The 40,727-nt window shown below is 71.2% G+C and carries 25 protein-coding genes; 10 read left to right on the top strand and 15 right to left on the bottom strand.

The window, feature by feature from the left end:
• Positions 1-35: 35 nt before the first annotated feature.
• The gene (locus M878_RS62875) at positions 36-1,538 is read right to left on the bottom strand and encodes a B12-binding domain-containing radical SAM protein (protein WP_023546783.1); all 1,503 of its coding nucleotides are present in this window, start codon (positions 1,536-1,538) and stop codon (positions 36-38) included.
• A 390-nt stretch (positions 1,539-1,928) separates the two neighbouring features.
• On the opposite strand from M878_RS62875, the gene M878_RS62870 reads away from it, so the two are divergent.
• From M878_RS62870 to M878_RS62850, 5 genes are read left to right on the top strand one after another with little or no spacing between them, the layout of a single operon-like run.
• Positions 1,929-3,764 (top strand): ABC transporter ATP-binding protein, encoded by a 1,836-nt coding sequence (locus M878_RS62870; RefSeq protein ID WP_023546782.1) that lies wholly within the window; start codon positions 1,929-1,931, stop codon positions 3,762-3,764.
• Positions 3,761-5,470: an ABC transporter ATP-binding protein gene (locus M878_RS62865; RefSeq protein WP_023546781.1), complete on the top strand. Its 1,710-nt coding sequence runs from the start codon at positions 3,761-3,763 to the stop codon at positions 5,468-5,470. Before M878_RS62870 ends, M878_RS62865 begins: the two co-directional genes overlap by 4 nt.
• 55 nt (positions 5,471-5,525) lie before the next feature.
• Positions 5,526-10,046, top strand: a complete 4,521-nt coding sequence (locus M878_RS62860) for a non-ribosomal peptide synthetase (protein WP_023546780.1) — start codon at positions 5,526-5,528, stop codon at positions 10,044-10,046.
• Positions 10,043-10,840: a thioesterase II family protein gene (locus M878_RS62855; protein ID WP_023546779.1), complete on the top strand. Its 798-nt coding sequence runs from the start codon at positions 10,043-10,045 to the stop codon at positions 10,838-10,840. The genes M878_RS62860 and M878_RS62855 overlap by 4 nt, the downstream gene beginning before the upstream one ends.
• A gap of 50 nt (positions 10,841-10,890) precedes the next feature.
• Positions 10,891-12,489: a (2,3-dihydroxybenzoyl)adenylate synthase gene (locus M878_RS62850; protein WP_031224843.1), complete on the top strand. Its 1,599-nt coding sequence runs from the start codon at positions 10,891-10,893 to the stop codon at positions 12,487-12,489.
• 59 nt (positions 12,490-12,548) lie between these two features.
• Here the strand turns inward: M878_RS62850 and M878_RS62845 are convergent, their stop codons facing one another.
• From M878_RS62845 to M878_RS62835, 3 genes are all read right to left on the bottom strand, one after another.
• Positions 12,549-13,235 carry a TetR/AcrR family transcriptional regulator gene (locus M878_RS62845; RefSeq protein ID WP_031224842.1) on the bottom strand — a complete coding sequence of 229 codons (687 nt, stop codon included), beginning with the start codon at positions 13,233-13,235 and terminating at the stop codon, positions 12,549-12,551.
• A gap of 95 nt (positions 13,236-13,330) precedes the next feature.
• A complete protein-coding gene (locus M878_RS62840) occupies positions 13,331-14,473 on the bottom strand; it encodes a saccharopine dehydrogenase NADP-binding domain-containing protein (RefSeq protein WP_078630274.1) in 1,143 nt (380 codons plus the stop codon).
• Positions 14,470-15,159: a TetR/AcrR family transcriptional regulator gene (locus tag M878_RS62835; RefSeq protein ID WP_023546775.1), complete on the bottom strand. Its 690-nt coding sequence runs from the start codon at positions 15,157-15,159 to the stop codon at positions 14,470-14,472. Before M878_RS62835 ends, M878_RS62840 begins: the two co-directional genes overlap by 4 nt.
• An 821-nt stretch (positions 15,160-15,980) precedes the next feature.
• Here M878_RS62835 and M878_RS62830 point away from each other — a divergent pair.
• From M878_RS62830 to M878_RS62815, 4 genes are all read left to right on the top strand, one after another.
• Complete coding sequence (locus M878_RS62830; protein ID WP_023546774.1) at positions 15,981-17,321, top strand: salicylate synthase; 1,341 nt, start codon at positions 15,981-15,983, stop codon at positions 17,319-17,321.
• A 60-nt stretch (positions 17,322-17,381) separates the two neighbouring features.
• Positions 17,382-19,328: an AfsR/SARP family transcriptional regulator gene (locus M878_RS62825; protein WP_023546773.1), complete on the top strand. Its 1,947-nt coding sequence runs from the start codon at positions 17,382-17,384 to the stop codon at positions 19,326-19,328.
• A gap of 171 nt (positions 19,329-19,499) precedes the next feature.
• Complete coding sequence (locus M878_RS62820) at positions 19,500-20,774, top strand: cation:proton antiporter (RefSeq protein WP_023546772.1); 1,275 nt, start codon at positions 19,500-19,502, stop codon at positions 20,772-20,774.
• Between the two features lie 78 nt (positions 20,775-20,852).
• The gene (locus M878_RS62815) at positions 20,853-22,094 is read left to right on the top strand and encodes an AMP-binding protein (protein ID WP_023546771.1); all 1,242 of its coding nucleotides are present in this window, start codon (positions 20,853-20,855) and stop codon (positions 22,092-22,094) included.
• A gap of 71 nt (positions 22,095-22,165) precedes the next feature.
• Here M878_RS62815 and M878_RS62810 read toward each other — a convergent pair whose 3' ends face one another.
• The 11 genes from M878_RS62810 to M878_RS62760 all read right to left on the bottom strand — a co-directional run bounded on the left by M878_RS62810 (position 22,166) and on the right by M878_RS62760 (position 37,731).
• A complete protein-coding gene (locus M878_RS62810; RefSeq protein WP_023546770.1) occupies positions 22,166-23,620 on the bottom strand; it encodes a benzaldehyde dehydrogenase in 1,455 nt (484 codons plus the stop codon).
• Between the two features lie 50 nt (positions 23,621-23,670).
• On the bottom strand, positions 23,671-25,401 hold the full coding sequence (locus M878_RS62805) for a thiamine pyrophosphate-binding protein (RefSeq protein WP_023546769.1): 1,731 nt from the start codon (positions 25,399-25,401) through the stop codon (positions 23,671-23,673).
• Entirely contained in the window at positions 25,398-26,762 is a 1,365-nt protein-coding gene (gene dpgC / locus M878_RS62800; RefSeq protein ID WP_031224838.1) for a (3,5-dihydroxyphenyl)acetyl-CoA 1,2-dioxygenase DpgC, read from the bottom strand. Before dpgC ends, M878_RS62805 begins: the two co-directional genes overlap by 4 nt.
• A gap of 26 nt (positions 26,763-26,788) precedes the next feature.
• On the bottom strand, positions 26,789-27,496 hold the full coding sequence (gene dpgB, locus M878_RS62795) for an enoyl-CoA-hydratase DpgB (protein ID WP_023546767.1): 708 nt from the start codon (positions 27,494-27,496) through the stop codon (positions 26,789-26,791).
• Positions 27,497-27,551: 55 nt separating this feature from the next.
• Positions 27,552-28,637: a 3,5-dihydroxyphenylacetyl-CoA synthase DpgA gene (gene dpgA, locus M878_RS62790; protein ID WP_031224837.1), complete on the bottom strand. Its 1,086-nt coding sequence runs from the start codon at positions 28,635-28,637 to the stop codon at positions 27,552-27,554.
• 128 nt (positions 28,638-28,765) lie between these two features.
• Positions 28,766-31,558 carry a helix-turn-helix transcriptional regulator gene (locus tag M878_RS62785; protein WP_023546765.1) on the bottom strand — a complete coding sequence of 931 codons (2,793 nt, stop codon included), beginning with the start codon at positions 31,556-31,558 and terminating at the stop codon, positions 28,766-28,768.
• Positions 31,559-31,742: 184 nt separating this feature from the next.
• Positions 31,743-33,251 (bottom strand): MFS transporter, encoded by a 1,509-nt coding sequence (locus M878_RS62780; protein ID WP_051430082.1) that lies wholly within the window; start codon positions 33,249-33,251, stop codon positions 31,743-31,745.
• Positions 33,252-33,342: 91 nt separating this feature from the next.
• Entirely contained in the window at positions 33,343-34,005 is a 663-nt protein-coding gene (locus M878_RS62775) for an isochorismatase family protein (protein WP_023546763.1), read from the bottom strand.
• 27 nt (positions 34,006-34,032) lie between these two features.
• Positions 34,033-34,560, bottom strand: coding sequence for a flavin reductase family protein (locus M878_RS62770; protein WP_023546762.1), 528 nt, complete (start codon positions 34,558-34,560; stop codon positions 34,033-34,035).
• 179 nt (positions 34,561-34,739) lie between these two features.
• Positions 34,740-36,425: an NAD(P)/FAD-dependent oxidoreductase gene (locus tag M878_RS62765; RefSeq protein WP_023546761.1), complete on the bottom strand. Its 1,686-nt coding sequence runs from the start codon at positions 36,423-36,425 to the stop codon at positions 34,740-34,742.
• 28 nt (positions 36,426-36,453) lie between these two features.
• Entirely contained in the window at positions 36,454-37,731 is a 1,278-nt protein-coding gene (locus M878_RS62760) for an NAD(P)/FAD-dependent oxidoreductase (protein WP_023546760.1), read from the bottom strand.
• Positions 37,732-37,999: 268 nt separating this feature from the next.
• Between M878_RS62760 and M878_RS62755 the strand changes: the two genes are divergently transcribed.
• Positions 38,000-40,727, top strand: a 2,728-nt coding sequence (locus tag M878_RS62755; protein WP_031224834.1) for an AMP-binding protein, incomplete at its 3' end; no start/stop codon positions are given.

Raw genomic sequence — 40,727 nt, 5'->3', positions numbered from 1 at the left:
CGGGCCGCCGCGCCGTCGTCCGTCTCCCGGGAGGTTCAGACCGGCTCGCACACCAGCTTCCGGCCCGCCGGCGCGAGTTCGACGCCGAAGTCCTTCAGCCGGTGGAGGTTGTCACGGATGACCGCGGCCCCCTCGTCCGGGTCGGTGTAGTCGACCGGCGCCATGCCTATCCGCTCCAGGCACTTCTCCACGGCGATGTTGGTCGAGTGGTCATGACGGGGCATCAGCCAGTGCTGGTAGTCGTGCTGCCAGAGACTGAGCACGGCCTTGTCGTTGGTGAGCCGTACCTTGTCGAGGGTCTCCTTCTGCAACCGGGCGGCCTGCGCGCTGTCCATGCCGATGTGGGACCAGGGCGAGGCGGGGTCGGTGGGATCGTCCGCAACGATCTGCAGCTCCTCCCGGTCCTGCCAGAGCGGCATGGTCTCGTCGGTGATGGAGAACTTGGACAGCGCGTAGTGCCCGGAGTACTCCCGCAGGAGGTAGTCCTGCGTGTCCTGGAACATCCCCGGGTCCTCGCCCGGGTATCCGACGATGAAGAGACCGTAGTACGACAGCCCGCTCTGGCTGAGCAGCTCGACAGCCCGACGGTTCTGCTTCACCGAGACCCGCTTGCTCATCCGCTTCAGCGTGCCGTCGTTCATCGACTCGAAACCGATGTGCAGCTGGAAGCAGTGCGAGGCCTTGAGGCCTGCCACAAGCTCCGCCGAATTGATCGTGTTGGCCCGGCTGAACCCCTCCCACCTCGGTATACCCGAATCCGGGAGGATTTCCAGCAGCCGGCGCAGCCGGGTCGGTGGAATGGTGAAGGTGGAATCCATCGCCGAGATGACGTCCGCGCCGTTCTGATCGGCATAGGCGATCCAGTCGTCACGTATCTTCTCGGCGGATTTGTATCGCCACTTGGGTGAAGCTGCGGGAAACGAACAGAATTTGCAGTCGAAGGGGCAGCCCCGCATGGACTCGTAGGGCACGATCGACTGTTTGCCGAGGACGCGCGGCGAGGGGAAGCCGTCGATGTCGACGTACTCGGTGGGATTGATGCGGATGTTGTCCCCGTCGCGCCACACAAGGTTGGGTACGGCGCTCAGTTCGCCCCTTCCCGCCAGCGCGTCCAGGGTCTTGGGCAGGGCGATCTCGCCGTCGCCGCGGACCACCGCGACGATCTCCGGGAAGTCGCGCATGGCCGACATGAACTTGAGGTTGGTGAACTGCCCGCCCGCCACGATCCGCGTGCCCGGGAGATTCTCCCGCACCCACCGCACGGCCGAGCCCAGGATCGGACTGTTCCAGATGTACGTCGTCGACAGGAGCACCACGTCCACGTCGCCCTCAGGCGCCTTCGCGCGCCCCTCCCAGACATCGGCCAGGTCGACGCGCTCGAAGCCGTGACCGCTGTTCTCCAGAATGGACAGGAGGGTGACCGTCGTGAGGTGCGGCGTCGTGTCCGAACGCGGCCTGAGCAGGGCGTACTCCCGCCCGTGCTGGGTGAAGGCGAGCCGCCCCAGATCCAGGTCGGCGCTTCCGGCCCTCCGGAGCATCTCCCTGGCCGCGTCGGAAGGATTCGCCGTGAATAGCGAACCTTCCAGATAGGGGGAATTGAGGTTTGCGGGCCCGAGCCCGCTCAGAAGTAGAAAGCGCACGCGTCCCAGCTTTCCCGTGTGAGGTCATGGCTGCCGCAGATCGAGGCTCCCGCGATCCTTTCAGACGGCTTCTGGGCATCGTCTGGACGGATTCTGCGCGCCGCGAATCCCCTTGCGGAGCACGCCCCGAGGGCCTCTGACGTGGCCCGGCGAAGCGTCTCACCGCGCTTGCGGGGCGGGTTCTTATACGTGTAAAGTTATTGTCGTCTTCATGGATCTTGCCGTCCGGTCGTGGCAGCGCTGCCCGCTCCCGGGCCGGACGGTCGCGCCCGAAAGGTGGAGAATCCCATGGTCACGGCAGAGGGTCTGCATGCCGACGGCGGGGAGGTGGCCGACGGCGGCGTCGCCGAGAACGACCCGGGCGGTCCGGCCGCGACCTCCAGGCAGGTGCTCCTGCGATTGCTCCGCCCCTACCGCACAAGCCTCGTCGCCGTCTTCGTCCTCCAGATCGTCAGCTCCCTCGCCGGCCTCGCGCCGCTGATCGCGGTGGTCGAGCTCGGCCGTGTGCTGCTCACGCCGGGGCCGGTGGACCACGACGCCGCCTGGCTCGCCGTCTGGATCGGCGTCGCCGGTCTGCTCGTCCGCGTCGTGCTCGCCGCGGCATCCGGCGGCATCGCGCATCTCGTCGACGGCCGGCTCCAGTTGTCGCTGAGGCGGCTGCTCGCCCAGCGCCTGGGCAAGGTGCCGCTCGGCTGGTACTCCCGCCGCAGCTCCGGCGAGATCAACGGCGTGGTGCAGGGCGACGTCGACCAACTCCACCATCTCATCGCGCACGCGCCCGTCGAGGCCACCGCCGCCGTCGTCGTCCCGCTCGCCTCGTTCGTCTATCTCGCCTGGGTGGACTGGCGTCTGACCCTCGTCGCGCTCGTGCCGGTCCTGCTCGGCCTGCTGCTGCAGCGCCTCCTGCAGAGCGAGGACCGGCAGCGCGAAGGCCGCAGGATGGGCGAGGCCATGGGACGTATCGGCGCCGCCTCCGTGGAGTTCGTCGAGGGCATCTCAGTCGTCAAGACCTTCGGTGGCGGCGGGCAGGCGCACCGGCGCTACCGTCAGGCCGCGGACGCCTTCGCCGATTTCTTCCTCACCTATGTGGCGGGCGCGGCAGGCCTCGCCTCGCTGGCCGCACTCGTGCTCTCCCCGCCGTTCGTCCTGCTGCTCGTCTTCGCCGGCGGTACGGCCCTGATCGCGGCCGACGCCATGCCGCCCGCCGACCTGCTGCCGTTCCCGCTGCTCGCCGTCGCGCTGACCGCGCCCATCGCCGCGCTCGGCCACGGCATGGACAACGTGCACGCCGCGGAGCGGTCCGCCGAGCGGATCCGGGCGATGCTGAACGTACCGCCGCTGCCCGAGCCGGCCACGCCGGCCCAACCGCACGGCGACCGTGTGGAGTTCCGCGGCGTCGGCTTCGCCTACGACTCCGGCCACCCGGTGCTGCAGGAGATCGACCTGGTCCTCGAACCGGGTACCACCACCGCGCTCGTCGGCCCCTCGGGCGCCGGCAAGTCCACTCTGGCCCAGCTGGTTCCGCGTTTCTCCGACCCGACCAGCGGCTCCGTACTCCTCGGCGGCGTCGACGTGCGCGACATCCCGAGTGAACAGCTGTACCGCCACGTCTCCTTCGTCCTCCAGGACGTCCGGCTGCTGCGCGCAGGCATCGCCGAGAACATCGCCCTCGCCGTGCCGGAGGCCGACCGCGCCGCCGTCGAGCGGGCGGCACGCGCGGCGGGCATCCACGAGCGCATCCAGGAGATGCCCCGCGGATACGACTCCGTGATCGGCGAGGACGTGGGCCTCTCCGGCGGCGAGGCACAGCGCCTCTCCATCGCCCGGGCCCTGCTCGTGGACGCCCCGGTGCTGGTCCTCGACGAGGCCATGTCCTTCGCCGACGCCAAGACCGAGGCCGAGATCCGAGCCGCCCTCCAGAACCTCGTCCGGGGCCGCACGCAACTGGTGATCGCCCACCGTCTGGAGACCGTTGCCCGGGCTGACCGGATCGTGGTCATGGAGGACGGACGGATCGTGGAGAGCGGAACCTACCGCGAACTGCTGGACATGAAAGGGAAGTTCGCCGCCATGTGGCGTGCCCAGCGCGCGCGTGCCGGCCAGAAGAGGGAGATCCACCGATGATCAGCCTGCTGCTCCGGGTCCTGGGCGAGCGGCACTCGGGCCCCCTGCGCCGAACCGTCGCGCTGATGTCCGTCTGCGCCGTCGTGGAGGGTCTGTCCTACGCGCTTCTCATCCCGCTGCTGCGGGCCCTGCTCGACGGCCGCGCGCGGCACGCCTGGCCGTGGCTCGCCGCCTTCGCCCTGGCCGTCCTCGTCACTTCGGTCCTCGGCTACTTCAGCGACAAGTCAGGGTTCCGCACCGGTGGTGAGCTTTCCAGAGGACTGCACCACCGCCTCGGCGACCACCTCGCCGGACTGCCGCTGGGCTGGTTCACCCCCCGCCGGGTCGGGGACGTCTCCGGGCTCACCAGCCGGAGCGTGATGGAGGTCATGTCGGTACCGGCCCACCGGCTCCGGCCCCTGATCAACGCCGTCCTCATCCCGCTGTCCGTGGTCGTGGTCCTCTTCTTCTTCGAGTGGCGTCTCGCCCTGGCCGGCCTCGTCGCCGTGCCGGTCATCACCGGTGTACAGCGCTGGACTTCGAAGGCCACGGCCCGCCAGGACGCCGAGCGGGCGCGCAGCAGCGACGAGGCCGCCGGCCGCGTCGTGGAGTTCGTCCGCGCCCAGCCGGTGCTGCGCGCCGGCGGTCGGACGGGCGAGCGCTTCGGACTCCTCGACGACGCCCTGCACCAGCAGTGGCGCAGCGGCCGGCGCGCGGCCCTCAGCGGCGTGCCCGGCATGCTCGGCCTCACGTTCTCCGTGCAGGCCGTCTTCACCGCAGTACTCGCCCTGGGCGTCCATCTGACGCTCGACGGCAGCCTCGGCGCCCCGGAGCTGCTGGCGATCATGGTCCTGGCGGCCCGCTGCGTCGAACCCCTGCTGTCCCTCGCCGACCTGGGCGGCATCATGCGGGTCTCCCGAGGCGAACTCGAGCGCATCGACGCCGTCCTGACCGAGCCCCCGCTGCCGCGCGCCGAACGGCCGACGGTCCCGCTCGACGACGGCGTCGAGCTGAAGTCGGTCTGCTTCCAGCGCGGCGACCGCCGTGTGCTCGACGGACTCTCCCTGGAGGTCGAGCCGGGCCGGCGGGTCGCCGTCGTCGGGTCATCGGGCGCCGGTAAGAGCACGCTGCTCCAGCTCGTCGCCCGGTTCCACGACGTCGACGCCGGCGTGGTGCGCCTCGGCGGGGTGGACGTACGGGACATCGACAGCGAGGAGCTGATGTCCCGCCTGTCCATGGTCTTCCAGGATGTCTACCTCTTCGAGGGCACCATCGAGGACAACGTGCGGATCGGCCGGCCCGACGCCACTGCCGAGGAGGTGCGGGCCGTGGCCGTCGCGGCGTCCCTGGACGAGGTGGTGGACCGGCTCCCCGACGGCTGGGACACCCAGGTCGGCGAGGGCGGCGCCGCGTTGTCCGGAGGTGAGCGGCAGCGGGTCTCGATCGCCCGGGCCCTGCTGAAGAACGCCCCCGTTCTGCTGCTCGACGAGGCCACCTCGGCCCTCGACCCGGAGAGCGAGGCGGCCGTTCAGGAAGGCCTCGACCGGCTCATGGCGGGCCGTACGGTCATCATGGTCGCCCACCGCCTCAGCACGGTCGAGAATGCCGATCTGATCGTGTTCCTCGATGACGGCCGGATCGTCGAGCAGGGGACCCATGAGGAACTCGTCCGGCGCGGCGGCCGATACGCCGAATTCTGGAGAATCGCCGCAGACGCGGCGGCATGAAGGCACGACTGGCGAGCGCTCGCCAGTCAGACACCATCCGAACACGGGGGTAGGGATGTCACGTAGCACGGCAGGGCAGCCGGTCGATCTCCGCAGAGAGGTCGCCGCGCTGCTGGGGGTCGAACTGGGCCCCGATGACGACGACGCGAACCTCTTCGAACTAGGTCTGCAGTCCCTTCAGTTGATGGCGCTGGTGAACCGGATGAACCGGGCGGGCGCGGGCGTGGACTTCACCGAGATGGCACAGGACCCGCGGCTCCGGGCCTGGTACGGACTGCTCGCCTCGCGCGAGGCGGTCCGCGTGGAGGCGTCTGGGGCGGAGCCGGAGCCAGAAGCCGTTGCCTCCGCCCCCGTCGACGAGCGTGAGCCCTTCCCGCTGACACCCGTCCAGCAGGCCTACTGGATCGGCCGCGGCACCGACCGACCGCTCGGCGGCGTCGGCTGCCACGCCTATCTGGAGATCGACACCCGGGACGTGGTGGCCGACCGCCTTGAGCGAGCCGTGCTGGCTCTGGTCCGCAGACACCCCATGCTCCGTGCCTCGTTCGCGGACGACGGGACACAGCGCCTGGCCGAAAGCGCCACCTGGCCGGGCCTGACGGTCCACGACGTCACGGACCTCCCGGCCGACACTGCCGAGGCCGCCCTGGTGGATCTGCGTGAACGTCTCTCCCACCGGGTGCTCGACGTCGCCCGGGGGGAGGTGCTCGATGTCCAGCTCAGCCTCCGCCCCGGTGGGGCGCAACGCATCCACGTCAACGCCGATCTGCTGGTCGCCGATGTGCACAGCATCCGGCTCCTCCTGTCCGACCTGGCAGCGCTCTACGCCGACCCGGCGGGTGTCGCCGAACTGCGGTACACCTTCCCGCAGTACATCGCGGACACCGCTGCCCCGCGGGCGGCCAGGCGTGAGCGCGCGCGGGAGTACTGGCAGCGGCGCCTGCCGGAACTCCCCGGCGGGCCGGCCCTCCCGCTGGCGGTGGACCCCGGCGAGATCGGGGTGCCCCGGTTCGTACGGCGGGGGGCCACCCTGACTCCGCAGGAGTGGACGGCCCTTCAGCGGAAGGCCGGCGAACACGGCCTCACTCCGGCCGTGTTGCTGGTCACCGCCTTCTCCGAGATCCTGATGCGATGGAGCGGTCAGCAGCGGTTCCTGCTCAACATCCCGCTGTTCGACCGCGATCAGGGCCTCCACCCCGACATCGAGCGCATCGTGGCCGACTTCACCAGCCTGCTGCTGCTCGACGTCGACCTGTCCGGTGCCGACGGCTTCGCCGACCGGGCCCGCGCGATCCAGTCGCGCCTGCACGACGACGTCGGTCACGCCGCGTACACCGGGGTCGACGTGCTGCGCGACTTCGTCCGCACCGACACCGGAACCCCGCGCACGGCGCCCGTGGTCTTCGCCTGCAACCTCGACGCGCCCCTGGTGCCCGACGACTTCGCCGCGCACTTCGGCGAGTTGTCCTGGATGGTCTCCCAGACCCCCCAGGTCTGGCTCGACCACCAGGTGTACGGCACCCGCGAGGGTGGCCTGTCACTGGCCTGGGACGCCGTTGAGGCGCTGTTCCCCGAGGGCGTGATCGACACGATGTTCGCGGCGTACACCGGCCTGGTGCGGCGCCTGGCGACCGCCGACTGGAACCTTCCGCCGGACATACCCCTGCCCGAGTCCCAGCTCCGATGTCGCGCCGAGGTGAACTCTGTGACCCGGCGGGAGAGCGGTCGCCTCCTGCACCAGGCGTTCTTCGAGCGGGCTGCCGACCGGGCCGGCGAGCCCGCGCTGCTCTGGGGGGAGAACGGCCGTCTCAGCCACGGCGAACTGGCGGAGCGCGCGCTGCGCGTGGCCGGTGCGCTCGCCGCACGGGGCGTCGGGCCCGGCAGCCCGGTTGTCGTCACCGCGCCCAAGGGCCCTGACCAGATCGCGGCGGTGCTGGGCATCCTGGCGGCGGGCGGTACGTACGTACCCGTCGGCGTCGACCAGCCGGCCGAGCGCAGGGACCGCATCCATGCACTCAGCCGCTGCGTACTCGTCCTGGACGGCACCGGCGCGGCGCCCTCACCGGCATCCGAGGCTCCCGTCCTGTCCCTCGCGGAGGCCTTCCGGGCGGCACCGCTCGACGCCCCGGTGGGCGTCTCCGCCGACGAGACCGCCTACGTGATCTTCACCTCCGGTTCGACCGGTACGCCCAAGGGCGTCGAGGTCAGCCATCGTGCCGCGGTCAACACCGTGGAGGAGATCGACGAGCGGTACGGGCTGGGGCCCGAGGACCGTGTTCTCGCCGTCTCCGCCCTGGACTTCGACCTCTCGGTGTGGGACGTCTTCGGCCCGCTGGCCGAGGGCGGGGCTCTCGTGCTGGTCGACGAGAACGACCGGCGCGACGCCCACCGATGGCTCGCGCTCTGCGAGCGCCACGCCGTCACCGTGTGGAACTCCGTGCCCGCGCTGATGGACATGCTCCTCACCGCGTCCGACGGGGCGTCTCTTCCGGGAACCCTGCGCCTCGCGCTGCTTTCGGGCGACTGGATCGGTCTCGACCTGCCCGGGCGACTGGACCGTGCGACGGACGGCCGGTGCCGGCTGGTCGCCCTCGGTGGCGCCACCGAGGCCGCGATCTGGTCCAACGCCCACGATGTCACCGGCGTGCCCGCGCACTGGCGGTCCATTCCGTACGGCAGGCCACTGGCCAACCAGCGGTTCCGTGTGGTCGACCCGCACGGCCGGGACTGCCCGGACTGGGTGCCCGGAGAGCTGTGGATCGGCGGCGCCGGCGTGGCGCAGGGCTACCGAGGCGACCCCGAGCTGACGAGGGAGCGTTTCCCCTGTGTGCCGGACGGGCGCTGGTACCGCACCGGCGACCAGGGACGCTACTGGCCGGACGGCACACTCGAGTTCCTGGGCCGCATCGACCACCAGGTCAAGATCAACGGATTCCGCGTCGAGCTGGGCGAGATCGAGTCCGTACTCCAGACGCACCCCGCCGTCTCGCACGTCCTCGCCGCCGTCGTCGGTGACCGGACGCGGGAGATCGCGGCGGCCTTCCTGCCTGCCCCGGCCCCCGCCCCGTCCCCGGCCGCCACGGTACCGATCGACGCCGGCCGAGGGCGGGAGGCCCGCGAGCTGGAAGCGGAGCTGACCGAGACGCTTCTCGCCGCTCTGCTCGACTCCCTGCTCGGCCCGGGTGACCAGCCCGTCGGGGAGGACGCGCTGCCGGTGGCGGAGGCGGGGCGCCGACACCTGGACTCCTGGCTGGAGTTTCTGCGGGAACGGCAGGTTCTGAGCCGCTCGGCCGGGACCGTGACCCGCGGCCCCCGCTGGACTCTGGTCCGCGACGGAGAACGGGCCGCCGCGCTGCGCGGCCGGATCTCCGGCACCTGCCTCCAGCCGGTCGTGGACGGCTGGGCCGGCGCGATCCCCCTGCTGACGGCGGTGCTCGCCGGCACGGCCGACATCGACGCCCTGGCCGACGACCCCGTCCTGTCTCCGGACGGGCTCGCCCTCGTACTGCCCGGCGTCCTCGCCTGCCTGGACGCCGTCGCACAGGACGTGGAGGCGCTGCGGACCGACGGGGCCCGGACGGTCGACATCGCCGAGTGGGCCGGCGCGGGCGGCAGGACCGCCGCCGCGCTGCTGGAGCGGATCAAGCCCGGCACGGTCGACTACGTGCTGCTCGATCCCCGGGAGTCACGGACCCAGGCCGCCGAGGCCAGGCTCGCCGGTTCAGCGCACCTCGTACGGACCGCCCGTCAGGACGCCTTCGCCGTACCCGAGTCGAGGCTCGCGGCCTTCGACGTCCTCGTGGCGAACGACGCACTGGGCCGGGAGCCGGACCCGGACGCGGCCGCGCGCACGCTGGCCCTGCTGGGCAGGCCCGCCGGCCGGCTGTTCCTCGTCGCGCGCGAGGAGGCCTCCCCGCTGGCGATCCCGACGGTGCCGGTCCCGTCCCCGGCCGCTGACGTGACGCGGTGGCTGGAGGCCCTGGAACGGGCCGGATTCTCCGGTGTCGAGGTGTCCAGGCGCGAGCCCGACGGCGTGGCTCTGATCACTGCCGGGTGCCCCGGAGCGGAGCGTGCCGACCACACCGCCGACCCGGCGGCGATACGGTCCTGGCTCGTCGACCGGCTCCCCGCGCACATGATCCCCGGTTCCCTCGTCGGCCTGGCCGAACTGCCGCTGAGCGCCAACGGCAAGGTGGACCGGCGGCGGGTCGAGCGGGCCCTTGCGGAAGCCGCCGCCCCGGCCGAGGGCGTCGACGATCCCCCGCGTGGCCCTGTGGAGGAGGCGGTGGCTGAGCTCTGGGCACGCGTACTCGGCGCGCCCGTGACCGCGCGTGGCGCGGGGTTCTTCGCCCTCGGCGGGGACAGCCTGACGGCGACCCGCCTGGTGGCCGCCATCCGCGGCCGGCTGGGCGTCGAGCTGCCGATGCGCGATGTGCTGCGGGCCCCGACCGTGGCCGGAATGGCCGCGCTCGTGAGCGAGTTGAGGGCGGCGCACGGTCTGGACCCGCATCCGGGTGGCGACCCGGTGGGAGCGGCGGGCGGCCCGTCCGAGGAGTTCGAGGAGGGCGAGCTGTGATACCGCTGGACCACCGTTCGTCCTCGGCCCTGCGCGTGTTCTCCCGGCGCACACACGCGCGCTCCCGGCTGATCTGCTTCCCCCACGCCGGTGGGGCCGCAGGCGGCTATCGCGACTGGTCCCTGGACGCCCCGTGGGACGTCGAGGTGTACGCGGTGCAATACCCCGGCCGCGGCGACCGATTCGACGAGCCGGCCGCCACGGACATGGAGAGCCTGCTGGACGACCTCGTCCCGGCACTGACCGGGGCGTGTACCGCCGGCGAACTCGCGTCCGCCGTCTTCTTCGGGCACAGCATGGGCGCGGCGGTGGCCTACGAGGCCGCACGCAGGCTCGCGGTCACCGGCCGCCCGCCGGCGGCGCTCGTCGTCTCCGGCCAGCCCGCCCCTTCGCGCACCCGGGGCGGCGCCCTCCACCGCGCCACCGACGGGGAACTCCTCGCCGACCTGAGGAGGCTCGGAGGTACCGCCCAGGAGGTCATGGGCAACAGCGCCCTGCTGGAAGCCCTGCTGCCCACCATCCGGAGCGACTACCGGCTCATCGAGACCTACCGGCCGCTGCCCGGTGGCACGCTGGGCATCCCGGTGACCGTGCTGTACGCCGACGACGACCCGGAGGTCACCGCCGACGAGGCCGCTGCCTGGGGCGAGGTCACCGCCGGGACCTGCGAGGTGGAGGTCTTCACGGGCGGCCACTTCTATCTGGAGACTCGGCGCGCGACCGTACTCCCGTGCGTCTTCGGGGCGGCACGGGCAGCGCTGCCCGAGACTGCCGCCTGGCCGTGCACACCGTGACGCGCCGTCGGCCGCACACCACCATCCGTCATGGAGGAGAGAGGATTCCCATGCAAGAGGGCTGCGTGCCTTGGCCTGAATCGGTGGCTCGCACGTACAGGGAGCAGGGGTACTGGAACACGGACGTTCTCGGGACCTGGCTCGCGCGGACACCCGAGGAGCGGGCCGGGACCGCCCTGGTGACGGCAGCCGGCAGCGTGACTCACGAGGAGCTCGACCGGAGGGCCGACCGCATGGCCGCCGGCCTGCTGCGCGCGGGGCTGACACCGGGCGACCGGGTCGTCGTGCAACTCCCCAACGACGTGGACCTCGTGGTGCTGAGCCTGGCGCTCTTCCGGACCGGCATCCTGCCGGTGTACGCCCTGCCCGCACACCGCACAACGGAGATCACCCACCTCGTGACCACGTCCGGGGCGGTGGCCTATGTCTGCCCGGAACGGGTGCTCGACTGCGACTTCCGGCTCGTCGCCCGGGAGGTGCTCGACCGGACGGACAGCCTCCGGCACGTGTTCGTGGCGGGTGATCCGGGCCCGTACACCGCCCTGTCCTCCGTCGACGGCGATCCCGTCGCCCTGCCCTCGCCGGACCCCGAGGACGTCGCGCTGTTCCTGCTGTCCGGCGGCACCTCCGGACCGCCGAAGCTGATACCGCGGACACACGCGGACTACGCGTACCAACTGCGGGAGACCGCGCGGCTGTGCGGTGTCGGGCCGGACAGCGTCTATCTCGCCGCGCTGCCCGTGGAGCACAACTTCGCGCTCGGCTGCCCCGGCGTACTGGGTACGCTCCGCGCCGGAGGAACGGCCGTGCTCGCCCCGGCGCCCACCGCGGACGTGTGCTTCCCGCTCATCGAGCGGGCCGGCGTGACGATCACCTCGCTGGTGCCCCCGCTGGTGCCCCTGTGGCTCGACGCGGCGGAGTGGACGGACCACGACCTGTCCTCCCTACGGGTCCTCCAGGTGGGCGGCGCCCGGCTCGACCTGGAGACGGCACGCCAGGTGCCGAAGGCCCTCGGCTGCACGCTTCAGCAGGTGTACGGGATGGCCGAGGGACTGCTCAACTACACCCGGCTCGACGACCCCGAGGACGTGATCGTCCACACCCAGGGGCGACCGCTGTCACCGGCCGACGAGGTAAGGGTGCTCCGGGAGGACGGGAGCGAAGCCGGACCGGGTGAGACGGGGGAGCTGTTCACCCGCGGGCCGTACACCCTGCGGGGCTACTACCGCGCGGGGGAGCGCAACCGTACCCGGTTCACGCAGGAGGGCTTCTACCGCACGGGTGACCTGGTGCGCCGCACCGTCGAGGGCAACTTCGAGGTCGTCGGAAGAATCAACGACGTGGTCAACCGAGGCGGCGAGAAGGTGCCGACGCTGGAGGTGGAGGAGCATCTGCTCGCTGCCTTCCCGCTCGTCGGCGCCGCCGTGATCGCTCTGCCCGACCCCCTGATGGGGGAGCGGACCTGCGCCTGTGTCGTACCCAAGGACAGCGCGCATCCGCCGACTCTGCGGGATGTGCAGGCCGCGTTCCGGGGCCGGGGGGTCGCCGCCTACAAGGTGCCCGATCAGCTGGTGGTCCTGGAATCGCTGCCGATGACGGGCGTCGGCAAGCTCGACAAGCGCGCCCTGCGCGCGAGCCTGGACGCCTGAGCGAAACCGGGCCGTGGGCCCGTGGCACCGCCGTGCACGGCGGTGCCACGGGCCCACGGTCATGTCGCCTTCCGCGCCGCACCCGTCCGCGACAGCAGTCCGTCGACGATGGCCACAAGGCCCTCGTGGTGGGTGTCCCGGGTGGTGATCTCGTCCCACTGGCCCGCGAGCGCGGCGAGCCGGGGGAACTCCTCCGGCGTCAGCGCAGCGAAGGCCTTGTCGCGGTGCGGCGGTCGTTCGAGACCGGCGTGGTGCCGCTCGCGGTTCACCCGGATGGTGAGCTCGCCCGCGGTGTAGTACCAGATGACGCGGTAGGCGTAGACGGCCTCCTCCGGGCTGAGTCCGCACTCGATCCCGGCGTCGATCATGTTTTCCACGATCCACAGGGCCGAGACGGCCATCAGGTCGTCGGAGGCGAGGACCTCCACGATCCACGGACACTCGGCGAGGATGTCGTGCAGAGCCTGGCTCGCCGCGATCAGGCGATCACGCGGCTCGGCGGGCAGCCGTAGGCGCGGGAAGCGCTGGGCGTGGCGCTCGAGCAGGAGGAGCAGCAACTCGTCCTTGTCGCGCACATGGTGGTAGAGCGCCATCGCCGTGCTCGACAGCTCCTGCGCCAGTCGGCGCATCGACAGGTGCTCCGGCCCCTCCTCGTCCAGGATTCGCTGGGCCGCCGTGAGGATGGCCTCCTGGGACAGGCGGGGCGGACGGCCGGTCCTGCCGGTGCGTCGGGTCTGAGGCGACATCCCTCTGTCTTCCTGTTGCTCGTGCCGGGTGCGGAGTGGGCGCCGGTCGCCGGCCTCCTCCCGGGCGTCGGGCGGCCGGGAGGAGGCCGGCGTCATCATGCCCGGTTCACCGGTCGGGCCTCCGTCGTCTGCGCCGTCGTCCGCGGAAGGTGACGCACGATCCAGTCGGCTGTGGCCCTCGGCGGCAGCGTAGCCGCCATGATGTGGACACCGGGCGAAACCCGGCCCCTCGTGACCTCGTGCGCGGTGATCGAGGCGATCACCCCGACCAGGCCGGTCACGTCCGTGCTGTGCAGCAGAGCGCTCCGCCGCACGGGGGTGCCCTCGGGTGTCAGCCCGTCAAGCGTGCCATACATCACTTGATATGGGGAACTGCCGGCCGCGTCCCGCAGACTCGCCTTGGCCAGCTCCCGGGCGGCGGCCATGAGCGCCCTGCCGTCGCCCGCCGCCGGATGCTGCAGGGTGAACCGGTCGAGGAAGGCGGGCACGCCGGGCCCCTTGAGCACCTCGTGCCAGTGGGCCTCCCGCAGCCGCAGGAGGTAGGCCTGTTGCCGCAGCTCCTCGGGGAGGACGCGGCGGACGGCGACGGCCTGTGCCGGCAGCGGAGCGGGCGACCCGAACTCCTGGGGAACGGGGCCGGGACGGGCTTCCGCGCGCGGCCCTTCGCCACCGCACACGGGGGCGGCGTCGGGGCGGTCGTCGCCGGGGAGATCGACCGCCCGGCGCTTGCCGAGCAGACAGGAGACCGCCGTGTGCGGCGGGATGGCGCCGAGGCCGCCCCACCAGCCGCTGAAACGGGTCGCGGAGTCGAGCCCTTCGGCCATCCAGCGCGGCACCCACCCGGCCAGGGTGCCTGAAAGCCCCGTGAAGAGAACGGCCGAACACGCCCCCGCCGGGGTACGCGAGCCGCCGTCGTCCGTCATGCCCACGTAGTGGGCGTCGGCCGCGAGGACCGAGGCGCGCACCCGGCCGTGCAGCGAGAACGCGGTCCCGGAGCAGTCGAGCACGGTGACGCAGTCACGGGTGAAGTGCGTCAGGTTCTGGTTGTCGCGGGCGTCGACCACCGCGGCCTCCGCGCAGTCGCCCAGCTCTCGGGCGAACCGCCAGGCCTTCTCGGCGGAGCGACCGCCGATCCGCAGGCGGTAGCCGCGCTCGGCGGCGAGGAAGCGGGCCGCGGCCGTGCCCACGCGCCCGTACCCGCCGAGGATTCCGATCATGGGTGCCGTATCGATGCTCATGTGTGTTCTCCCTGGTGTGCCGCACGTCCGCCGAGCAGGCCCTCGACGATGTCCTCCAGGGCCTCGCGGTGGCTGTCCCGCGCGGTGAGCGCGGACCAGCGGCCGGCGAGTGCCGTCACGCGAGGGAAGTCGTCGGGCGACAGGGTGGCGAAGACCTGTTCGCGCTGAGTGGGGCGGGTCAGTTCGGCATGGTGCTGACGGCTGGTCGTACGGATCAGAAGGACACCGACCGTGAAGTGCCAGATGGCCTGATGGGCCTGGGCCGCCTCTTCGGGGGTGAGACCGCACTCGACGGCCGCGTCGAGCAGGGCCTCCATGACCCAGAGCGCGGACACGGCCAGGAGGTCGGGGGAGGCCAGGATCTCGTTGAGGAACGGGTACTGGGCGAGGACGTCGTGGAGCAGCTGGGCGGCCGCCAGCAGTCTCTCGCGCGGGTCCTCGGGCAGGACCGGCCGGGCGCGGCCCTGGGATCGGGAGGCGACGAGCAGGAGCAGCAGCTCGTGCCTGTCGCGCACATGGTGGTAGAGGGCCATCGGCGTGATGGAGAGCTCCTTGGCGAGCCGTCGCATGGACAGGTGCCGAGGTCCCTCACTGTCGAGGATGCGCAGTGCGGCCTCGACGATGGTCTCCTGCGAGAGGGGCGTGGACCGACGTGCACTGCCTCTGCGCCCGTTACGGGGCTTCATCCCTGCGTCTCCCATCCGAGTGGTGGAATTGTCCGGTTCGCGCTCGGACCGAGGGCCGGATCACCGTGCTGTGCTGGGCTCTTCGGGACGGGGGTGACATCGGCAGGGGCCCGGGGTATAGTTATTATACGCGTACGACTTACGAGTATAAAAACTAGGGGAGGGATCCAGTGCGGGAGTCGACTCGGGAGCCGGAGCCGGGGTGGTGCACGGCCGCCCCGGCCGGCTGGGCGAGGGAGCCGGTCCCCCTCTGAGGCGGGCCGTGTCGAGCATCACCGCATGGTGTCGCCGACAGGGTCTCGGCGGCCCGGCCCTCCCCCGTGCAAAAGCGCCGGGCCGCCATCACATCGTTGCTGTGGAGGGAATTCGAGTCGGCTGGGAGGTGGCGCGGCGATAATGCCGGCGGGGTCGGATCGGTCAAGTCAGAGTTAAGTCGCGATCCATAGCCGAAAGTTGTTGATTCGAGTCGAAGTCGTTAGGTAGAGTAACCCTCGGTTCGACCACTCCTGGGGATTTCAGGAGAGTTGACGGGGGATTTTCAGCTACCCAGGGTAGCGTTGTAGACCTGGGGTGAGTGACGTGCTGTCTCAGGGCGGCGTCGCAGGCTTTTTTCGCATGCCAAAACCTTCTTCTGGCTGCGCTGATGTAGCGGACCATATTTCGCTGCATCATCCTGTGATGGCCTTCTTGTAGCGCAACGTCAACATTTCCCGATTCTCTCCTGCGGGGATCGGTCGATTGTTTACCGGCCTTTCAGTGGCCGTTTTCGGTCGTCAGCTGCAGGAGGAAGAACTGTGGTTTTCTCTTACCGATCAGCCACCGTGCGCACGGATGTCGATCCACTTGTCGCGGCAACGGGTCTCGTCGCCTCGGGCCTGTTCTCCACCTATGTCCTCTACGAAGGGCCGGACGCCTGGTCGGTGGCCGGCGGAGTTGTGGCCGAAGTCGTATTGAAACCGGAAACCGTGCGATGTACGAAGGACGGCACCACCGTCGAACGCCCCTGGCACGGCGATCCGTTCGCCCCGGTCCGTGAGTTCCTGGACGGTCTGGAGCTGGCCGACTGGCGCGCCTACGGCTGGAGTGCCTTCGAGCTCGCCTACGCCGTCGCCGGCCGCCCGGTCGAGAACGACGTCCTGCTCCATCTCGTCGTTCCGAGAACGGAGATACGCCTGTCCCAGGGCCAGGCCCTCGTGCGCGGTCTGGACCCGCAGGAGATGACCCTCGTCGAGAAGACGCTGGCCGGCCTGGAGGCGGAACCGGATGCCCGGGACCGGCCGGTCGGCACGGACATCGAGGTCGGCGCCGCGGCCTACCGCGCCTCCGTCGCCACCGTCGTGGACCGTATACGCGCCGGAGAACTGCAGAAGGCCGTCGTGTCCCGGATCGTCCCCGTCACCTCCGACATCGACTTCCCGGCGAGCTACCTCGTCGGACGCCGCGCCAACACGCCTGCGCGGTCCTACCTGTTGAACATGGGAGACCTTCAGGCTCTGGGGTTCAGCCCGGAGACCGTCGTGGAAGTCGAACCGGACCGCACCGTCGCCAGCCAGCCGCTGGCCGGCACCCGGGCCCTGACCGGCGACGCCGAAGAGGACCGGCGGCGACGCGAACACCTCCTGGCGGACCCCAAGGAACTCCACGAGCACGCCATCTCGGTGAAGGTCGCCGTCGATGAACTCGCCGGGCCCTGCCGGCCGGAGACGGTGGTCGTGCAGGAGTACATGGTGATCAAGGAGCGGGGCTCCGTTCAGCATCTTGCCTCCAAGGTCGTGGGCCGGATGCCGCAGGACGCCAGTCCCTGGGACGCCTTCGCCGCCGTCTTCCCCGCCGTCACCGCCTCGGGTGTGCCCAAGCACGCCGCGTACGACGCCATCTCGGACTGCGAGCCGCGGGAGCGCGGCCTCTACGCCGGCACGGTGATGACGGTGGCGCAGGACGGCTCCATGGACGCCGCGCTCGCCCTGCGCAGTGTCTTCCGCCGGAACGGTGAGACCTGGCTCCAGGCCGGTGCCGGGGTCGTCGAGCACTCCGTACCTGAGCGCGAGCTGGAGGAGACCAGGGAGAAGCTGAGGTGTGTGGCCGACCGTCTGGTGGCGCGTGCGGCCGAGAGCGGCGCGGTGGCGCCGGACACCGAACCCGAGAAGCGTCTGTACGTCTGAAATCACTGGCAGAAGCGGTCCGGTGACACCGCGACCACGACCTCAGGAGGCGACAGGGCAATGGCGATAGCGGGGGAGCCCCTGGCAGTACAGCTGCTGGGTCCGGTGCGTGCCTGGCGGCATGGCAGAGAAGTCGCTCTCGGGCCGCCCAAACAGCGGGCCGTGTTCGCGCTGCTCGCCGGCCGGGCGAACGACGTCGTGAGTGTGGACCACATCATCGACGCGGTGTGGGGCGGAGACATCCCGCAGACCGCGTCCAACGGGGTCCACACCTACGTGGCCGGACTCCGCCGGGCCCTCGAACCGGAACGCAGCAGGCGGGAGAGCGGTGAACTGCTGATCTCGACCGCCGGCGGTTACGCGCTCCAGACAGACCCCGAGGCGGTGGACGCCACGCTCTTCGCCCGCCGTCACACCGAGGCACGGCGTGCACGCGCGGAGGGCAGGCTCCAGGAGGCGCTGGACCACGCGGAGTCCGCGTTGTCCCTGTGGCACGGGGAGGCGCACTCCGGCGTTCCCGGGCCGTTCGCGGTGATGGAGCGCACGAGGCTCCAGGACCTCCGGCTCACGGCCGTCGAGGAGTGGGCCGGCGACATGCTGGAGGCGGACCGTCCCGTCGAGGCGGTCACCGTACTGCTCGGGGCCGTGGCCGAGGAGCCGCTGCGCGAGAAGCTGCGCTGGCTGCTGATGACGGCGCTGTACCGGTGCGGACGTCAGGCGCACGCCCTGGAGGTCTACGCCGAGACCCGGCGGCTGCTGCGGCACGAGCTCGGCATCGATCCCAGCGCCGAACTTCGGACGCTGCACCAGCAGATCCTCGCCGGCAGCCCGGTCACCCCGACCGGAGCCGCCCGTACGGGCACGGTCACCGCGGTCGGCACCCGGGCACCCGCTCCGGAGCCCCCCGCGGCCCGGCTGGTGCTCTCGGAGACGCCCAGGCCCGCACAACTTCCCCCGGTGGCAAGGGGGTTCGTCGGACGTTCCCAGGAACTGGAACAACTGGCGCGGCTGCTCACCGAGAACGACCCGCGGGGTGCCTCCACGCCCATCGTCGTCATCGACGGACCGGCCGGTGTCGGCAAGAGCGCCTTCGCGCTCGAGCTGGCCCACCGGCTGTCCGGGCACTTCCCGGACGGGCAGCTCTACGTCGATCTGCATGGCACGAGCATGGAGGGCCGTTCGCTGAGCGCCTCCGAAGCCCTGCTCCAGGTGCTGCGCAGCCTCGGGGTCGACAACGCCCGCATCCCCGCGGATCTGGCGAGCCGCGCGACGCTGTACCGGAGCCTGCTGCACGGCAAGCGCGTCCTGGTGATGCTCGACGACGTGCTCAGCGCCGACCAGCTACGCCCACTGATCCCGGGCGGGTCCTCCTGTGTGCTCAGCACCGGCCGGCAGCGCCTGGGCGGCCTCGCGGTCCGCGACGGTGCGCATCTGCTCCGGCTCGAACCGCTCGGCACCCAGGACGCCCTGTCGCTGCTCCGATGTCTCAGCGGCGACCGGCTCCGGCACCAGGAGGCCGTGGCCAGGCGCCTCGTGGGACTGTCCGGTGGACGGCCCCTGGCACTGCGCATGATGGCCGAGACGCTGGCCGCCAACCAGGACGTACCCCTGTCGGCGCTGGTCGAGCACATCGCCGAGGAACACGGCCGGCTCGACCGGCTGGCGGTGGGAGGCGACGCCTCGACGAGTCTGCACACCCTGTTCGAGACGTCCTACCAGGCACTGCCCGACGAGGCGGCGCGGATGTTCCGGCTCCTCGGGCTCTACAGCGCCGGGCTGATCACCGTGTCGGCCGCGGCCGACCTGGCAGGCACCACTGAGCCGGAGGCGGCGGGCACGCTGAGGCTGCTCGCCCGCCGACATCTGCTCGTCGAGGCCGGCCGGGGCGCGTACCGGTTCCACGAGCTGATGCGGCTCTACGCGGCCGAGTGTGCCGAGCGCGAGCCGCTGACCCATCGCAGTGCCGCCGTGGCGCGTCTGCTGCAGGCGACCGTCTCGGTCGCCTAGAGCTCCTCTTGGCCGTGTTCCCCGCGGCGCCCTGTGCGCCGTGGGGAACACGCGTGCCTGCCCGCAGTCCCGCGGCGAGGAATAGTCCTTGCCGGAGTGGACGGTGGGGTGCCGCGGGCCATCAGAGACCGTTCAGAGCCTCTGTAGGCGGCTGAAGGGAGAGTGGTCGCCATGAGCAGCAATCAGGTGGCACTACTCCTCTTCGACCTCGCGTTCATTCTCGTCCTCGCCCATGGACTCGGGCATCTCGCCACCAGGATCGGACAGCCGCCCGTCGTGGGCGAGATCCTCGCCGGCGTGCTCCTCGGACCGACCCTCCTCAACGGGGAGGTCTCCGACACCCTGTTTCCCCACGCGATACGGCCATTGCTGAGCGCGATGGCCGATGTCGGCGTCACCTTGTTCATGTTCGGCGTGGGACTGGAGATCGAACGCCAGGCGTTGCGCGGCCGAGGGCGGATGGCCGCGGTCGTGAGCCTCGGATCGACGGCGGTGCCGTTCGTCCTCGGCATCGGCCTCGGCTTCTTCCTGCTGCGGAACCACGCGACCGACCAGAAGGCCGCCTTCATCGTCTTCATCGGCCTGGCCGTGTCCGTGACGGCCTTCCCCGTGCTGGCGAGGATTCTCTCCGACCGAGGACTCGCTGCCACCGCGCTCGGCGGTATCGCCCTGGCGGCGGCGGCTCTGGTGGACATCGTCGCGTGGACCGCCCTGGCCGGGGTGCAGGCCGCGATCGGCAGCGCGGGCGCCCACTGGCGGGTGGCCCTCATGATCCCGTTCGTCCTGGTACTCGTCCTGGTCGTACGCCCCTGGCTGCGACACCGCCTCAGCGGGGGCGACGGCCATGAGCCCGCGACGGCCTGGCGTTACGCGCAGCTGCTGATCGGCGCCCTGCTCTGCGGCGCGGCGACCGAGGCCATGGGCATGCACTACATCTTCGGTGCCTTCCTCTTCGGACTGATCATGCCGAGCGAAGGCACGGAGCGGCTGCGCGCCGACCTCATGCAGCGCACCCGCACCGTGACCTCCGTGCTGCTGCCCGTCTACTTCGTCGTCGCCGGACTCAAGGTGGACCTCCGGCAGTTCGGCTGGTCGGAGATCACCGAACTGGCCGCCGTCCTGCTCGTCGCCGTGGTCGGCAAGTTCGGTGGGACGTATCTGGGTGCCCGGAGCATGGGGCTGCCCGCCAGGCCCGCCACGGCGCTCTCCGCGCTGATGAACACCCGTGGCCTCACCGAGCTGGTCATCCTCGGCGTAGGGCTCCAGGCCGGGCTGCTCGACGGCGGGCTGTACTCGCTCCTGGTCGTCATGGCACTGGTGACCACGGCGATGACAGGCCCTGTGCTGACACGGACGTACGCGAAGCCCGTGATCGTGCCGGAGGTGAGGGCCGGACAACCCGGACGGGAGCCGGAACACTCCTCGTCCGTCCCCCCCGCCGCGTAGCGGCAGCAGACCGACGACAGGCCAAAAGCAGGGCGGGAAGCAGCAGGAGCAGGACAAAGACCAGAAGGAGAACCAGACATGCTCTCGGCCGAACCCCGGGATTCCGTCCGCCCCGGCACCCGACATGAGGACCACCCGGCCGAGTCGGTCCGGACACTCGACGGGCTCTTCAGCCGGGCCGCCCGGCGCCACTCGCGGGCCGTCGTGGTGCGCGACGGGCCGTACAGCCTCTCGTACAGCAAGGCCGACATGCTCTCCGCGCAGCTCGCCACGGCGCTGCTGGTCGCCGACGTCCAGCTGGGGGATCCGGTCGTCGTGCACTGCTCCGACCACCGGCAGGCGCTTGTGGCCCAGCTGGCGGTGATGAAGGCCGGCGGTGTGTGCGTCCCGGTACGCCGCGGCCTGCCGGCCGGCCAGACCCGCCGGATCGCCCTCGTCAGTGGCGCCGACACGGTGCTGTGCGGTCGCGCGACCTGGGCGGCATGGGATCACGCCGGCTGCCGGCGGCGGCTCCTGATGGACGATCCCGGACTGTGGAAGCGGATCGCAGCGCGCTCCGTCGACCGGGCGCTGCCGCGCTCCGCACCCGAAGAGCCCGCCTACCTGCTGACGGCGGAGGAGGCCGGGGAGTGGAGTTCGGGTCACCTCGTGGACCACCGGGCCTGGCATCTGGCGATGGCCGCGAGGTCCGAGCAGATCGGACCCGCCGGCCAGACGGTTGCCATAGCCGAACAACCCGTGGGGCCCGCTACCTTGTCCGCGATGTGGTGGGCCTTCGGATCGGGCAGCACGCTGCACGCGCAGCCGAGCGGACTCGGCGCGGGCCTCGACGGGGCCGTCGCCGTGTACGAGTCGGCCGAGTACGCGCGTGTTCTGGACCGCCTGGAACGCGAGCCCCGCCCGCCGCGGCCCCGGATGGTCGTCCTCGTGGGCGCACCCTGCGCACCCGAAGTCGTGGCCCGCCACGCCGAGATCCTGCCCGAGACGGCTCTGCGCGCCGAGTTCGCGCCCGGTGGGAGCGTGCTGCCCTGGGCGGTGAGCATGTACCGGGCCGGCCAGGACATGTCCGCCGGCGGGAGCCAGGTGGTCGGGGCGGCCCCCGGCGTACGGCTGAGCGTGCGCGGTGCCCTGGGGGAGAACCTCCGCACCGGCCAGGCGGGAGAGGTGTGCGCGCGGGGGCGGACCCTGCCCTTCGACGTCATCGGCGACCGCTACGCCCCCGGCAGCGGAGGAGTCCTCTTGCGCTCCGGCTTCGCCGGACGACGGAACCCGGACGGGGGCGTCGAACTCACGGGCCCCCGCCTGGCGAACACCCCCTGAGTGCCGCGCGCAGAGCGACGACGAGGCCGCAGCCCGTGGGCTGCGGCCTCGTCCGTCATGAGGGTGTGGTGCTAGGCCGACTCGTCCCCCCGGGCCGTGATCCACTGCCACTGGGTGTACGAGTCCCAGGCGAACTGAGCTCCGTGCCGGGCGCCGTTGCCCGAGGCGCCGAAGCCGCCGAAAGGTACCACCGCCTGGTGGTTGACGGTCTGGTCGTTCACATGGATCATGCCCGTGCGCAGTCGGTCGGCCAGGTGGAGCCCCCGCTCGACCGAACCCGTCCGTATCGCGGCCACGAGACCGTACTCCGTGTCGTTGGCGACGGCCACCGCCTCGTCGTCGTCCTGGACGACCACGACGGGTGCCACGGGGCCGAAGATCTCCTCGGTGAACGCGGGCATGTCCCGGGTGACCCCGGTGAGAACGGTCGGCGGGTAGAACGGTCCGTCCGGCACACCGCCGCACCGCAGTTCGGCCCCCGCCGCGACGCTGTCGCCGACGATCCCGTGGATGCGCTGCAGTTGCCTGCCGTCGATCACGGGCCCCAGGTCGACACGGTCTGCCCACGGATCGCCGACGGTGAGCCGCCGGGCCTCCTCCACCAGTCGGCGCACGTACGCCTCGGCGACCGACGCGTGCACGATGTGCCGCCCCGCCGCCATACAGATCTGGCCCTGGTGGAAGAAGGAGGCGAAGGCCCCCGCCGCCGCGGCCGCCTCCAGGCCGGCGTCGTCCAGCACGATCAGCGCGTTGTTGCCGCCGAGCTCCAGCGAGACCCGCTTGAGGGTGCGCCCCGCCACGGCGCCCACCTCCCGGCCGACCGCTGTGGAGCCGGTGAACGACACCATCGCCACCGTCGGGTCGGCCGTCAGCGCACTGCCGGCCTGCGCGTCGCCCGGCAGCACGTGCAGGACACCCTCCGGGAGTCCCGCTTCCTCGAAAAGACGCGCTACGACCAGGCCACCCGAGACCGGGGTACGGACATCCGGCTTGAGGACCACGGCGTTGCCCAGGGCGAGTGCGGGGGCCACCGAACGCAGGGCGAGGAGCAGCGGCACGTTCCACGGGCTGATCACCCCGACGACGCCCAGCGGCACCCGGCGGGCCAGGCTCGACCGGCCCGGTCCGGAGGGCAGGACCTGCCCGTGCGGCTGCGTGGGCAGGGCCGCCGCCTGGACGAGTTCCTCCACCGCGTCCGCGATCTCGGTCTCCGCCTTCGCCCGTACGGCACCGCCCTCGCGGACCAGCCACTGGACGACCTCGGCACGGTGCTCCTCCAGTACGGCCGCCGCGCGCCGCAGCACTGCCGCACGGCCGGCGGGGGGCAGCGCGCCCCACGCCTGCTGTGCCCGCGCCGCCCCAGCCGCGGCACGCGCGACGTCCGACGCACAGGCGACACCGACCTGGGCGAGCGTCTTCCCGGTCGCCGGTTCGACCACGTCGACGACCGCGCCACCGGACGCGGCCCGCCAGCCGTCGCTGAACACCGTCCCGGCGAGCCCGTCCACATCGACCAGGCTTGTCATGGCTTCCTCCTGACGTTCTGTTGCTGTTCTCCGGGCGCGCGTGGGGCCGGTCAGGCGCTGCCGGCGTAGCTCGTGATGGGGACATCGATGAGGACGGGCTCGTCCCCCGCGGCGGCCCGCGCCACGGCTTCGGCGAGATGGTCCGTCGAGCGGGCGCGCACCGCGGTGATGCCGAAGAACTCGGCGACGCGGGAGAAATCGAGCTCGGGCGGCGCGAGATCCAGGCCGTCGGGACCGCCCGGCGTTCCGTCGGTGAGACCCAGGAAGTCCCTGGCGGGCGTCAGATCGAGACGCGGTGGCGTGAGGTCCAGGCTGCCGACGCGGCGGCCGGCCCGGTCCCGGCCCCGTCGGGCGGCCGTCTCCTTGAGGGTGCGGTACTCGCCGTTGTTCATCACCACGAAGGTGACCGGGACGCGGTAGTGGGCGGCACTCCACAGCCCCTGGAGCCCGAACAGGGTGCAGCCGTCACCGAGCACGGCGACGACCGGACGGGTGGGATCCCCCATCCGGGAGCCGATCGCGGCGCCGATACCGGAGCCGAGCCCACCGCCCACCGTGTGCACGTACGAACGGGGGCGCTCCAGCGGCAGGACGCTGCGCAGCAGCAGCCCGCTGGTGATCGCCTCCTCCACCACCACGGAGTCCGCAGGGAGCCCCGAGACGACGGCGTGTACGGCGGCCAGCGGGTCCATCGGGGCGTCGCCGTAGCCCGCCAGTGCGCGCTTTCGCACCCGGGCGCGGGTGGCGTCGTGCACACGGCCGATCGCCTGGACGCGTGACGGCGCCTCCGGCACCTTCCCGGCGAGTTGCGCGGCGAGCGCCGCAAGCGTGGTCCGGACCCCACCGACCAGACCGAGCGCCACGGGGAAGGTCCGCCCCGGCTCGCCGGGGTCGTCGTCGAGCTGGATGACGGCGGTGCCGTCGGGGATCGGTGAACCGGGCTCGTAGTGGTGCGCCATGAACGCCCGGGTGCCGGCGATGAACACCACGTCGTGGCCTGCGAGAGCGGTACGGATCGCCGAGTAGCGGGCGTCGAGCATGCCCGCGTAGAGCGGGTGCACCGTGGGGAAGTCCACTCCGTCGTGCATCGGCTGGTGGTAGACGGTGGCCCCGATCGCCTCGGCGACCGCCACCAGGTCGGCGACGGCACCGTTGCGTCCCACCCCGTCTCCAGCGACGATCGCGGGCCGTTCGGCGGCGGCGAGCCGCTCGGCGGCCTCCGGCCAGCCGGGGGCGGGGCCGAGCCCGCCCAGCCTCGATTTCGGCGGCGGGTCGATGGACGTCTCCTCCTCCAGGAGATCCATCGGGATCGAGAGGAAGACCGGGCCCGCGGGCGGCTGGACGGCCAGCGCGAAGGCCCGGCGCAGCATGCCCGGGAGGTCGTAGGCGTGCTGGACGTCGAAGGTGTCCTTGACGGCCGCCCGGGCGATCCCCACCAGGTCGCCGGAGAGCATGGGGTCCTGTGCCAGGTGGCGGCGGTCCTGCTGTCCCGCCGTCACCACCAGCGGCGTGCGCGACCGGCTGGCGTTGAGGAGCCCGACCATGCCGTTGGCGAGCCCGGCGGCGATGTGCAGGCTGACGAAGGCCGGGCGGCCGGTGGCACGTGCGTACCCGTCGGCCATCGCGACCACGGAGGCCTCCTGGACGCCCAGCACATACTCGAGGTCCGGGGCCGCCGTGACCGCCTCGACGAAGGGCAGTTCCGTCGTGCCCGGATTGCCGAAGACCCGGGTCACGCCTTCGTCCCGCAGCACCTCCAGCATCGCGTCGACGGGCCTCACGAGCCGCTTCCCGTCCGTCGCTCCGAGGACGCACCGGCGCTGAACCGGTCCACCTTGTCGATGACGTCGGCGCTGTACAGCCGCAGCGCCTGTTCGAGCGCGAACTCGGCGGCGTACGCACGCAGACGGTCCATCGGCTCCTCGGCGAGATTGATCATGTGCCGGTTCGGGACCACGGCCGGGCTGGCCAGACGGTCCGCCGCCGCGTCGACACTCGCGTCCATCAGCTTGGGGTCGACCACCTCGTCGCAGACGGCCCGCGCCTCGGGCTCGCGCGCCCAGAGCTTGCGGCCGGACAGGATGACCTGCCGCGACAGCCGCCCGCCCGCGAGCGCGGTCAGCCGGAGGTTGGCCATGCCCGGCACGATGCCCTCCTGGGCAGCCGGAAGGCTGAAGTAGGAGTCGGCGGCGGCGACGACATGGTCGACGGCGAACAGCATCTGCATGCCGCCGCCGATGGCGAAGGTGTCGACGGCGGCCACCCACGGCTTCTCCACCAGGGGCCGGGGCCAGGCGTCGTCGACCCGGATGCCGCGGATCAGCTTGTGGAGGTAGCCGAGTTCGCGGCGGAGCAGGAAGTCCACGAACGAGATCCGGCCCTGGTGCAGATCGACCAGGTTGATCCCGGCACAGAAGACCCGGCGGCCCTGGTAGCGAGGGTGGGTCATCTTCCCGCCGCGCAGCACCCCCACCTTGACGCGGTCGTCGAGCAGGGCGAGGTCGACGGCCGTCTCCAGGTCGGCGACGAGCTGGTTGTCCTCGGCGTTGAGGAACCGGCCGTTGCACAGGGTGATGTGCGCCGCCCGGTCGACCCGCTCCAGCCGGACCGTGCCCAGTTCGAGGATGCCCGTCCGGTCGAACTCGCCGAGCAGCGACCGGGCACGCCGGGTGGGCCGCAGCATGGCGTGCATCAGATGAGCGCCGGCCTGCGACGACCGCAGAACCCAGTGGAAGAAGATGCCCTGGTCGATCTCCCGCCCGTCCTTGTCGGCCTGCTCGCACTCGCGCTCCGCGGCCATCTGGGCCTCGGTCGGGGTGAGGCCCGGAAAGGCCTCGGAGGCGGCGAACACCAGCTCGGACAGCGAGCGCTGCTCACGCAGGCCCCCGGTCAGCTCGTGGTAGACCCGCTCGGCGTGCAGCTCCAGGAACGCCCCGCGCACCCGCCGCTGGTCGGCGATGACCTCGGCGGCGAGCTGCTGTTGGCCGGGGTCCCGCCCGGGCCTGGCCGGGAGTTCCATGAGCAGCTTCTCGGCCTCGGCCGTGTACGCCCTCAACGTGTTGGCGTCGGCCAGCAGCGAGCCGCTGAAGACCGGTGCCGGGGCGGACCACCGCTCCGGGCCGGTCACGGGACGCACCGTCATGTTCCGCGCTCCTTCCTCGGCGGTCATCAGGCGTTGCCGCGTGCGCTCGCGAACTCACCCCTGGTCCGGCGCAACGTCCGGTCACAGGCGGCGAGGTGCTTGCCCAGCGCCTCCTCGAAGGCGGTCACGCCGGCCTCGTTGACGAGCTGCCGCCGGATCGCGAGCTCGGCGGGATCCAGCCGGGCGAAGCGCGCGGCCAGCCGCGCGGCGACGGCGGCCGGATCCTTGGACGTCTGGTCGATCAGACCCATCGCCAGCGCCCGCTGTTCCGAGAGCTCGGCGCCGAACAGGACGAGCCGGCGGGCGTGCAGGCCACCGAGCTGGTTGGTGAGCCGGTGCACGGCCATGCCCGCCCAGACACCGTCGTTGTTCACCGGTACGGCGATACGCATGCCGGGCGCGCCGATCCGGTGGTCGGCGGTGAGGAGAACATCGAGGGCGGGGCCGCTGCAGACGCCCTCGACCGTCACGATCTTGGCGAACCGGCCCTGTTCGAGCCGGCGCAGGGCCTTCTCCCAGTGGCTCACCACATCGATGCCGACGGCACCCGGCCAGTTCTCGGCCGGGCCCGTGCCGTGCAGCCGGATCACGGCGCTCGTCGTGCCGTTCGCGTCCTCAAGGCGGTCGCAGAAGTTGTTGACGTCCGCGATCAGCAGGGGGCACAGCGGACGTGTGCTGTCGATCTCGAGGGTGGTGTCGGGGGACGGGGCCTGGGCGAGGTCCGAGGAAGACATGTCTGAGTCCTGATCGTCTTGGTCGACAAGGGAAATTCGGTACGGAGGTCGTGGTTCAGTAGCGGACGAGCGCCGTTTCGATGGTCGAACCGGGGCCCATGGTCATGAGGACGCCGTAGTCGCCGGGGCGCGTCACGCCTTCCCGCAGCAGCTGCTCGTACGAGAACAGGAAGGACCCGCTGGAGAGGTTGCCGTAGTCGCGCAGTACGTCGGTGGTGTGCCGCACGTCGTGCCGGGTGAGGCCGAGGTTGACCGACACCGAGTCGATGACCTTCTTGCCACCCGAGTGCACGAGCCAGTGCGCGATCTGACTGCGCCGCAGACCGGTCCCGTTGAGGAGATCCGCGATGACGCCCTCGGCGTGCGCGCCCACCACGTAGGGGACGTCGCGGTCCAGATAGAAGCTGAACTTGCCCTGGTCGTCGTCCCAGTCGAAGCGCATGGCGTCGACGGCGTCGGGGACGATGCAGCTGGCGTACTTCAGCACCTGCGGGCCGGACTTCTCCGGGGCGTGCGAGACGGCGATCGCCGCGGACCCGTCACCGAAGAGGCTGTTGACGACGGAGGTGCGCATCGTTCCGTCGAAGACGTACGCGGCCGAGCACACCTCGATGCAGACCATCATGGCGATCTTCCCCGGGTTGGCCGAGGCCCAGCCGGTGGTCGCGTTGAGGGCGTTGAGGCCCGCGTTGCAGCCCATGCCGACGATGTCGAGACGGCTGCAGTCGGTGGGAATGCCCAGCTCCCGGATGAGGAGAGCGCTGAAACCGGGAGTCAGCAGACCGGTCGAGGTCACGCAGACCAGATAGCCGATGTCGCTGACCGCGGCGCCGATCCGCTTGAGGCAGGACTGCAGCGCAAGGGAGCCCATCTCGATGCCCCGCGCCTTGTGCTTGGCGAGCAGTTCGCCCTGCGTCTCCATGCGGGGCCGGCCGTCGTCACCGTACGGCGGAACGTTCAGGAAACGCCGCTCGATCGCACTGTTGAGGAAGACCGAACGGATCCGCCTGTCCTGGATCTCGTACATGTCCAGGAGGTCTTCCTGTGAATAGGATGAATCCGGGGTCGCGGTACCGACGCCCAATATGGTCGGTCCGCTCCGCAAGGCGGCCCAGGGGGTATTTTCTTCACTGAGGATCATTCTGACTGCCCCTCGCTGATGTCGGTGGAAAGCCCTCGATACTCTGTGAAAGAGTCGCGGATTCAGCCTAGTCGAGGAATTACCGGCTGCGGATACCCCTCCCTCTGTGAAGGAAGTCACCGGGCTCTCTAGGGGGAATAGGGGGAGGAATTCGAAAAGGAGTCGGCAAGTAAGGGGTCCACCCCTGATTCGTTGTCCGCCGTCTCCAGGAACACCGGAAGGTCGGTGCGGTTCCTCACCCGGAGCTTTCGGTATACCTGCGTCAGATGCTGCTCGACGGTGCTCACGGTGATGCACAGCCGCTGTGCTATCTGCCGGTTGCTGTGGCCCTGCGCGGCCAGCCCCCCGACCCGGCGCTCGGCCGCACTGAGCTCGGCTGCGCGATCGCCTCGCAGGGCTGCTCCTCCGGAGGCGGGCCCCGCCGGCGACGTACCCGCGAGACCGGGCTGCAGGAACCGGGCCAGGCGCTCCGCGTGGCACTCCTGCGCCGCCCGCCACGCCCGGCGCAGGGTCGGCCTGGCCCGCCGTGAGTCACCGGTCGCGGCATAAGCGCTGCCGAGGTCGGCGAGGGTGTGGGCGAGTTCCACCCGGTCGCCGGCCGCCTGCAACGCCTCCACCGAGTCGTTGAGCAGGCCCGGCCGCTCGTGCGGCTCCAATGTCGCGGCCAGATGCCGCAGCGCCCGGCCGAGGGTGCGTGCGTCGTCGGCGGGAAGGCCGTCGAGCTGCTCCTCCAGGAGCGTGCGCGCCTCGTCCAAGCGGTCGAGGCGCACAAGGGCCTGGGCGGCGTCGATCCGCCACGGCATCTGCTGGGGGCCGTCGGCCTCCCAGTCCAGCAGGAGCTGGCCGCAGGTCCTGAAGTCGCTCAGGGCGGCGTAGGGGCGGCCGACCGCGAGGTGGTACTGCCCGCGCGCCCGCAGGTACCTGAGTCCGAACGGCGTCTCCAGCAGTGCGCCCGGTGTCGGCATGTTCAGATATCCGGCAGCGTCTTCGTAACGCCCCGTCTCCACGGCGGTGGTGAGCAGACAGGCGAGCGGCGCGCCGGCCAGCACCCCCCAACTCGCCCTCGATGTCTCGTCCAGGGCTGCCGAGGCGAACCGGCCGGCGGCCGGCAGATCGCCCCGGAGCAGTGCGGCGTCGGCGCGCGCCGCGGTGAACAGTCCCCGCCAGTCCGGACCGTCGTGACCGGCGGCGTCCGCGAGCATCGGCAGGCACCAAGGCGCCACCGCCGCGAGCCGCTCGGGCCTGGCCAGCGCCAGCAGGCCCAACGAGATCCTGGCGAGCGGCTCGTCGGTGCGCAGGCCTTGCCAGAGGTGGTCGCCCGACACCGCCACATCGCCCCGTACGGCCGTGAGCACGGTGGTGACCAGTGAGGGGGCGCTGCCGGAGCGCGGGTCCCCGTGTGCGGGGGCCGGGGTTCCGGTACCCACGCGTCGGCGTTGAGTCGGGTAGCAGAGCTCCAGGCAGGCGCGCACGGCGCCGAGTTCCACCGCTTCCGGTCCGGTCGCCGTCGCGGCCAGCCGGTCGAGCGTCGCGGCCGCCTCGTCCACTCGGCCGTGCCACAGGAGGTACTCGAGTACGGCCAGTGACTGACGCTCCGTCAACAGCCCCCGGTTCGCGGCGTCCGCGAGCTGTCCGAGATGGCGTACGGCGCGTGCGGGGTCGACGCGCCACTCGGCCTCGGCGAGCACCGCACGGCTCACGGCGCGCTGCTGTTCGTCGTCGGCGAGGGAGTGGGCCAGTTCGAGGCAGTCGAGGGCGAAGTCGACCTGGCCGCTGGCTGTCGCGCTGGCGGCGGATTCCTGCAGCACTGCCGTCGCCCACGGTTCGTCCGTCTCGCCGGCGGCGATGAGCTGATGGGCGATCGAGGTGGAATGACCGCCCTCGGCGTGCAGCATCGCGGCGGCGCGCCGGTGCCACGCGATGCGCCCGGGCGCCCCGAAGTCCCTCAGGACGGCGTCCTGGGCGGCGCGATGGCGGTAGCGGCCGTGGTGCAGCAGCCCCGATGCGTTGAGCAGTTCGACGAGGGCGCGGGTCTCGATGGCGCCGACTCCGCTGAGCCTGGCGACGAGCTCCGTGCGGGGTGCCTCACCGAGCACGGCGATGGCGCGGACCACGTCGAGCGCGTCCGGTTCGAGCCGGTGGAGACAGCTCACGACTCGCTCGGCGAAGCGGTCTCCCACCACGGGGCCGGTGGGCGGTTCCTTGCCCGCGGATCGGGTGGACGCCTCCCAGTCCTCGGCCAGTGCCCGTACCAGCAGCGGATTGCCGCCGGTGACGGCGAACGCGGCCGAGGCGAGACTGTGCGCCACATGCGCGTCGAGGTCGTGCGCGAGCAGCGCCGCGACGCCGTCGCAGGTGAGCGGAGCCAGCCGGATCTGGGTGCAGTACGGATGACGCGACAGCTCGGTGCCAAGAGCCGCGTGCCGGGCCCCGGAGCGGTCCTGGTCGCCCAGGACGAGCATGATGCGCGACCGGCGCAGCCGACGGGCGAGGAAGAGCAGGCACTGCAGCGAGTCGGCGTCCGCGTGGTAGACGTCGTCGACCCCGATGAGCAGCGGTTCCTCGGCGCTCATGTCGAGAAAGATCCGTGAGACACCCTCAAGCACCTGGGGGCCGACCGTGCCGTCCGCCCGGGCCTCGACGCCGATGACGGCCTCGGCCCGCTGCGCGTACGCGGCGTCGGCGCCGTGCAGGAGCTGACTGAGCAGGCCGAAGGACAGGTGCCGTTCCACCGGTGAGGCGGCGGCGCTGAGGACGCGTACCCGGTCGCCCGCCACCTGCTCGGCGAAGGTGTGCAGCAGTTCCGTCTTGCCGACCGCCACCGGGCCCCGGAGGACGACGACGCTGCCGTCTCCGTGCAGGCAGTTCTCCAGCAGGCCGGAAAGCTGTTCGAGTTGACGCTCCCGCTCGACCAGCACCATCCGTGTGCACCTCCTCGGGCCGTGACGGCTTCAGTGTGCGCGGATTCGTCTGAAGGAGTGCTGGACGATCTCTCCCTGAGGACGGAGCGGTACGCGGGAGGCCGCGCACATGACGGACCGGCCGCGCGGGGGATCCCGTTCGCGGCCGGTCGGGTGGTCGGGTGGCGAGTACCGGTCGGTTGCGTCAACCCCGCTCTGCCGGAGTCGCCTTCTCCCTCCGCGCGTCGGGACGGGCCATCGGCCCGGCCTCCTGGCGGGGAGCCGGGCCCGGCATGGGGCCGGGGCCCTTGCGGGGGAGGATGAACACGGCGACGAGGACGGCGAAGATCAGCAGACCGCTGTTGGACGCGAACACCATGCCGTATCCGTCGGTGAGCCGCTGGCCCGGTGAGGCCGATGCGGCCGCGTCCGACGTGACGGTAGCCGCGACCGTGCCCATCGCGGCCAGGCCGATGCTGCCGCCGAGCTGGCGCGCGCTGTTCAGCAGGCCTGATGCCATGCCGGCCTCGTGCGGGGCAACCCCCGCGGTCGCCGCGTTGGCGATGGGGACGAGCAGCGGCCCGATGCCGAAGCTGGTCACCAGCGACGGTCCCAGGACGTCGACCAGGAAGGTGCCGTCCGGCCGGATCTGGCTGAACCAGGCCATGCCGACGGCGCCGATGATCCCGCCGACGATGAGCAGCTGACGCGCCGAGAACCGGGCGAGCAGCTTCACCGCGTACAGCGATCCCACGACGAGGCCCAGGCAGAACGGCAGGAACGCGAGGCCGGCCTTCAGCGCTCCCATCCCGAGGACCTGCTGGAGGTAGAGGGAGACGAAGAAGAAGGAGGTGAAGATCGTGATGGAGACCATCATCATGAAGAGGTTCGCGCCGGACACCGACCGGTTGGTGAGCACACGCAGGCGCAGCAGCGGTTCCTTGGCGTAGGTGCCCTCGTAGACGAAGAATCCGGTCAGCAGGACCGCCGCGACGACCAGACCGCCGATCGTGGATGCCGAACCCCACGACTCGGTCTCGGTCCTGACCAGTGCGAAGACCAGGAGTGACGTGCCCAGGGTGGCCAGGATCGCACCGACCACGTCGAGTCGGCGCGCCGTGTCCCCCGCGCCGGCCTTCGCCACGTGATGACGGGCGAGCCAGACACCGATGAGTGCCATCGGGACGTTCACCAACATGACCCAACGCCAGTTGACGTACTCCGTCAGCAGACCGCCCACCACGACGCCGACGGCGGCGCCGCCGGCCGTGACGGCGCTGTACACGCCGAGCGCTTTGCCGCGCTGCGGCCCGGCCGGGAAGCTCGTCGTCAGGACCGCGAGCGCGGCCGGGGCGATCAGTGCGGCACCCACGCCCTGCACGGCGCGCGCGGCGATCAGCTGCCCCGGATCCTGTGCGAGACCGCCCAGGAGCGAGGTGATGCCGAAGAGCGCGAGGCCGATCAGGAGCAGTGGCCTGCGGCCGAACCGGTCAGCGGCCCGTCCGCCCAGGAGCAGCAGTCCGCCGAAGGTGAGCGTGTAGGCGTTGACCACCCAGGACAGCCCCGACTCGTCGAAGCCGAGCGCCGTCCGCATCGACGGCAGCGCGACGTTCACCACCGAGACGTCGAGCGAGACCATGAGTTGGGCGACGGAGACGGTCCACAGAACGCCTCCAGGGCTTACGGCCCGTTCCTTCCCCGAATTTTTATACATGTAAAAATAGTAGCCGCGCGGGTAACCCTTGTCGAGTGAGAACGAAGGGGCCGACGCCTGTACGAGAGGTGTCGGGCGGCGCCCCGGGACGTCAGCTCCGGGGGGCGCGGGCGGCGTCGCCGAGCAGCTCCGCCGTCAGCTCCGCGGTGGGCTTCACGGCCGCGCAGCAGCTCGCCGCCCAGGCGAGCGCCGCCCGGTGCTCATGGGCGCTGAAGTCCGCGACCGCGTCGGCCGCGAGGAAGACCTCCAGGTTGTGGCTGAACGCGTCCACCGCCGTGGTGGCACAGCCCAGATGGGCGTACACGCCGCAGATCACGAGCTGTTCGCAGCCCAGCGACCGCAGCTGTCGCTCCAGGCCCGAGCCGAAGAAGGCGCTGTAGCGCCACGCCGACAGCACGGCTCCGCTCGCGTCCGGGGCGACCTCGTCCACGATGGCCGCGTCCTCAAGGACGTCGTCGAGGCCCTTCCCCCAGAAGTCCGTGAGGAGGCCGCGCTCACCCGGCGCCTGGGTGCCCGGCTGCACGGTGTGAACGATCGGCACGCGCAGCCGGCGGCACGTCTCCATCAGGGCCGAGCAGTTGGCCAGCAGCGGGTCGAGCGGCGAGGTGCCCCGGGCGTACGGCCGGAGGAAGAATCCCTGCATGTTCAGGACGAGCAGAGCGGATCGCTCGGGGTCCACGGTCCAGTCGACCCTGTTCTCGACGAGAAGGTCCGGCCCGGGCATCGGATACGGGTCGATCACGGAGACGTCCATGGTCCGCCGTTCCCTCCGCCGTCGCCGTCAGGAGATGAAGTCGTACGACAGGAAGCCGTTCTCCGCGTCCTCCGCCCAGGACCCGTAGCGGCGCATCCCGTACAGCAGGGGAATCGGCCGGCACAGCGAGGTGACGAGCGTGACGCGGGCCATGACCACCGCGTGGTCGCCGACGGTCTGTTCCGCGGTGACGGTGCAGTCGGCGATCGTGTGCGCCGCCTCGATCAGATGGGGGCCGCCGTTCTGCGCCGGGACCCACGGCACCTGGTCGAACCGGTCCGCTGCCCCCGAGCCGAACAACTCCGAGGTGGAGCGGGCGCGTTGGTGGAGCAGGTTCACCGAGAGCGACCCGCTGTCGAGGGCCGCGCGGAGGGTGGGGCTGCCGGCGCGCAGACAGACGAGCAGTGTGGGTGGGTCGAGGGCGACGCTGCACAGGGAGGTGCAGGTCATCCCCCAGGGAGTGCCGTCCGGGGCCAGTGCCGTCACGACCGAGACACCTGTGGGGAATCCGGCCATCAGACGGCGCAGATCGGCTTCGTACCGCTGGAGCGACATGGGTCCTCACTTGCCTCGGTCGCGGGGATGCGGACAGGGAAGGGCCTGGAATGGCCGGGAACACGGATCCGGATTGCCGGACGGCCCCGTGGGGAGGGGGGCGTATCCACGAGGCCGTCCGACGGGGGGCGCGGGGTCCGGGAGCCCCGCTTCAGAGGACCGGGGTCAGCGGACCGGAATCAGTAGTCCGCGGAACCGTCTCCGGCCTCCGCCTCCTTGGCAAGCGCCATGCCGCGGGCAGCGTTGAGCATGCGCTTGCCGATCTCCGGCGGGGCCTGGGTGAGCGACCACTGCTCGGCCGCGTCCATCCGCTCCCGCGTCATGTTGAAGCAGCGGTTCTCGGGCAGCCCGAACTTGTCGGCGTGCGCGATGAAGTCCACTTCCTTCTGGATGTACTCGTGGATGCGCGCGGCGGCGACACCCGGCTCGACCGTCCCGGCCTCGACGGCCTCGCACAGCTCACGGGTCAGCGTGCCCAACCGGACGAAGGTCTCGCTGATCGGCAGCGGGGAACCCGGGTTCCCGGACCGCTCGGCCTCCAGGAAGACATCGGGGTCGCCGGTCTCGCTGTACCGGTAGTAGGCGTCCTCGACCATCATGTTGCCGCTCATCGTGCCGAGCATCCAGGTCCGGTTGACGGCGTTCCACAGCTCGTAGTGGCCGAAGCCGACGAACGAGCTGTAGACCAGGTCGTCGTGGAAGTCGAACAGCCCCTGCTGCAGGGCCTCCACGTATGCGAACCGCTCCTTGGACCAGTCGCCGTCGCGCGAGGCGGCGATGAGCCGCCAGCCCAGCGCGTTGACCAGCTCCAGGGTGTTGGCCAGACCGCGCGAGTACAGCGCGTCGATGAATCCGGCGGCGTGGGACGTCAGGCAGTAACGGTCGCCGACGACCGTCTTGGCCGAGTACTGGAGCCGGCCGGTGGACACCCACGGGCGGACCGCCTTCGCCTCCTCGAACTGCCAGGCGATCTCGGGGAACCGCTTGAGGAAGTCCTCGAACTCCTGCTCCGGGGGCGTGTCACCCTTGGGGTACTTGCGCGGATCGAGGGTGAGGCCGACGCTGCACAGCGGGTTTCGGGCCTTGTCGTGGTTGTCGAACGGGATCACCCAGAGCCAGCCGCCGTCGAAGACGTGGTGCAGCGTGCCGTGGTGCCACGGGCTCGGCTGGTCGTGGGGCTGCGCGGTGGGCGAGTCGTCGAACGGCTTCACACCGATCATGTGGGTGAACAGGCAGCGCGAGTGGGTCCGGGCACGCGTGGGCGTCTCACGCAGGTCGAACTTCTCCGCGAGCGGCGAGCGGAAGCCGCTGCCGTCGACGACGTAGGAGGCCCGGAACTCCTCGCCGTGCTCCGTGCGCAGAACCGCGCCCTCGTCCGGGTCGATGTCGATCTCGGTGACCCGGGTCGCGAGCCGCGCCTCGGCGCCGTACCTGAGCGCGACGTGGAAGAGATGCGCGTCGACGTCCTGGCGGAACAGATGGGTCTCGGTGCGCAGATCGATGGGGACCACCAGCTGGTTGATCTCCTGCGAATTCTGCGGCTGCCCTTCGCGGTGGTAGACGAAGCCGAAGTTCTGCTTCTGGCCGCAGTTGGGGGAGATCTCCTCGATGGTCCCCTTGTAGTTCGACAGGGCCTTCAGCTCGGGGACGTCGTAACGCTTCGCGATGAGCCGCGCCATGCCCGAGGTGTACGGGATGGTCGACTCGCCGACCGCGAAGCGCGGGTGGGTGCCCGCGTCGAGGATGAGGGTCTTCACCCCGTTGCGGGCGAGCACCGCGCCCAGCATGCCCCCGGCCATGCCGCTGCCGAGGATCACCACGTCGTACCGGTCTGCCGCCGCGGAGGCGGAATTCTTGCCGTGCACCAGTTCTTCCTTCCCTTTGATGTTCGGCTCAGTTCCCGGCGGTGGCGGAGGGCTCGGTCTCCGGGACGAGGTCGTCGACGGTGATGTCCAGCGCGAGGTGCTTGCCGCGCAGGCCGGCGAGGAGCGTGACGAAGTCGTTCGCCGGAGTGTTCTTCTGCTCCGGGTCGATGATCGTCTGGGCGAGCTTGTGGTAGTCCTCCTTCTTCAGCGACCGGTCGTAGAAGCGCTCCACGAAGGAACGGACCTCGTTGAAGAAGCTCAGGTAGGCGGTGGCGTAGCGCTTCAGCGCCACCTCCTCGATCTCCGGGTACTGGAGGACCTTGTCGATGACCCGGGACAGGATGCTGCCCGCGGTCGTCGCGAGCGCGACGCCGGTCGAGATCAGCGGGTCGACGAAGGCAGCCGAGTCACCGACGGCGGCCCAGCCCTTCCCGTAGACGGTCTGGTTCGTGTACGACCAGTCGCGGGCGCTGCGGAAACCGGCCGACTGGCGGGCGTTTCGCAGCATGTGCTTGAGCTTCGTGGTCTTCTCGACCTCGTCGCGGAAGAGCTGCTCGAGATTCTGGTCGGTCTCGCCGGCGACCGTGCTGGGCGTCACGAAACCGACGCTGACGGTCCCCTTGTCGAGCGGAATTCCCCAGAACCAGCCGTTCTCGATCCCCTCGATGAGGATGTTGGTGTACTGGTCGCCCGGCAGCCGCTCGCAGTTGTCGAAGTACGTCCACACGGCGACGTTGCGAAGCTTGTCGTGCCAGTGGATCTCCGAGTACTTACGGGTGAGGACGCGCGCCTGGCCCGACGCGTCCACCACCATGGAGGCCTTGACCTCGTACGCCTCCTTGGCGCCGCGCACGGTGAAGCGGACGCCCGTGACCCGGTCGTCCTCCTCGATGGGCTCCTTCACCGTGGCGTCCTCGACGACGAACGCCCCCAGCTCCCGCGCCCGGTCCAGGATCACCGAGTCCAGGTCGGCCCGCCGGGTGTGGTACGCGAACGGGTAGTCGCCGCCGTCGACGAAGGAGAAGTCCCAGGCCGCCTGCTCGCTTCCCCAGACGAACGTTCCGCCGTACTTGCGCTCGAATCCGCGCTGCTCCAGCCGCTCGGTCAGCCCCATTTCCTCCATGGGGGCCATCACGACCGGAATAAGGGATTCGCCGACGTGGTAACGCGGAAAACGCTCGCGGTCGAGAATCAGTACCTTGTGTCCGCGCTTGGCCAGGAGCCCGGCGGTGGTGGCACCGGCCGGCCCACCACCGATAACGATGACATCGAATTCAGTGGGTATGCCAGTGAGAGTGGACGGCATGCTCGACCTTCCCGATCCGAAACGTGCCACATCCCGCCGAGCGGGCATTCGCAGCACTGCGTTGCTGGACCCAGCCAGGTTCGAGGAGACGGGCTGAACGCCTTCTGCACAGCCTCTGGATGACTCCTTGTGAAATTCGGAAGACGCACTGGATCAGGGGAAGAGATAGGGGTTGTATTCGCCGACCCGGGCTTTCTACCGTTACGCACGGTGTTCTCCTCGGTCACGGCAGAGGTATGAGTAAGTTCAAGCAGGCAGGAGCGTACGCGTGACGCAAGTCGAAGGCATCCGGCCACTTTCCGAAGTGCTGCAAGGCCATGCGCTCGACCGCCCGGACAAGGTCGCCTTCGCCGACGAGGAGCGCGAGGTGACCTACGCGCGGCTCGCCCAGCGCACGGGGCGGCTGGCCGGCCACTTGGCCGGGTTCGGGGTGCAGCGCGGCGACCGGGTCGCGATCCTCCTCGGCAACAGCGTCACGACCGTCGAAGGCTATCTCGCGGTCACCCGCGCCTCCGCCGTGGGCGTACCGGTCAACCCCCAGTCGTCGGACGCCGAACTGGCGCATCAACTTGACGACAGCGGAGCCCTGTTCGTCATCACGGACGGCGCCCACCTGGAGCAGGTCGAGCGCATGAGGGCGACGCGGAAGGGGATGACCGTCGTCCTCGCGCACGGCAGCGCCGCCGGCGCCGGAACCCTCGCCTTCGAGGAGCTGGCCGAGACCGAGCCGCAGCAGGGTCCCCGCGACGACCTCGGCCTGGACGAGCCGGCCTGGATCCTCTACACCTCCGGCACCACTGGGGCGGCCAAGGGAGTGGTCTCCCATCAGCGGGCCTGCCTGTGGTCGGTCCACTCCTCCTACCAGGGCGTCCTCGGCCTCTGCCCCGACGACCGGCTGTTGTGGCCGTTGCCGCTCTTCCACAGCCTCGCGCACATCCTCTGCGTCCTGGGCGTGACCGTCACCGGCGCCACCGCGCGCATCCTGCCCGGCTTCGGCGCCCGTGACGTGCTGGAGGCCTTGCGCGCGGAGCCGTACACCATGCTGCTCGGCGTCCCGTCCATGTACTTCCAGCTGGTCGAGGCCGTGGAGGCGGTTGAAGAGGCCGGCCGGACGGTCCCGAAGCCGCGGGTCTGCGTGGTCACCGGTGCGGCGACCGGAGCGGCGCTCGCCTCGGCCGTCGAGCGCGTGCTCGGCGCGCCGCTCGTGAACAGCTATGGTTCCACCGAGACTTGCGGCGCGATCACCATGAGCCGCCCCGAGTCACCCCGGCCGCCCGGCACCTGCGGGACCGCGGTGCCCGGCAGCGAGCTGCGCCTGGTCGACCCGCGCACCGGCCTCGACGTGCGGACCGGCGACGAGGGCGAGGTCCTCGTGAAGAGCCCGAGCCTGCTGCTCGGGTACCACGGCCGGCCGGAGGAGACCGCGGCTGCGCTCCGCGACGGCTGGTACCACACGGGAGACCTGGCCCGGCGCGACGCCGAAGGACGCCTGACCATCACCGGCCGCGTCAAGGAGCTCATCATCCGGGCCGGCGAGAACATCCAGCCCGGCGAGATCGAGGATGTCCTGAGGAGCGTCCCGGGCATCGAGGACGCGGCCGTGACGGCCCGCCCGGACGAGGCGCTCGGCGAAGTCCCCGTCGCCTACGTGGTACCCGCGTCCGACGGTTGGTCGCCTGCCGAGGCGCTGGCGGCGTGCCGGGACCGGCTCAGCTACTTCAAGGTTCCGGCGGAGCTCTACGAGATCGCCGCCCTGCCCCTGACCGGCTCCGGCAAGGTCAGCCGCCGCAGGCTGTCGCGACTTCCGGCGCGGCTGCGGGGCGTCGGCACCAGCCACCACGAACACCTGTGGCACACGAAGTGGGTTCCGTGGGAGCCGGAGCCGGCCGACTCGGACGGCGTGTCGTCGGCGGTCCCGGAGTGCACGCCGGCGCGGGAGGCAGCGGCGGGGGCGGACGCCCCGGTCGCGCGCTGGGCCGTGGGCGGATCCGGGGATCCGGCGTTCGCGGAGGCCGTGCGCCGTGCCGGCGGTGTCATCGAGACTTTCCCGGACACGGCGACGGCGCGGGCCGCCGGACCGTTCGACGGCTACCTGCTGGCCCTCGACGCACGGGACGACCTGATCGCCGCGCCGCCCGCCTGGGACGGCATGCCCGAGGGCCGGACGGTCGTCCTGACCCGGGGCGCCGTGGCCGGCCGCCCCGAGGACCGGGTGGATCCGGGCGCCGCGGCTGCGCGCGCCGGGATCCTCGCCGAGGGTGCCGACCGGACGGTCCTGGTCGACCTGGAGCCGGGGGAACGGACCGGGGCCGCATACGTCAGCGTGTGGCGCGCGATCCTGGAAGCCCCCGTGGAGGAGACGGAGTTCGCCGTCCGCGCCGGTCAGGTCCTCGTGCCGCGGCTCAGGCGCGTACGGGCGACGACCGAGATCACCGCGGTCCCGCCGCGCCAGGGCGGTGCCGCCCTCGTGACGGGCGCGGGCACCACCCTCGCACGCGTCCTCGCGGCCCACCTCGTGGTGGACCACGGTGTCCGCGACATAGCCGTGACCGATGCCGACCCGGCCGCGGCCGAGTCCCTGGCCGCCCGGCTGACGCGGCTCGGCGCAACCGTGACCGTACGCACCGAACTGCCGGACACGCCCGAGGGCGCCGCCGCCCTGCTCGCCGCCCTCGGCCCGGACCGCCCGCTCGACACGATCGTCCACCCGGTGGCCACCCCCGCCGACGCGACGGCCGCGGACCGGCTGGTCACCTTGACCCGCGACACCGGGCGCACGACCCTCACCCTCTGCGGCACGTTCACCCACCCGGACGCCCACCCGGTCGCCCCCGCCGCGGCGGCGGCCACGGCCCATGCCGCCGCGCTCGCCCATGACGCCCCCCACGCCACCTTCCTGGCCTTCGGCCCGGTCACCGACGACGAGGAGGCCCCCGATGCCACGCCGCCGGGCCTCGCGGCACTCACGGCACGGCAGGCCGTCGACGCCTTCGACG

This window comes from Streptomyces roseochromogenus subsp. oscitans DS 12.976, assembly GCF_000497445.1.
GTDB lineage: Bacteria > Actinomycetota > Actinomycetes > Streptomycetales > Streptomycetaceae > Streptomyces > Streptomyces oscitans.
Note: the sequence above shows the minus strand (reverse complement) of the source record. Positions and strands in the feature narration are given on the sequence as shown.

Bases quoted from the DNA above. Each gene is read 5' to 3' on its own strand.
- dpgC (WP_031224838.1), bottom strand. From the start codon at position 26,762: ATGACGGTGCGTCCCGTGACCGGCCCGGAGCGGTGGTCCGCCCCGGCA.
- M878_RS62820 (WP_023546772.1), top strand. From the start codon at position 19,500: ATGAGCAGCAATCAGGTGGCACTACTCCTCTTCGACCTCGCGTTCATT.
- M878_RS62850 (WP_031224843.1), top strand. From the start codon at position 10,891: ATGCAAGAGGGCTGCGTGCCTTGGCCTGAATCGGTGGCTCGCACGTAC.
- M878_RS62775 (WP_023546763.1), bottom strand. From the start codon at position 34,005: ATGGACGTCTCCGTGATCGACCCGTATCCGATGCCCGGGCCGGACCTT.
- M878_RS62760 (WP_023546760.1), bottom strand. From the start codon at position 37,731: ATGCCGTCCACTCTCACTGGCATACCCACTGAATTCGATGTCATCGTT.
- M878_RS62875 (WP_023546783.1), bottom strand. From the start codon at position 1,538: ATGCTCCGGAGGGCCGGAAGCGCCGACCTGGATCTGGGGCGGCTCGCC.
- M878_RS62840 (WP_078630274.1), bottom strand. From the start codon at position 14,473: ATGAGCATCGATACGGCACCCATGATCGGAATCCTCGGCGGGTACGGG.
- M878_RS62845 (WP_031224842.1), bottom strand. From the start codon at position 13,235: ATGTCGCCTCAGACCCGACGCACCGGCAGGACCGGCCGTCCGCCCCGC.
- M878_RS62780 (WP_051430082.1), bottom strand. From the start codon at position 33,251: ATGTATAAAAATTCGGGGAAGGAACGGGCCGTAAGCCCTGGAGGCGTT.
- M878_RS62810 (WP_023546770.1), bottom strand. From the start codon at position 23,620: ATGACAAGCCTGGTCGATGTGGACGGGCTCGCCGGGACGGTGTTCAGC.
- dpgB (WP_023546767.1), bottom strand. From the start codon at position 27,496: ATGTCTTCCTCGGACCTCGCCCAGGCCCCGTCCCCCGACACCACCCTC.
- M878_RS62835 (WP_023546775.1), bottom strand. From the start codon at position 15,159: ATGAAGCCCCGTAACGGGCGCAGAGGCAGTGCACGTCGGTCCACGCCC.
- dpgA (WP_031224837.1), bottom strand. From the start codon at position 28,637: ATGATCCTCAGTGAAGAAAATACCCCCTGGGCCGCCTTGCGGAGCGGA.
- M878_RS62865 (WP_023546781.1), top strand. From the start codon at position 3,761: ATGATCAGCCTGCTGCTCCGGGTCCTGGGCGAGCGGCACTCGGGCCCC.
- M878_RS62825 (WP_023546773.1), top strand. From the start codon at position 17,382: ATGGCGATAGCGGGGGAGCCCCTGGCAGTACAGCTGCTGGGTCCGGTG.
- M878_RS62870 (WP_023546782.1), top strand. From the start codon at position 1,929: ATGGTCACGGCAGAGGGTCTGCATGCCGACGGCGGGGAGGTGGCCGAC.
- M878_RS62770 (WP_023546762.1), bottom strand. From the start codon at position 34,560: ATGTCGCTCCAGCGGTACGAAGCCGATCTGCGCCGTCTGATGGCCGGA.
- M878_RS62785 (WP_023546765.1), bottom strand. From the start codon at position 31,558: ATGGTGCTGGTCGAGCGGGAGCGTCAACTCGAACAGCTTTCCGGCCTG.
- M878_RS62815 (WP_023546771.1), top strand. From the start codon at position 20,853: ATGCTCTCGGCCGAACCCCGGGATTCCGTCCGCCCCGGCACCCGACAT.
- M878_RS62860 (WP_023546780.1), top strand. From the start codon at position 5,526: ATGTCACGTAGCACGGCAGGGCAGCCGGTCGATCTCCGCAGAGAGGTC.